Source organism: Amycolatopsis sp. NPDC051045 (assembly GCF_040682955.1).
Lineage (GTDB): Bacteria > Actinomycetota > Actinomycetes > Mycobacteriales > Pseudonocardiaceae > Amycolatopsis.
The window spans coordinates 392981-446915 of record NZ_JBFBCC010000004.1; the positions used below are offsets into that span (position 1 = coordinate 392981).

Annotated in this window: 59 protein-coding genes and 1 tRNA gene (2 of these 60 cut by a window edge); 36 read left to right on the forward strand and 24 right to left on the reverse strand. The window is 70.4% G+C overall.

What is annotated here, in order from left to right; all coding sequences use genetic code 11:
* Positions 1 to 24 carry the start of an endonuclease/exonuclease/phosphatase family protein gene (locus tag AB0M80_RS13000; RefSeq protein ID WP_364563014.1) on the reverse strand. Its footprint begins 2442 nt before the window's first position, so 24 of the gene's 2466 nt are visible here — the first part of the coding sequence; the start codon lies at positions 22 to 24; the stop codon falls past the left edge of the window.
* A 126-nt stretch (positions 25 to 150) separates the two neighbouring features.
* Between AB0M80_RS13000 and AB0M80_RS13005 the strand changes: the two genes are divergently transcribed.
* Positions 151 to 1101 carry a CapA family protein gene (locus AB0M80_RS13005; protein WP_364563016.1) on the forward strand — a complete coding sequence of 317 codons (951 nt, stop codon included), beginning with the start codon at positions 151 to 153 and terminating at the stop codon, positions 1099 to 1101.
* A 289-nt stretch (positions 1102 to 1390) separates the two neighbouring features.
* On the opposite strand, the gene AB0M80_RS13010 is transcribed toward AB0M80_RS13005, so the two are convergent.
* A complete protein-coding gene (locus tag AB0M80_RS13010) occupies positions 1391 to 1837 on the reverse strand; it encodes a limonene-1,2-epoxide hydrolase family protein (protein ID WP_364563019.1) in 447 nt (148 codons plus the stop codon).
* A 16-nt stretch (positions 1838 to 1853) separates the two neighbouring features.
* Positions 1854 to 2771, reverse strand: a complete 918-nt coding sequence (locus AB0M80_RS13015) for a TauD/TfdA family dioxygenase (protein ID WP_364563022.1) — start codon at positions 2769 to 2771, stop codon at positions 1854 to 1856.
* A gap of 310 nt (positions 2772 to 3081) precedes the next feature.
* Here AB0M80_RS13015 and AB0M80_RS13020 point away from each other — a divergent pair, with 310 nt between their 5' ends.
* Both AB0M80_RS13020 and AB0M80_RS13025 read left to right on the forward strand, forming a co-directional pair.
* Entirely contained in the window at positions 3082 to 3432 is a 351-nt protein-coding gene (locus tag AB0M80_RS13020; protein WP_364563024.1) for a hypothetical protein, read from the forward strand.
* The gene (locus tag AB0M80_RS13025; RefSeq protein ID WP_364563027.1) at positions 3429 to 4007 is read left to right on the forward strand and encodes a hypothetical protein; all 579 of its coding nucleotides are present in this window, start codon (positions 3429 to 3431) and stop codon (positions 4005 to 4007) included. Before AB0M80_RS13020 ends, AB0M80_RS13025 begins: the two co-directional genes overlap by 4 nt.
* On the opposite strand, the gene AB0M80_RS13030 is transcribed toward AB0M80_RS13025, so the two are convergent.
* Complete coding sequence (locus AB0M80_RS13030) at positions 4000 to 4782, reverse strand: NAD(P)H-binding protein (protein ID WP_364563029.1); 783 nt, start codon at positions 4780 to 4782, stop codon at positions 4000 to 4002. The two genes, AB0M80_RS13025 and AB0M80_RS13030, sit on opposite strands and share 8 nt — an antisense overlap.
* Before the next feature lie 1546 nt (positions 4783 to 6328).
* Here AB0M80_RS13030 and AB0M80_RS13035 point away from each other — a divergent pair.
* The 3 genes from AB0M80_RS13035 to cutA all read left to right on the forward strand — a co-directional run bounded on the left by AB0M80_RS13035 (position 6329) and on the right by cutA (position 7978).
* Positions 6329 to 7102 carry a hypothetical protein gene (locus AB0M80_RS13035; RefSeq protein ID WP_364563032.1) on the forward strand — a complete coding sequence of 258 codons (774 nt, stop codon included), beginning with the start codon at positions 6329 to 6331 and terminating at the stop codon, positions 7100 to 7102.
* A 133-nt stretch (positions 7103 to 7235) separates the two neighbouring features.
* On the forward strand, positions 7236 to 7616 hold the full coding sequence (locus AB0M80_RS13040) for a hypothetical protein (RefSeq protein WP_364563034.1): 381 nt from the start codon (positions 7236 to 7238) through the stop codon (positions 7614 to 7616).
* 20 nt (positions 7617 to 7636) lie between these two features.
* A complete protein-coding gene (cutA, locus tag AB0M80_RS13045) occupies positions 7637 to 7978 on the forward strand; it encodes a divalent-cation tolerance protein CutA (RefSeq protein ID WP_364563036.1) in 342 nt (113 codons plus the stop codon).
* Here cutA and AB0M80_RS13050 read toward each other — a convergent pair.
* On the reverse strand, positions 7913 to 9262 hold the full coding sequence (locus AB0M80_RS13050; protein WP_364563039.1) for a hypothetical protein: 1350 nt from the start codon (positions 9260 to 9262) through the stop codon (positions 7913 to 7915). The genes cutA and AB0M80_RS13050 overlap by 66 nt on opposite strands.
* A 165-nt stretch (positions 9263 to 9427) precedes the next feature.
* Between AB0M80_RS13050 and AB0M80_RS13055 the strand changes: the two genes are divergently transcribed.
* Complete coding sequence (locus AB0M80_RS13055; protein ID WP_364563042.1) at positions 9428 to 9628, forward strand: hypothetical protein; 201 nt, start codon at positions 9428 to 9430, stop codon at positions 9626 to 9628.
* Here AB0M80_RS13055 and AB0M80_RS13060 read toward each other — a convergent pair.
* On the reverse strand, positions 9625 to 9981 hold the full coding sequence (locus tag AB0M80_RS13060) for a GntR family transcriptional regulator (RefSeq protein ID WP_364563045.1): 357 nt from the start codon (positions 9979 to 9981) through the stop codon (positions 9625 to 9627). The two genes, AB0M80_RS13055 and AB0M80_RS13060, sit on opposite strands and share 4 nt — an antisense overlap.
* A gap of 202 nt (positions 9982 to 10183) precedes the next feature.
* Here AB0M80_RS13060 and AB0M80_RS13065 point away from each other — a divergent pair, with 202 nt between their 5' ends.
* The 11 genes from AB0M80_RS13065 (at position 10184) to AB0M80_RS13115 (ending at position 19024) form a co-directional block, all read left to right on the forward strand.
* A complete protein-coding gene (locus tag AB0M80_RS13065) occupies positions 10184 to 10447 on the forward strand; it encodes a helix-turn-helix domain-containing protein (RefSeq protein ID WP_364563048.1) in 264 nt (87 codons plus the stop codon).
* Positions 10448 to 10449: 2 nt separating this feature from the next.
* Complete coding sequence (locus tag AB0M80_RS13070; protein ID WP_364563051.1) at positions 10450 to 10851, forward strand: hypothetical protein; 402 nt, start codon at positions 10450 to 10452, stop codon at positions 10849 to 10851.
* Positions 10848 to 11237, forward strand: coding sequence for a hypothetical protein (locus AB0M80_RS13075; protein ID WP_364563054.1), 390 nt, complete (start codon positions 10848 to 10850; stop codon positions 11235 to 11237). Before AB0M80_RS13070 ends, AB0M80_RS13075 begins: the two co-directional genes overlap by 4 nt.
* Positions 11237 to 11473 (forward strand): hypothetical protein, encoded by a 237-nt coding sequence (locus tag AB0M80_RS13080; protein ID WP_364563057.1) that lies wholly within the window; start codon positions 11237 to 11239, stop codon positions 11471 to 11473. The genes AB0M80_RS13075 and AB0M80_RS13080 overlap by 1 nt, the downstream gene beginning before the upstream one ends.
* On the forward strand, positions 11473 to 11802 hold the full coding sequence (locus AB0M80_RS13085; protein ID WP_364563060.1) for a hypothetical protein: 330 nt from the start codon (positions 11473 to 11475) through the stop codon (positions 11800 to 11802). The genes AB0M80_RS13080 and AB0M80_RS13085 overlap by 1 nt, the downstream gene beginning before the upstream one ends.
* Positions 11799 to 12770: a conjugal transfer protein TraI gene (locus tag AB0M80_RS13090; protein ID WP_364563063.1), complete on the forward strand. Its 972-nt coding sequence runs from the start codon at positions 11799 to 11801 to the stop codon at positions 12768 to 12770. The genes AB0M80_RS13085 and AB0M80_RS13090 overlap by 4 nt, the downstream gene beginning before the upstream one ends.
* Complete coding sequence (locus AB0M80_RS13095) at positions 12767 to 15022, forward strand: hypothetical protein (RefSeq protein ID WP_364563066.1); 2256 nt, start codon at positions 12767 to 12769, stop codon at positions 15020 to 15022. The genes AB0M80_RS13090 and AB0M80_RS13095 overlap by 4 nt, the downstream gene beginning before the upstream one ends.
* 245 nt (positions 15023 to 15267) lie before the next feature.
* Positions 15268 to 15768 (forward strand): hypothetical protein, encoded by a 501-nt coding sequence (locus AB0M80_RS13100; protein ID WP_364563069.1) that lies wholly within the window; start codon positions 15268 to 15270, stop codon positions 15766 to 15768.
* Positions 15768 to 17081: a DUF3987 domain-containing protein gene (locus AB0M80_RS13105; protein ID WP_364563072.1), complete on the forward strand. Its 1314-nt coding sequence runs from the start codon at positions 15768 to 15770 to the stop codon at positions 17079 to 17081. The genes AB0M80_RS13100 and AB0M80_RS13105 overlap by 1 nt, the downstream gene beginning before the upstream one ends.
* A gap of 350 nt (positions 17082 to 17431) precedes the next feature.
* Complete coding sequence (locus AB0M80_RS13110) at positions 17432 to 17647, forward strand: excisionase family DNA-binding protein (RefSeq protein WP_364563075.1); 216 nt, start codon at positions 17432 to 17434, stop codon at positions 17645 to 17647.
* Positions 17648 to 17662: 15 nt separating this feature from the next.
* A complete protein-coding gene (locus tag AB0M80_RS13115) occupies positions 17663 to 19024 on the forward strand; it encodes a site-specific integrase (RefSeq protein ID WP_364563078.1) in 1362 nt (453 codons plus the stop codon).
* Positions 19025 to 19113: 89 nt separating this feature from the next.
* Here the strand turns inward: AB0M80_RS13115 and AB0M80_RS13120 are convergent.
* From AB0M80_RS13120 to AB0M80_RS13135, 4 genes are all read right to left on the reverse strand, one after another.
* A tRNA-Ser gene (locus AB0M80_RS13120) sits at positions 19114 to 19201 on the reverse strand.
* A 33-nt stretch (positions 19202 to 19234) separates the two neighbouring features.
* Positions 19235 to 19450: a CsbD family protein gene (locus AB0M80_RS13125; RefSeq protein ID WP_364563081.1), complete on the reverse strand. Its 216-nt coding sequence runs from the start codon at positions 19448 to 19450 to the stop codon at positions 19235 to 19237.
* A 33-nt stretch (positions 19451 to 19483) separates the two neighbouring features.
* Entirely contained in the window at positions 19484 to 19912 is a 429-nt protein-coding gene (locus AB0M80_RS13130) for a nucleoside deaminase (protein ID WP_364563084.1), read from the reverse strand.
* 23 nt (positions 19913 to 19935) lie between these two features.
* Positions 19936 to 20418, reverse strand: a complete 483-nt coding sequence (locus tag AB0M80_RS13135; RefSeq protein WP_364563087.1) for a tRNA adenosine deaminase-associated protein — start codon at positions 20416 to 20418, stop codon at positions 19936 to 19938.
* Between the two features lie 77 nt (positions 20419 to 20495).
* Between AB0M80_RS13135 and AB0M80_RS13140 the strand changes: the two genes are divergently transcribed.
* Entirely contained in the window at positions 20496 to 21761 is a 1266-nt protein-coding gene (locus AB0M80_RS13140; RefSeq protein WP_364563090.1) for a M20 family metallopeptidase, read from the forward strand.
* Here the strand turns inward: AB0M80_RS13140 and AB0M80_RS13145 are convergent.
* Positions 21722 to 23668, reverse strand: coding sequence for a phosphocholine-specific phospholipase C (locus AB0M80_RS13145; RefSeq protein ID WP_364563093.1), 1947 nt, complete (start codon positions 23666 to 23668; stop codon positions 21722 to 21724). The genes AB0M80_RS13140 and AB0M80_RS13145 overlap by 40 nt on opposite strands.
* Before the next feature lie 78 nt (positions 23669 to 23746).
* Between AB0M80_RS13145 and AB0M80_RS13150 the strand changes: the two genes are divergently transcribed.
* The 3 genes from AB0M80_RS13150 (at position 23747) to thrS (ending at position 25855) form a co-directional block, all read left to right on the forward strand.
* Positions 23747 to 23926, forward strand: coding sequence for a VOC family protein (locus tag AB0M80_RS13150; RefSeq protein ID WP_364563096.1), 180 nt, complete (start codon positions 23747 to 23749; stop codon positions 23924 to 23926).
* Positions 23927 to 23951: 25 nt separating this feature from the next.
* Entirely contained in the window at positions 23952 to 24419 is a 468-nt protein-coding gene (locus AB0M80_RS13155; protein ID WP_364563099.1) for a heme-degrading domain-containing protein, read from the forward strand.
* Positions 24420 to 24637: 218 nt separating this feature from the next.
* Entirely contained in the window at positions 24638 to 25855 is a 1218-nt protein-coding gene (gene thrS, locus AB0M80_RS13160) for a threonine--tRNA ligase (RefSeq protein WP_364563102.1), read from the forward strand.
* Here thrS and AB0M80_RS13165 read toward each other — a convergent pair.
* The 6 genes from AB0M80_RS13165 to AB0M80_RS13190 all read right to left on the reverse strand — a co-directional run bounded on the left by AB0M80_RS13165 (position 25842) and on the right by AB0M80_RS13190 (position 30920).
* A complete protein-coding gene (locus AB0M80_RS13165; protein WP_364563105.1) occupies positions 25842 to 26684 on the reverse strand; it encodes a MerR family transcriptional regulator in 843 nt (280 codons plus the stop codon). The genes thrS and AB0M80_RS13165 overlap by 14 nt on opposite strands.
* Positions 26685 to 26796: 112 nt before the next feature.
* Entirely contained in the window at positions 26797 to 27624 is an 828-nt protein-coding gene (locus AB0M80_RS13170) for an ABC transporter permease subunit (RefSeq protein WP_364563108.1), read from the reverse strand.
* Positions 27621 to 28514: a sugar ABC transporter permease gene (locus tag AB0M80_RS13175; RefSeq protein WP_364563111.1), complete on the reverse strand. Its 894-nt coding sequence runs from the start codon at positions 28512 to 28514 to the stop codon at positions 27621 to 27623. The genes AB0M80_RS13170 and AB0M80_RS13175 overlap by 4 nt, the downstream gene beginning before the upstream one ends.
* Entirely contained in the window at positions 28511 to 28651 is a 141-nt protein-coding gene (locus AB0M80_RS13180; RefSeq protein ID WP_364563114.1) for a hypothetical protein, read from the reverse strand. Before AB0M80_RS13180 ends, AB0M80_RS13175 begins: the two co-directional genes overlap by 4 nt.
* Entirely contained in the window at positions 28648 to 29697 is a 1050-nt protein-coding gene (locus AB0M80_RS13185) for an ABC transporter ATP-binding protein (RefSeq protein WP_364563117.1), read from the reverse strand. The genes AB0M80_RS13180 and AB0M80_RS13185 overlap by 4 nt, the downstream gene beginning before the upstream one ends.
* A complete protein-coding gene (locus AB0M80_RS13190) occupies positions 29694 to 30920 on the reverse strand; it encodes an extracellular solute-binding protein (protein WP_364563120.1) in 1227 nt (408 codons plus the stop codon). Before AB0M80_RS13190 ends, AB0M80_RS13185 begins: the two co-directional genes overlap by 4 nt.
* A 62-nt stretch (positions 30921 to 30982) precedes the next feature.
* On the opposite strand from AB0M80_RS13190, the gene AB0M80_RS13195 reads away from it, so the two are divergent.
* The 5 genes from AB0M80_RS13195 to lysA all read left to right on the forward strand — a co-directional run bounded on the left by AB0M80_RS13195 (position 30983) and on the right by lysA (position 35763).
* Positions 30983 to 31687, forward strand: a complete 705-nt coding sequence (locus AB0M80_RS13195) for a GntR family transcriptional regulator (protein WP_364563659.1) — start codon at positions 30983 to 30985, stop codon at positions 31685 to 31687.
* Positions 31684 to 32586 carry a dihydrodipicolinate synthase family protein gene (locus AB0M80_RS13200; RefSeq protein WP_364563123.1) on the forward strand — a complete coding sequence of 301 codons (903 nt, stop codon included), beginning with the start codon at positions 31684 to 31686 and terminating at the stop codon, positions 32584 to 32586. The genes AB0M80_RS13195 and AB0M80_RS13200 overlap by 4 nt, the downstream gene beginning before the upstream one ends.
* Positions 32587 to 33087: 501 nt before the next feature.
* Positions 33088 to 34092, forward strand: a complete 1005-nt coding sequence (locus tag AB0M80_RS13205) for an acyl-CoA desaturase (RefSeq protein ID WP_364563126.1) — start codon at positions 33088 to 33090, stop codon at positions 34090 to 34092.
* Positions 34089 to 34268: an RGCVC family protein gene (locus tag AB0M80_RS13210; protein ID WP_364563129.1), complete on the forward strand. Its 180-nt coding sequence runs from the start codon at positions 34089 to 34091 to the stop codon at positions 34266 to 34268. Before AB0M80_RS13205 ends, AB0M80_RS13210 begins: the two co-directional genes overlap by 4 nt.
* Before the next feature lie 151 nt (positions 34269 to 34419).
* Positions 34420 to 35763 (forward strand): diaminopimelate decarboxylase, encoded by a 1344-nt coding sequence (gene lysA / locus AB0M80_RS13215; RefSeq protein ID WP_364563132.1) that lies wholly within the window; start codon positions 34420 to 34422, stop codon positions 35761 to 35763.
* Here the strand turns inward: lysA and AB0M80_RS13220 are convergent.
* A complete protein-coding gene (locus tag AB0M80_RS13220; RefSeq protein WP_364563135.1) occupies positions 35760 to 37298 on the reverse strand; it encodes an APC family permease in 1539 nt (512 codons plus the stop codon). The genes lysA and AB0M80_RS13220 overlap by 4 nt on opposite strands.
* A 263-nt stretch (positions 37299 to 37561) precedes the next feature.
* Between AB0M80_RS13220 and AB0M80_RS13225 the strand changes: the two genes are divergently transcribed.
* The gene (locus AB0M80_RS13225) at positions 37562 to 38038 is read left to right on the forward strand and encodes an Lrp/AsnC family transcriptional regulator (RefSeq protein WP_364563138.1); all 477 of its coding nucleotides are present in this window, start codon (positions 37562 to 37564) and stop codon (positions 38036 to 38038) included.
* Between the two features lie 42 nt (positions 38039 to 38080).
* On the opposite strand, the gene helR is transcribed toward AB0M80_RS13225, so the two are convergent.
* Both helR and AB0M80_RS13235 read right to left on the reverse strand, forming a co-directional pair.
* Complete coding sequence (helR, locus tag AB0M80_RS13230; RefSeq protein ID WP_364563141.1) at positions 38081 to 40285, reverse strand: RNA polymerase recycling motor ATPase HelR; 2205 nt, start codon at positions 40283 to 40285, stop codon at positions 38081 to 38083.
* A 101-nt stretch (positions 40286 to 40386) separates the two neighbouring features.
* Complete coding sequence (locus AB0M80_RS13235) at positions 40387 to 42204, reverse strand: LamG-like jellyroll fold domain-containing protein (RefSeq protein WP_364563144.1); 1818 nt, start codon at positions 42202 to 42204, stop codon at positions 40387 to 40389.
* A gap of 79 nt (positions 42205 to 42283) precedes the next feature.
* Here AB0M80_RS13235 and AB0M80_RS13240 point away from each other — a divergent pair, with 79 nt between their 5' ends.
* The gene (locus tag AB0M80_RS13240) at positions 42284 to 42676 is read left to right on the forward strand and encodes a VOC family protein (RefSeq protein ID WP_364563147.1); all 393 of its coding nucleotides are present in this window, start codon (positions 42284 to 42286) and stop codon (positions 42674 to 42676) included.
* Here AB0M80_RS13240 and AB0M80_RS13245 read toward each other — a convergent pair.
* From AB0M80_RS13245 to AB0M80_RS13255, 3 genes are all read right to left on the reverse strand, one after another.
* Complete coding sequence (locus AB0M80_RS13245) at positions 42652 to 43140, reverse strand: DUF6328 family protein (protein WP_364563150.1); 489 nt, start codon at positions 43138 to 43140, stop codon at positions 42652 to 42654. The two genes, AB0M80_RS13240 and AB0M80_RS13245, sit on opposite strands and share 25 nt — an antisense overlap.
* A 104-nt stretch (positions 43141 to 43244) precedes the next feature.
* Positions 43245 to 43634 carry a TIGR03667 family PPOX class F420-dependent oxidoreductase gene (locus AB0M80_RS13250; RefSeq protein ID WP_364563153.1) on the reverse strand — a complete coding sequence of 130 codons (390 nt, stop codon included), beginning with the start codon at positions 43632 to 43634 and terminating at the stop codon, positions 43245 to 43247.
* A 68-nt stretch (positions 43635 to 43702) separates the two neighbouring features.
* On the reverse strand, positions 43703 to 45601 hold the full coding sequence (locus tag AB0M80_RS13255; protein WP_364563156.1) for a DUF2339 domain-containing protein: 1899 nt from the start codon (positions 45599 to 45601) through the stop codon (positions 43703 to 43705).
* Positions 45602 to 45758: 157 nt separating this feature from the next.
* Here AB0M80_RS13255 and AB0M80_RS13260 point away from each other — a divergent pair, with 157 nt between their 5' ends.
* Positions 45759 to 46295, forward strand: a complete 537-nt coding sequence (locus tag AB0M80_RS13260) for a hypothetical protein (protein ID WP_364563159.1) — start codon at positions 45759 to 45761, stop codon at positions 46293 to 46295.
* Positions 46296 to 46329: 34 nt separating this feature from the next.
* On the forward strand, positions 46330 to 47469 hold the full coding sequence (dusB, locus tag AB0M80_RS13265) for a tRNA dihydrouridine synthase DusB (RefSeq protein WP_364563161.1): 1140 nt from the start codon (positions 46330 to 46332) through the stop codon (positions 47467 to 47469).
* A gap of 66 nt (positions 47470 to 47535) precedes the next feature.
* Here the strand turns inward: dusB and AB0M80_RS13270 are convergent, their stop codons facing one another.
* Complete coding sequence (locus tag AB0M80_RS13270) at positions 47536 to 48597, reverse strand: RICIN domain-containing protein (RefSeq protein ID WP_364563164.1); 1062 nt, start codon at positions 48595 to 48597, stop codon at positions 47536 to 47538.
* A 703-nt stretch (positions 48598 to 49300) separates the two neighbouring features.
* On the opposite strand from AB0M80_RS13270, the gene AB0M80_RS13275 reads away from it, so the two are divergent.
* The 5 genes in view from AB0M80_RS13275 to AB0M80_RS13295 are tightly spaced (at most 32 nt apart) and all read left to right on the forward strand, a layout consistent with a single transcriptional unit that may run on beyond the window.
* A complete protein-coding gene (locus tag AB0M80_RS13275) occupies positions 49301 to 49954 on the forward strand; it encodes a VC0807 family protein (protein WP_364563167.1) in 654 nt (217 codons plus the stop codon).
* Between the two features lie 32 nt (positions 49955 to 49986).
* Positions 49987 to 50679: a GntR family transcriptional regulator gene (locus AB0M80_RS13280; RefSeq protein ID WP_364563170.1), complete on the forward strand. Its 693-nt coding sequence runs from the start codon at positions 49987 to 49989 to the stop codon at positions 50677 to 50679.
* Positions 50676 to 51671, forward strand: coding sequence for an ADP-ribosylglycohydrolase family protein (locus AB0M80_RS13285; protein ID WP_364563173.1), 996 nt, complete (start codon positions 50676 to 50678; stop codon positions 51669 to 51671). The genes AB0M80_RS13280 and AB0M80_RS13285 overlap by 4 nt, the downstream gene beginning before the upstream one ends.
* Positions 51668 to 52543 (forward strand): PfkB family carbohydrate kinase, encoded by an 876-nt coding sequence (locus tag AB0M80_RS13290; RefSeq protein ID WP_364563176.1) that lies wholly within the window; start codon positions 51668 to 51670, stop codon positions 52541 to 52543. The genes AB0M80_RS13285 and AB0M80_RS13290 overlap by 4 nt, the downstream gene beginning before the upstream one ends.
* On the forward strand, positions 52540 to 53935 hold the 5' portion of the coding sequence (locus AB0M80_RS13295) for a cytosine permease (protein WP_364563179.1). Its footprint extends 38 nt past the window's final position; the window shows 1396 of its 1434 coding nt (coding positions 1–1396); it begins with the start codon at positions 52540 to 52542; its stop codon lies off the right edge, out of view. The genes AB0M80_RS13290 and AB0M80_RS13295 overlap by 4 nt, the downstream gene beginning before the upstream one ends.

Here is a 53935-nt window from a genome sequence, read left to right on the forward strand (position 1 = left end):
CTTGGATCTGTGGGTCTTGGTCACCCTGAGTCCCCTTTGTGCTTGAACAGTCGTGGCATAGTCCCCCGAACAAGTGAGGAGGAGGAAGACAAAGATGCAACGATTGGTAACAACTACTTTCGTCGTCACTCATTCGGCAGAGCAGGTTTCGTGATCACGCTCGTCCTCGGCGGAGACGTCAACATCCAGGGCCGCACCACGCCCTCGACCGCGTTCGAGCGACTGAACCCGCTGCTAGAGGGCGCTGATCTCCGGTTCGTGAACTTCGAGGGACCGCTCGACGCGGCGATGGCCGAAGCCCTGAAGTCGGCCGGCATCGACGTCGTCTCGTGCGCCAACGACGCCGCCCACCCGCCGGCCGCGGTGCTGGCCGGCCTCGCGGTCCTCGACCACGCCGGGATCGCCCACTGCGGCGCGGGCGCGAACCTCGACGCCGCGCACGCACCCGCGGTGCTCGAGCGGTCCGGCGAAAAGGTCGCATTCCTCGCATACAGCTCACTTCGCCGTCCCTACAGCCAACCCTCCCCGGGGGTAGCGCAAGCGTTTGCGACCACGGCGTACCAGCCGGATCCCCACGTCGCGGAGATCCCGGGCCGCCCGCCGCTGGTCCGCACCACGCCGGTGCCCGAGCACCTCGACCGGCTCGTCGCCGACGTGAAGCGCGCGAAGGCCGGCAACGACCACGTCGTCGTCTCCATGCATTGGGGCCTGCCGGGGCCCGATCTGACCGAGTACCAGGTCGCCTACGGGCGTGCTGCGATCGACGCCGGCGCCGACCTGGTCGCCGGGCACGGGCCGCACACCCTCCAGGCCGTCGAGGTGTACCGCGGCCGGCCGATCCTCTACAGCCTCGGCAACCTCGTGTTCGACCGGCCGGCGATGCGCGGGCGGCACGTCGACGGGCTGCTGGCCGGCTGCATGTTCGGCGACGAACCCCGGCTCGAGCTCATCCCGGTGCGGCGGAACGCCGACAACGAGTGCGAGCCACTCGCAGGAGACGAAGCGGACAAGGTGCTGCGGTACGTCGCGGAAGTCTCGGCCCTGCGCTCCACCAGGGTGACCGTCCAGAGCGGAATCGCATCGATATCTGTTGGTGTGTAACGGATTGCGCGCAATCTGTGACAGTCGGACACCGGCTTGTCACCCATCCGGCGCATCTGCCTTAAATGCAGGTCAAGGACCGGAACAACCGGCGTGAAGCGGAGGTACGGTCTGCGTGAGCCGCCGGAAAGTGGCACAGACCACTCCCGGCAGCTCTCGATCGGCACGACACGGGGGGAGGGAGAACGATCATGTGGGGGCTGATTGTTCTCAGCTGCGTGTTCGTGCTGGTGCTGGGGATAGCCGCGGTCGTGGACCTTCGGGACCACGACCGCGGCGAGCACCGGGTCTAGCGCACCGCCTGCCTCCCCTTGTAGCGGCCGAGCAGCGTGCGCGCGCCGGCCAGCGCGACCCGCCCGGCGCCCTTCGCGCTCGCGGCCAGGACCGTCGTCCAGTCGAAGTAGTCGCGCCAGAGCACGATCCGGCCCGCCTCGACCTCGAACGTGCCGCACACCCAGAACTCCGCTTCCCACGCGCCGCGGCGCAGCACGTCGGTGCGTTCGGTGAGCACGACGTTGCCGTCCGCGGCGATGTGGTGCGTCCGCGCCTCGAACCCGGAGCCGAACCGGGCGAGCATCCGCAGCTGCTTTTCGACCGCCGCGATGCCGCGGGCGGGCGGCAACGGCACGTTCTGGTACACGATGTCGCTCGCCGCGAACGTCAGCGCGCGGTCGATGTCGAGGTCTTCGAGCGCCTTGAGGAAACCGGTCACCACTGCTTGGGGGTCTTCGGTCATGCCCCCAGGCTAAGGCTCAGAACGGCCGATCGCCCGCGATGGCGACGCGCTCCGCGATCCGGACGTGCGGGTGGTAGTCGTTGACCGCGTAGTGCTGCGTCGCGCGGTTGTCCCAGAACGCGACCGAGTTCGGCCGCCAGCTGAACCGGACCTGGAATTCGGGCGTGTGAGCCTGCAGGAACAGGTACCGCAGCAGCCGGTCGCTCTCGGCCCGGTCCCATCCGACGATGTGCGTGGTGAACGCCTGGTTGACGAACAGGGTGCGCCGTCCGGTCTCCGGGTGCGTCCGGACCACCGGGTGCTCCACCGGCGGGAAGCGGTCCTGCCACTGCGCGAGCAGCGCCGGGTCGGAGAACCGGTCGAAACCGGGGAGGTAGTCGTGCACCGCGGTGAGCCCGTCGATGCGGGCGCGGACGTCTTCGGGCAGGTTGTCGTAGGCGGCGGCCATGTCGGCCCACATCGTGTCCCCGCCGACGGGCGGCACTTCGATCAGCCGCAGCACCGAGCCGAGCGCCGGGTTCGGCCGCCAGGTGACGTCGACGTGCCAGATGTTCTCGTAGCCGGGCATGGCCGCGGTGCGTTCGAAGCGCGTGACGTGGTCGTCGTCGCCCTGCGGGATGAACGGGTTGGTCTCCAGCTCGCCCCAGTTCGCGGCGAACGCGCGCTGCTGCGCCGAGGTGATCCGCTGGTCGCGGAAGAAGATCACCTTCCACTCGAGCAGGGCGCGGTTGAGCTCTTCGCGCAGTTCGGGGGTGAGCGGCTCGGCGAGGTCGACGCCGTCGATCTCGGCGCCGATCACCCGGCCGAGCGGGCGGAGGGTGAACCCTTCGAACTTTTCCTGCGGTTCCCGGAGGATTCGGGGGCCTTCGACGATGCCATCCGCGGGCGTGACGGCCTCGCGCAGCTGAATCCGGGCAGGCAGATCTACGGACATGGTTGTGCTCCAAGGGATTCGGGGAATTCGGACGCCGGGTTCGCGTCAGGCGGGCGGCGAACCCAGGCGGCCGCGGCGCAGCAGGAGCTCCACGACGCCCTCCCCGATCGACCGCTCGGTGGCCCGGATCAGCGTGCTTTCCGAGGTGGCGGGCATGTGCTCATGGTCGTCTTCTTCCCGCCTCGCGGTCAAGACGTCCACTTGGTGAAACGCTGTTCAACACTGCAGGTCACCGCGATGCGGGCGGGCAGGAGCGCATGAGGCAAGATCTTCCACGATCGGGTGAGCGCCCTTGACGACGGAGGTCCCCATGCCGGAAGGCAGAGGCTCGCGGATCCGCAGTGCCAACCCGGAGCTTCGCCCCGGGGCCCCGAAGAGGCCTGACGGGCTGCGCGCCGGAGCCGACCTGCTCGACCAGGCGGCGGCCGCCGACGACAAGGCGGCGGGCCGGTTCGCCGAAGCCCGCGTCGATTCGACGCCGTTCGGCATTTCGCCGCAGGCCCGAGAACTGGCGGCGCGCTGGTCGGCTGCCCTCGCGGCCCGCGAAGCGGAGGCGCGCGTCCTCGGCGACGCGACGTCGGACCTGGCGGGCCGGCTGCGCATGGCGGCGGAGAGCACCCGGAGCACCGGCTTCCGGGGGCGGTTAGCGGTGGCACCGTGACCTCTGTCGGCGAGGTCTTCGAGCACCCGGCCCTGACGGCGGCGGCGTCACGGCTGTCCGCGTTGCGCGCGGCGGCCGGGCGTCTGGGCGTCCAGGATCCGGTCGCGGCACTGCGGCACCTCGACTGCTCACCGGCGTCGATCAGCACGTCCGCCTCGGCGGTCGACACCGGTGCGCTGGTGGTGACCTCGGCGCAGGCGGAGTTCCGCGCCGGCGTCGACCGCGCCGAAAACGGTGGCAGCGCCGAGACGTTCGGCACGTGGGCGGACACAGTGGACGGTCAGTACAGCGCGGCGGCGCGCGCGGCCGCTTCGACGGCCGCGTTGGGTGTCCGGATCGCCGAGCGGCTGGACGAGCTGGCGGTGTCCGCGGCGGCGCAGGTGTCCGCGCTCGCTTCGGCCGCCTCGGCGTCCGTCGACGCGGTGCTGGCGGGCGACCGGTCCGCCGAAGTGGCGAGCGAGGTCAGCGCCGCGTGCACGGCGGTGGTCCGGGCCGTGCAGGAGAAGGTCGCGGCGCTGACCGGGCTGGCGGCCGAGCTGGAGCCGTTGACGACCCCGGTCGTCCAGCTCAGCTGAAGTGCTCGCGGGCCCACTCCGCGAAGGGCCGCGCGGGATGCCCGGTGACCCGGGCGAAGTCGAGGGAGACGGGTTCCGGATCCTCGACGAGCGACGCCCAGTAGTGCACCGCACTCGCCGCGAATTCGGCCCCCATGGCGGCACCCAGCTGCGCTATCGCCTCTTCCGGCGGCTGTTCTGCCCAGGCGACGGGCCGGCCGAGCGCTTCACCGATGAGCCGGACCTGCTCGGCCTGCGCAACGGATTCCGGGCCGCTGACGAGGTAGATCTGCGTCGAGTGGTCCCCGGTGAGCGCCTTGACGGCCATGTCGGCGACGTCACGTTCGTGCACGACCGACCGCTTCGCTTGCCCGTATGGTCCACGGACAACGCCGGTTCGGACTTGCTGCGCCCAGGCGAGCGCATTGGTGGCGAGCCCGGTGACGCGCAGGAAGGTCCAGTCGTCGGTGACTTTTTCGACAGCGGCCTCGACGTCTCCCCAGACGCCCCCGCTTTCCGCGGACATGGCGGAGAGGTAGACGATTTTCTTGCCTTCAAAGGGTTTTAGGGCTTTCTCGATGCCGTCGGCGGTGAAGAAGGGCCAGAGCAGGTAGACGGCATCGACCCCCTCGGCGGCGGGGGCCGGATCGGTGACGTCGCCCTGGACGACATCGACGCCTTCCGGCGCTTTCGCGGAATCCCGGACGAGAACTCTCGTTGCCACGCCGGCGGCCTTGAGCCCGGCGACGACGTGCCGTCCGGTGTGGCCGGTGGCCCCGGTGACGAGAACGGTCATGTGCGCTCCTGGTGATCAGCTTGTGCCGACCACGGTCACACTTCAAGAGGACTTCAAGTCAACCGCAGGACGCGATTCGGTATCGGCGGACGCGAACCCGCACAGGAAGCGTTCGCGACGGTGGAGCGCTACTCGCCGAACTCCGGCAGCCTGAACGCACCGGACCCCCGGCCAGCTGGGCTGACCGGGGGTCCGGTGGAGAGCGGTGGCGGTGGGATTTGAACCCACGGACGGGGATTAGCCGTCACACGATTTCGAGTTCCGAGCCTACCTGTCCGGAGTGGTCCGAACGGGTACATTCCCGCAGGTCAACGCGACCTCTGCAACACCAGCACCGCGTCCGAACGGGCACGAACTGAGACCCCATCTGAGACCCCCGGAGCTGGCCATGAGCGCTCTGCCAAGCCGCCAGTGCGCCGAGGACCGGGACCGGCTTTGCGACATCACCATCCCACGATGACCTCTCCGAGGCCGTGAGCCGTCGTCCCCCCGGCTGTCTTGTCAAGTCCTCGCCCGGCTCCAGAGCTTCAGGCACGCCACAAACGATTCTTGCGGCACCGCCTGCACCTTGACATGCCGCATCCCGACTGCGGGCGGTGTGATGCGCTCTATCCGACCCATATCTGGATGGGACCGGGCATCTGGATGTGTGTCCGGTCATCTGGATGGGAGGCCGGTTACCGACCACGGCGGCTATGGTGCCGCCCTCCTCCCCCTTCCGTGTGACACAGATACGACAGCCGCACACCATTACGACAGCCCGCACACGACGCCGCCCGCACATCCCCTAATCGGGCGAAGAATACGACCAGCCGATCGAGTGACGGAATTAACCATGCTCGGACTGAGATTTTGTCCGATATCGATTTGATCATGACGTCATTCGATCTGGTCATGACGTCATTTTTGGAAACTTCGGATTGCAGCTATGGTGCTCGCGAGGGCCTTCGGGGACAGTCCGAGCGCAACCCGCACGACTCCCCCGCCAGCCGGACGCGGCTGAACGTCCACACTTAACCTCCCAGACCCGGAGGGGAGGAACGATGGCCAGAAAGCGGTCGAACCGCGACTGCATCTGCGGTCGCACCCGCCATAAGGCGAGGAGCACAGGGGTCGCCATCCCTGCACTCCTCATCGCCTTGACGGCGTTGGTACACGAGGTGAACAGCCTCGTGCACGGTTTCTAGGCGGAAACCCGGAAGAGGGGGCCGACCCAAGAGAGTCTGCCCCCTCTTCTGCGCCTGCAGTATTGCACGGGCAACAAGCCTCCTACACGAGAAGCTGTTTTGGCTAATTAGAACGTTGGCCAGGGGCCGGGGGTCGAACCGGCGACCTTCCACTTTTCAGATCTCAGCAAGACCGTTCAGCTGGATTCGTCCGAGGAACGATGCCCTGGTCAGGGCGCTCCCTGGAACAGCAGCCACAGTCTGAACGGGCATGAACTGAGACGGAGATTGAGACGGACCCGTGGCCGAATCTGGTCACCCCAAGCGAGCAGGTCCAGGTCGTCGTGGAAGAGTCGACTGCTCGGAGAGCGGAGAGCATCATGCGTTGGCCTAAGTCACAGCTGATCAAGGGAGCAGGCTTCCTGCGCAGCCACCGAGGGTCGACTATCGCCGCGCTTTTCGTCCTGCTGGTCGCAGGTGTGTCGAGTATCTGGCTGCGTGCGGACGCGTGGGGTGCACTGGGTCAGTGGGCAGGGGCCTTCGGCACCGTGCTCGCTGTCACGGTCGCCCTGCGAATCTCGCAACGCGAAGCCGATGCAGCCGAGGAACGCCGACGCGCGGACAAGATCGAGGCCGAGCGTCTCCGGCGAGAGGACCGGAACGAGGCGGAAGAGCGCCGGCGTGCCGACGAAACCGAGCGGGAACTCGGTCAGGCTCGCCTCGTCGTCGCGGCCATCGACTATCCGTCCCCCGAACAGGTGATGAGGGCACCTCGTGAGCTCGGGCAGGATGCCTGGGATCTCGTACGGATCACCAACTACAGCGAGGCACACATCTTCAACCCCCGTGTCGAAGGTTTCGTGCACCAGAACGGCGGCACGGTCAACTGGACCATCGTCCTGTGGGACGACAGTTACTACGAGGGACCGCCCGATGTGCTGCCGACTGGCGAAGTAGAGAGGGTCCCGGTGTATCTAAAGTACGATCCCCCGGTCACCTCGGACATGTACCCAATGCGCACCAAAGTGATCTTCGGGTACACCGACGTCGCTGGGCGACGCTGGCGACGCATCGACCAGGCAACCCCGGAACGGGTCTACCCCGAGGACACGTTTCAGATCAGCGGCCCGGACTGGTACCGGGGCGATACGTAGCCGCACGTTCGCGGACAGGTCGAAGCTCTCCCTCGCGCGTCAAAGAAGCCCGGCCGACGACGAGCCCTAAGCCCGCCCATACGGCGGGTTAGGCTATGTCGGGCGGCGAAGTCGAAGCGCTAGGCTTGTGGTCATGGAGCCGCCGATGCTGAACGACCACAATCCGGAGTTCAACCAATTGGCGCCGTGCCCATGCTGCAAAGGTGATACCACATTTCGCGGCTGGGATGACGGAGAAAGTCCCGCGTCAGCCCTTCGGGAGCGGCATCACAGGAAAGAAATCGAGCGTCCGGCGTTCTGGTGCGACCACATCTACCGTGTGTGGGACGATAGCGCGGACGAGTGGGTTTACGTGGCCGAGCCGTATAATCTGCCAGACGAGGCGTTTCCCGACCTAGCGTTTCTTCGGAGCGAGGGCTGGAAGGTTCTTGTTTCCGCCCGAATGGCGCGCCATTTGCCCGGTCGGACTGTTGCCGTCTTGATCAGACGTGGTGAGTTCAGCACGGAGATTTAGCCGCGGGTACCCTCGCCTGCATGACGGACGTGTGGCAGGTTCAGGTAGCGGCCCCTTCGAAGGACGCAGCAACGGCCTTAGCTCGAAGCGCCGTCGAGGCGCGTCTGGCAGCTGGTGCTCAGGTGGTCGGGCCGGTGACGAGCGTGTTCTGGCACCAGGGCGAATTCGGTACCGGCGACGAGTGGCAGGTGCTGCTCAAGACGACCGCGGACGCCTATGCGGACCTCGAACAGCACCTGGTCGAGCACCACGAGTGGACGAACCCGGAGATCACGGCATTGCCCTTGGCGGCCGGACTAGCGCCCTACCTGGACTGGGTTCGCCGGACGACGAGCAAGCAAGTCGGCGACGCCGGCCACTGACTTGTGGTCCTCGAACCGGTCGAGCACTGCCCCGAGACGTTGCTGAGGCCGCGCCGATGCCACGTTCGAGGACAGGTCGAACGCCCTGCCGAGAGACGTAGCCGCGTGCTCGACCTCGCCCGCGTCCAAGTACGCGTCGGCCAGCCACGAGAGGTAGAGCGACTTGTCCCGTGCGTGGCTGTCGTCGTATTTCGCCATCGCCGATTCAAGCGCCGGGACGGCCCTGAGTGGGCGGCGAAGCTCCGTCCAGCAACGCCCGGCAATGATTTCCAGTTCAGTCTGGTTGTGAGCCCAGCTCGCCCAGTCCGGCGCTTCCGCTGGCGCACGAGTGTTTCCGAGGGCTTCCTCGGCCTGGCCAAGCGCGAACGCGGTCTGTTCAGCGTTCCCCGCAACCGCGTACGTCCAGGCCCCGCGCTGGTACAGCAACGACTTAACTGCGGGCTGCGCTGACCTGGCCGCGACTTCCAAGGACTTGTCCGTCAAATCCGTCGCAGCCTGCCCCAGGGAAAGGAGCTGATACGAGCGGAGGCATAGGGCGTTACCAGCCAATTCGGGGTTGCCTCCCTCGTTGGCCGCTTTGAAACTGCGCTCAAAGAGACTCTTAGCGTCGTCGTTCCAGCCAGCATCGAACGCCGCCCAGCCAGCCTGTTGCGCCTGCTCACCAAAAAGGGTCAACAGCGCACGCCGGGTCTCACCCGAGAAGTTGCCGTTCTTAAGCAGAGCGGCCGTTTTCTGAACTTCAGTCAGGTAAAGCTGGTAGGTGTCCGCGCCCCCAAGATGGTCATCTAGCCGTCGCAGGCGAACCATATTGTCGCGCAATTCGGTTACCGTGCTGGACCCAAGTCGGGTCCCACTAGTCCTGGCCGGAGTGCCAGCAATTGTGGTAGCTGCGAGTCCGACACCGAGCTTCATGAAATCGCGGCGGAGCACCGAGGAACCTCCATCTCCATTGAGAGTTTCGGTTGCGGAATCGCTCTCTCCCGAGTCGCCTTCCCAGTGCCGCGGGGCTAGGTCAAGCATCTGTCCCGGAATGCGCAGCGCGTCCGCGACCCGTTCGAAGAGTTCAACTCGTTGCGCCTGCACCCGACCGCTGATGTAGTCCTGCACCCGGGAAACGGTCAGCTCGCAGCGTCGCGCGATGTGCGATGCCGAGAAACCGACGCCACCCCACTGCTTTGCCACTTTGAAGATGCCGCCCAAGTCCCGTGCGGCACATGCCGCCTTGAAGTCCGGACGAGTGAGCACCTCCGGAGAGAGGTAGTCCGCAGGCCGTTGCCTTGGCATAACCCATCCTCCCGTAGCGGGGCTGTTCGAGACTCATGTTACCGGCGGGTTTACCCACCGTGGGTACTCAATGTGACCTTATTGCACCCCTGCGACCAGCGGTTTCCTGGATGACGTCAGCGACACCCGAACAGCGGGGCGCACCGAGGTAACACAGGAGACGCAATGGCCAAGAGTTCATTTCCCGGCCTGAAGACAAGCGGCGGCCTGCTTCCCAAGCTGATCGGAACCGGCGTCGCCATTGCACTACTGGTCCTGGTAGTGAAGCACCCCGCCGACGCCGCGACGTGGGCCAAGAACCTCGCGGGCATGGCAGGGGACGTAATCGACGGCCTGGTGTCATTCTTCCGGCAGGTCGGGAACTAGTCATGCAGCCCTACTTGCCGTTCGACGGCCGCAAGCCGTGCGCTCAAGGCCTCGATCTGCGCGAACGCGTCCTCCAGCGTCGTGGGCCGGTCCGGAACGTCAGTGGCCGGCTCGGCATGCCGCTGGCGGATGAAGGTGCCCATCCCCTGCCGGGTCGAGATCAGGCGGGCGTCCTGGAGCAGCGCGTACGCCCGCTTCACCGTGCCGACCGAGACACCGAACTCATCGGCCACCACTTGGTGCGGCGGCAGCTTGTGGCCCACCGGGTAGGTGCCGTCCTCGATTCGGGCGCGGATGGTGTCGGCGACCAGCTGGTACGACGCGCGGGGGTCGTCGGGATCGAAGTTCTCCACGTCTTTCAGGGTACGCGGACAGCCAAGCTAGGCCGTTCAGGTGATAACAGCTATGTCTGACTTGCCTAGGTATTCTGTTCTCCGTAGCGTCTCTGGTGTCGCAGGAAGCGCACACAACGCAAGCGGCCCCGGCGGTGCGGGAACACCGGCCGGGGCCTGCATCGAAACCTTGGGAGCCACGATGCGAGTTGAGGATAACGCCATGTTCCGCGTGAAAGCCGTGGCGGAACTGCTGGATGTCTCGCGGTCCACGGTCTACCGGGCCATCGAGGCCGGCGAGCTGGACGTACTGAAGATCGGCGCGGGCCGGGGTGCGATCCGGATCCCGGGCACCGCCGTGAACGTGTACCTGGACAACTGCGCGGAGCGCGGCTACGCGGACTTCGTCGAGGGCGACCAGTCCGCGGCGGACGCCGACGACCGCGAGTGCGACAAGGCCGTCACGACCGCCGGGAAGGTGGCGTGATCATGACTGCGAAGACGTTGGGCCAGGTCGGTGGCCACCAGGTCGAGTTCACCCCGGTGCACCGCGAGGACAACCCGTCCCGGGTGGTGACCACGGCGGCGCTGGGCGTGCCGCTGTCGCTGGAGGACATCACCGCAGTCCTGATGTACCTGACCGAGGGCTGTGGCCGCGACGAGCTGATCGACTGGCTGTCCGACCCGGCTGAAGTGCGGCGGCTGGTGCTGGAGTCCGCGTGGGGCCTGGGCGGGTTCGGCATCGAGCAGCAGCGGCGGCGCCTGGCGCAGATCGAGTCCGGGACCTGGGAGTCCGAGCGGCTGGACCTGGTGTGGACCTGCGCGGTTCGCGTGTTCGCCCCGGCCGGCGTGGTTCCGACCCCGCGGCGCTCCCTGGAGATGGCGCGATGAGCGGGCCGGGGTTCACCACCGTCTCGGGTGTGGCGCTGGCTCCGGCCCCACCGGAGCCCGGCCCCGACGGGGCGCCGCTGACCCGGGTGGGTCTGTGGGCGGCCGACACCGGGCGCGGCCCGGTCGTGTTGGCCGCCGACGAGATCGGGTTGGCCATCGCCCACGGCGGCCCCGTCCCGGGCCGGTACGGGCTGCTTGTCGACGAGGCCGCCCGCCAGGCACTGGCCGGCCTGGCGGGGCTGGGCCGCGCGCAGCTGCGCGAACTGGCCGCCCGCCACCGCGGCGGGGACGCCGACGTGTGGCCGGGCACCACCGCGCGGCAGGCGCTCAAGTGCGCCGCCCGCGTGACCAAGGCCGCCACCCGCACACGGGCGGGGGTGGCGTGATGTCGCTGTTCGAGGTGGTCCGCCGGTTCGGGACGTGGCGGCTGGTGCTGTTCACCGGCTCGCTGCTGGCCTTCCTGGCCCTGCACCTGATCCGCATTCCGCTGGTCCTGCTGGCCCTGGTGCTGGAAACGGCCCTCGGGCTGCTCAACGACGCCGCCACCCGGCAGGCCAGCGCCCCGCCCCGACGACCGGTCAACGACTTCTACGCCCACACCGGGCAGGCAGGAGGCGCCTGATGTCGACGCCCAAGCACAACACCCCGCCGGCCGGGACCAGGCCGGAGACCGACGCGCCGCTGACCCGCAGGGCCAGCACCGACGTGACCAGCACTGGCCCGGTCGGGCCGACCGCCACGCAGCGGGCCGCGGTGTGGTTCGGCTGCCACCTGGGCGAGGTGGTCGCCATCGCGGTCACCGGCTCGCTGACCATCACGGTCAGCGTGTGGTTCGCCGCAATCACCGTGCTGGTGGCGCTGGTCTGGATCACCCATGAGCGGCGCGCCCACCGCGCGGCCCGCACCACCACGACGACCGACGAGACCCGAGAGGCAGGTGAGCAGGCGTGAGCACCACGACGACACCGGACGGGCAGGAGCCAGACCCGGCCAACGGCTTCGCCGACCAGGTGGCGGGCTGGCTGGCCGAGACCACCGAGCCCGCTCCGGCCGGGGACGTGGTCGGTGGCGCGGATGGTGCTGTGTCGCGGCGGGTAAAGGCGATGCGGGCCGAGGTGGCCGAGGCGCGTCAGCTGGCGCCGCTGCTGGCCGAGGAAGCCCCGCTGGCGCTGGACACCGCGCGGGTGCGGCGCCGCCGCAAGCAGGGCCGCCAGGCCGCCGCGCTGCACGCCCTCGGGCAGGACCCGGCGGTGCGGGCGTGGCAGGCCGCCCGCTGGCGGCTGGTGCTCACCGTGGCCGGCGGGGTGGCGCTGGTGCTGGCGCTGGCCTGGTCCACCGCCGGAGTCCAGCGCTTCGCCGCCGAAGGCGCACCGGCGTGGTCGCCGGGGTGGGTGTTCGCGTGGCTGGTGGAGCCGTTCATGTCCCTGGCCCTGCTGACCGTGGTCGCCGCACGGGCGTTCATGGCCACCCGCGGCCGGCCACTGGACGACCGCCGTTTGGTGCGAGTCGAGCGGCTGTTCGTCGGGCTCACCCTGGGCATGAACGCCTGGCCGCACCTGCCCGGCATCGCGGACACCTTCACGGTGTCCGGGCTGGTGCTGCACATCCTCGGCCCGGTGGTCGCGGTGGCGGTGGTGACCGCGCTGCCGATCGTCTGGAACGCCTTCGCCCAGCTCGACCACACCACCACCCCGGACAGGGCGGAGACGGCCGTTACCCCCGCTACGTACAGGGGAAACGCGCCCGCACCGGCCCCCTCACTGCCCGCCGCGCCGCCCGCGCTGCTGGCCCGCGCCCGCGACCTCATCACCACCGGCACGCTGCCCGCCGCACCCTCGGCGCGGGCGCTGCGGAAGACCTTGCACTGCGGGATGGACGACGCCCGCGCCGTGCGCGACGTACTCAAGGAGCAGGCATGAACACCACCGACCACAACGACGAGCACAGCCAGCTGGCCCCAGTGCACCACCTGCCCTTGCGTTCCACCGACCAGGCGTCGGCCGACACGGCCCCGGCCGACGTGCTGGAAGGCGAGGTGCTGACCGTCGAGGAGTACACCCGCATCCAGCGAGCCAAGGCCGTCGAGCGCTACCGCGGCTACCACCAGAGCGCCGCCACTGTCGCTCAGCGCACCCGCTCGGGCGCGGGAGCGCTGGCCCGCACCACCGTCGCGGTCGTCACCCACCCCCGCACCCGCAAGACCGGCACGATCTGCGTCTACACCACCGGCGTGCTCGCCGGGCCGATCGTGGGCGTGTGGGCGACCTGGGAGCAGTTCCACAACTGGCGCACCGCCGCCGAGCACCGCGAGGGCGGCAGCCACCGCAACGACCCGATCCCCGACCGGGTCAGCACCCAGATGCGCATCCAGGAGCACCGCGAAGAACAGCTGGGCAAGATCGGCCGTGCGCTGGTCTCCCGGCCCGCGTTCGCCTTCTACACCCTGGGCGCGCTGGCCGAGGCCCCCGCGGTCATCGACTGGTACATCAACGGGTGGCCGGTGTGGGAGTACTCCCAGGCCGTGGCCACCATCGACCTGACGATCGGCGGCGCCGTCGTGGCCGCGCTGACCGTGAACGGCTGGGCCTACCTGCGCAAGGTGTTCAAGCGCCGCAACCGCAAGCGGGTCGGCACCGTCGCCGACGACGGCAACCAGCTGCCGGTGCTGCCGATCGCCGAAGCCCGCCACGACCGCGCCGCACTCGAGCTGCTGCGACGCTCGCTGCTGGCCCAGGGCGTGGAGACCAACCCGATCGCCGGACGCCGAACCGCCTGGGGCTGGGAGCTGGAACACCAGATCGTCGGCGGCTCGGGCAAGCGGCCGGCCGACGTCATCAAGAAGCTGGAGCAGATCGAAACCGACCTCGACGTGCGACAGAACGGCGTCCTGGTCCAGCCCCACACCGACCGCCGCGCCCGGTTCACCACCCGCATCATCGAGTCCGACCCCTGGGCCAAGATGCCGCCGCTTCCCGTCTACGCCAACGGTTCCCGGCGGCTGGCCGACCCGATCGAACTCGGGTTGCGGCTGGACGGGCGGACCATGTCCGCCTCGTTCCTGTCCACCCACGCGATCATCCTGGCCGCCTCCGGCGGCGGGAAGTCCGGCCTCATCCGCGCCATCGTCGACGGCCTGGCCCACACCACCGACGCGATCCTGTGGGACCTGGACCCCTCCGGCGTCGGACAGGCCCCCCAGGCCGAGGCCATGGGCCTGCGCGCCCTCTCCCCGGAGGACTGCGAACAGGCCCTCACCATCGCCCTCGGGATCGCCACCGCGCGGACCCGGATCAAGGACCGCCTCGGCATGGGCGACGAGTGGCAGCCCACCCCGGAGCACCCTGCTCTGGTGGTGCTGCTGGACGAGTTCCCGCGCCTGACCAAAGAAGCCAAGGCGCTGGCAGTGGCGCTGCTGCGGGTGGCGCGCAAGGCGGGCGTGGTGCTCATCTTCGCGTCCCAGTCGGCGAAGAAGGACGCCCTCGGCGACTCCGTGGCCGCCGAGGTGGCGTGGAAGGCCGCCGGGCCGGGCCTGGCCGACTACCAAACCCGGTTGCTGTTCGGCGACAACGCCGTGTCCGAGGGCTACACCCCGGGCAACTACCGGCCCAAGCGCGGATCGCGGCTCAACGACACCGGCACGTTCTTCCTGGAAGGCTGCGCCGAAGGCGACGAGCCGATCCCCACCCGCGCCCTGTGGTTCGACAACAAGATCGCCGAACAGCGCGCCCGCCACGCCGCCCAGGCCGGCCGCCCGCAGTGGGACACCGCCACCCTGAACGCAGCCGGGCTCACCGCCGCGCAGCTGTCCGGCTCCACCAGCCCGGAGGACGCGGCCATGGCCCAGCGGGCCGCGTTCGAGGACGAACAGCGCCGCGCCCGCCTCGGCATCCTCGGGGAGGTCGTCGACTACCTCGCCGACGACCTCGCGGCGTGGCAGGCCGGGGCCGAGGGTGCCCGCGACGCGGTGTTCTCGGCCGAGCTGGCTGAAGCGCTCGGGCGCAGCTCCGGGCGCGCCCTGGCCGGCGCCGTCGCCGACTTCGGCCTGAAGCCGGAACAGGTCCGCGGCCCCGGCGAGGACGGGGAGGACAAGCAGGCCCGTGGCTACCGCTTCGCCGACATCCTCACCGCCGTCCAGGCCGCCGAAAGCCGCACCGAGATCAACACACAGTAACCGTCGGGGTTGTGACGGCATGGCGGGCCCGGCCCGCCGCGAGCGGCGAACCGTCACAACCCGCGTGACACAACAGAACGTCACCTGACCAGCCACGACGACACTTGTGACACTTGCGGAAGTTCCCGCAGGTGACAGCCACAACCCGCCCCAGACTTCACCCCCTGGGGGTGATGCGGCAAGTGTCACAGCCCTCGCACGCCCACTCGTCACCACGCACGGTAATCAGATCTTGGGAGGCCCTCATGGCGACCGACGCCCTGACCGACCCGCGACGGCAGTTCCTCGGCGCGCTCATGCAGCTGCCCGCGCCCGCCGCCCGGGCCGCGCTGGCCGGGATGCGCGCGGACGACTTCGGCCACGGGATGGCCGCCCACGTCGCCCAGCTGGCCATCGAAACCGTGGCCGCCGGGCACGCCCCCGCACCGGTCGCCCTCTACGCCCACGCCGTCACCACCGGCCAGGCACCGGGCGAGCACCGTCGCCACTGGCTCTCCGGCTGGCTCATCGACACCTACCGCGACGCCCCGCCGGCCGCGCTCGGCCCGCACCTCAAGGCTGTCGTCCTGGAGGCCGCGTGGCGCCAGGCCGTAGCCACCCACGCCCGGCGGCTGGCCCAGGCCGCCGAAGACGCCCCCGCCGACGTGCTGCATGAGCTGACCGACGACACCACCGCCGACGAGCTGTGGACCCGCTACCAAGCCGCCTGCACCACCGAACCTGCTCCGTTGCGGAAGGCCGCCTGATGACCCGTACCCACCCACCGGCCGGACTGTCCGATCTGGACGTCCCGGCCACCCCGAGCGCGTTCGAGGCCAAGGCCGCCGCCGCGGTGGCCCGCGCCCGCGCCTGGCTGCCCGCCGTCGACGACGCGGTGTTCGGCTGCTACCTCGGGGACCTCGTAGGGCAGCTGGCCCCGACCAGCGAAGCCGACCCCATCGCCATCTACGCGTCCCTGCTGGCCTTCGCCGGAGTCCACCTCGGACAGAGCCCGCACGTGCGCGCGGGCGACGACCCGCACCCGCTGCTGGTCTGGCCGCTGATCATCGGCGACACCGCCACCGGCAAGAAAGGCACCTCGTGGTCGGCGGCCAAGCGCGTCATCGCCGACGCCGATGCCGACTTCGCCGCCGCCAACATCAAGGGCGGCCTGACCTCAGGGGAAGGGCTGGCTCAGCGCTTCGCCCTGGACAAGGACGGCGAGGCCCCGGAGGACTTGCGGCTGCTGGCGCTGGAGCCGGAGTGGGGCGGGGTCATGGCCAAGATGCGCCGTGAGGGCAACAGCCTCTCGGCCATCCTGCGCCAGGCCTGGGAAGGCGGGGACCTCTCGACCCTGACCGTCAACGCCCGCATCGCCCCGCAGTCCCACGTCGCGATCCTGGCCCACATCACCCCCGAGGAGTTCCGCTCCAAGCTCTCCGATGCCGACATGGCCGGCGGCACCTACAACCGGTTCCTCCCGCTGGCCGTGGCCTGGTCCACCGCGCTGCCCGACACCACCGGCGCGGACCCCGGCCTGGTGTGTTCGCTGGCCGCTGACCTCGCCGACCGGCTCGCCACCGGCGCCGCCCTGGGCGCGCTCGAACTCGCCGACGACGCGCGGGAGCTGTGGCGAGACCTGTACCTGGAGTTCAACACCGGCGACCACCACGCCAAGGTCGCCCAGTTCGTCTCCCGCGCCCTGCCCTACACCAAACGCGTCGCCGGGATCCACGCCGCACTCGACGGCACCCCCGTCATCCAGCCCGGCCACCTCACCGCCGCCGCCGCGCTCATCCGCTACGCCATCGACACCGCCTGCACCCTGTTCACCTCCACCGCCGCCCCCGCGAAGCTCGCCGCCTGGATCGCCGACGCGGGCGAGGCCGGCCGAACGCGCAAGGACATCACCACCGGGTTCTACGGCGGCAACACCGACCGCGCCGACATCGATGCCGTCCTGACTCAGCTCATCGACGCCGGAACCATCACCCGCAGTAGCCGACGCCCGGACAGCGGCAAGGGCCGCAGCATCGAGGTCTACACCGCCCGAGGCCACCCCACGAAGGAAACGAACTAACGAACTAACTCACTGACCAGCACAAACACCCGAACCCACGTGCTCATTAGTTCGTACCGAACGAACTAATGAGGCCAGTCCCCACCGCAAAACCGCAGGTCAGCGCATTAGTTCGTTAGTTCGTTTAGTTCGTCGCCCCGCACCCAGCCCGGCGGCTGGCCCCACCCGACTCGACCACCCACCGTCACCGCCTCCTCTGCCAGCTCACGACCCAGCCACCTCGCCACGGCTGGCAGAGAGGGCAGCAGCAACCGAGCAGGTCCACACCTCGGCGTGCGTCACCGGCTGGCCCACGCACCGCACACCCCACGACGCTCCGGCCCTCTGCCGGAGCAGAAGGAGACACCGCCATGACGACCCCGCCCGACACCACCATCAAGCAACCGCGCGAACTGCTCAAGGTCGAAGCCGCCGCGAAACGCCTCAGCGTCGGCCGCACCACCATGTTCAACCTCATCAAGGCCGGCCACATCGAAACCGTCCAAGTCGGCCGCCTCCGGCGCGTCCCCGACACCGCAATTACCGACTACATCGCCAAACTCACCGCCGCCCAGCACGCCGCCTGATCGAAAGGAAAACCGATGCCACGCAAACAACGCCCTGAAGGAACCCGTGCACCAAACGGTGCCAGCTCCATCTATCTCGGAAAGGACGGCAAGTGGCACGGCCGCGTCACCATGGGAATCCGTGACGACGGCAAGCCAGACCGACGCCACGTGAAGCGGAAGACGGAGGCGGAAGTCATCGACGCCGTGCGAAAGCTTGAGCGTCAGCGTGATTCCGGCCGCGTCCGGAAGGCCGGCCGAGGACTGACCGTTGAGCAATGGCTTACGCACTGGGTCGAGAACATCGCGGCACCCACGGTTCGCCTCACGACGATGGTCGGCTACCGCGCGTCGGTGTACAAGCACCTCATTCCGAGCATCGGTGCGCACCGGCTCGACAAGCTACAGCCTGAGCACCTCGAGGTGGCTTACCAGAAGATCCTCCGAAAAGGACTCAAGCCGTCGACCGCGCACCTCGCACACCGGACCGTCCGCGCAGCGCTCAACGAGGCGGTACGGCGGCGGCACATCACCGAGAATCCCGCGCGTATCGCGAAGGCGCCGCGCGTGGTAGAGGAAGAGATCGTGCCGTTCTCGCGCGAGGAAGCGCGGCGCCTGATCACCGCCGCCGGGGAGATCCGGAACGGCGCGCGGTTCATCATCGCGCTGTCGCTCGGGCTTCGGCGCGGGGAAGCGCTCGGGCTGAAGTGGTCCGACGTCACGATCACGTGGAAGCACGGGTGCGCGCGCGGCGAAGCCTGCCGCCGGAAGCTCACCGCGTTCGAGTGCCCGGCGCGGCGCGGTTCCGGCACGATCACCGTCCGCCGCTCGATCCAGCAACTGAACTGGCAGCACGGGTGCACCCCCGACAAGCCGTGCGGGCACGAGCACGGCGCCTACTGCCCGGAGCGGTACGGCGGCGGCCTGGTCGTCGGTGAGGTGAAGTCGCGGGCCGGGCGCCGCGTCATCGGCCTTCCTCGCCCGGTGATCGAGGCCCTAGAAGCACACCGCGTCCAGCAGGCGGAGGAACGCGAAGCGGCGGCGAACCTTTGGGAGGAAGGGGACTGGGTCTTCGCCACGCCGATCGGCCGGCCGACGCACCCGACGCCGGACAACCGGGCGTGGAAAGCCTTACTGCGCTTGGCAGGCGTGCGCAACGCGCGGCTCCACGACGCGCGGCATACGGCCGCCACGGTGCTGCTGGAGCTCAAGGTGCCGTTGCCAGCGGTGATGGAGTTGATGGGCTGGTCCAACGCGGCCGTGGCCAAGCGGTACATGCACGTCAACACCGAGCTGGTGACGTCGGTGGCGGAGCAGGTGGGCGCCCACATGTGGGCCGCTCCGGACAACGAAGACGAGGAGGACGACGGCCCGGAAGACGCGCTCGTGCCCGCCTGATCAGGGGCTAACTGAGACCCGAACTGAGACCCCTACACGAAACGCCGGACTTCCCACGAAGGGAGGTCCGGCGTTTCGCCTGTTGAGAGCGGTGGCGGTGGGATTTGAACCCACGGACGGGGATTAGCCGTCACACGATTTCGAGTCGTGCTCCTTCGGCCGCTCGGACACGCCACCGCCGAGAACAATACCCGAGCGGCCGAGAGCGCCTCACGAGGGGTCGGCCGCCCGGCCGCCACGCAGCTTGACCTGCGCCTCGCGCACCACGCGGGTCGCTCGGCGGCGGACGTCCGTTGCCGTCGAGCGGACCTGGGCCGACCTCCGCTGGGCGCGGCCCGATACCTCCAGACGGCGGTTGCCGGTCGCCGCGCCGGCCTTCTCGCGAGCACTGCCCACTGCTTGCTGGATCTTGTGCTTCATCGTCATACGGACGAAGTACCCAGCGCGGACAGCGCGAAATCAGCGCCGGGTCGCGAAGTACGTCTCCAAGAGCCCGGCGCACTCGTCCACCAGGACGCCTCCGTGGACCTCCGGCCGGTGGTTGAGCCGCCGGTCACGCACCACGTCCCACAACGACCCCACTGCGCCCGTCTTGGGCTCCCACGCCCCGAACACCAGGCGGGAGATCCGCGCCAGCACCAGCGCGCCCGCGCACATCGTGCACGGCTCCAGCGTCACCGCCAGCGTGCAGCCCTCGAGCCGCCAGCCGTCGCCGACCACTCCGGCGGCCGCACGCAGGGCCAGGATCTCCGCGTGCGCCGTCGGGTCGCCCAGCTCCACGCGCGCGTTGCGGGCCGCGGCCAGCGGGACGCCGTCGGGGCCGAACACCACCGCCCCGATCGGCACGTCCGCGCCGGGGGCGCGCGCGGCTTCCAGCGCGGCCTCCACGGCTTCGGTGTCGGACGGGCGTCTCAGAGCTCGTCCAGGAGCTTGGCGAACTCGCTGCCGAACCCGCAGCGCTGCGCGACCATCTGCAGCTGCTCGTCCGGGTAGAGGTCGACCTCGCCGATGATGACCTCCAGCTCCGGCGCGGGCAGCCCGAGATCCGCCAGGATCTCCAGGTCGCCCTCGGGCCAGACGGAGTCGTCCTCCTCGTCCGGCGGGTCGACGCGCAGGACGTCGAGGACATCCGCCGCGATGTCGTAGTCCAGCGCCGCCGCCGCGTCCGAGAGCAGCAACGACGGCCCCCGCGGGCTCGGCCGGACGATGACGAAGAACTCGTCGTCGACCGCCAGCAGCCCGAAGCTCGCGCCGGTGGAACGTAGTTTGCCCAGTTCAGTGATCGCCGCGTCCAGCTCGGTCAGCGCCCCCGGGTCGAGCGCACTGCACCGCCACCGACCGTCTTCCCGGACCACGGCTACCGCGAAGCCCGTGACCGGCTCATCCACCGCCATGCGCACACCGTATTCCGCTGCTCGGCCGAGCGCACGCACGGTGCACCCGAAGCGCCGCATGAGGCACTATCGGGACCATGACCGGCCCCACTGACCTGCCCACCCTGCCCGGCACGCCGTTCGCCGGCCTCCTCGACGACGCGCGGGCGCTGCAAGACCGCACGGTCGCGCTCCGGCGCGTCGTGCACCGCCACCCGGAGCAGGGACTCCACCTGCCGCGCACCCAGGCGGCGATCCGCGAAGCCCTCGCCGACCTGCCGCTGGAGATCACCGAAGGCAAGGCCACGACGTCGCTGACCGCCGTCCTGCGCGGCGCGCGGCCGGGCCCGGCGGTGCTGCTGCGCGGGGACATGGACGCGCTGCCCCTGACCGAGGAGACCGGCCTGGACTTCGCGTCCGAAGACCCGGAGTCGATGCACGCGTGCGGGCACGACACCCACGTCGCGATGCTGGCCTCGGCCGCGCGGCTGCTCGCCGGGCGCACGGACCAGCTGGCCGGGTCGGTCGTCTTCATGTTCCAGCCCGGCGAGGAGGGTTACCACGGCGCCCGGTTCATGATCCACGAAGGCGTGCTCGACGCGGCCGGGACGCGGGTCGAGCGCGCGTTCGGCGTCCACATCCTCGCCAACGCGCGTAGCGGGCTGCTGCAGCTGCGGCCCGGCCCGCTGATGGCCTCGGCGGACTCGTTCCACGTGCGCGTCACCGGCAAGGGCGGCCACGGCTCCGCGCCGCAGCACACGATCGACCCCGTGCCGGCGGCCGCGGCGATGGTCGGGGCGCTGCACACGATGATCACGCGCCGGGTCAGCGTCTTCGACCCCGCGGTGCTCTCGGTGACCCGGCTCCAGGCCGGCACGACGACCAACATCATCCCGGAGACCGCCGAGCTCGAAGGCACGATCCGCACGCTGTCCGAGCAGACGCGCACGCTGGTCCGCACGGAGCTGCCCAAGGTGTGCGAGCAGGTCGGCGCGGCCTACGGCTGCCGCGTGGTCGCCGACGTCGAGCCCGGCTACCCGGTGACGGTCAACGACGACCGGATCGCCGCCGAGGTGCTGCAGCTCGGCGCGGCCGTGCTGGGGCCGGACAACGTCGAGCTGCTCGCCGACCCGCTGATGGGCGCCGAGGACTTTTCCTACGTCCTGCAACGCGTTCCCGGCGCCTACGCGTTCCTCGGCGCGTGCCCGCCCGGCGTCGACCCCGCCGAGGCGGCGGCGAACCACTCCAACCGCGTGCTGTTCGACGAGGACGCGATGCCGAGCGGTGTCGCGATGCTCGCGGCCTTCGCGCTGGACGCCCTGCGTCAGGGGCCGGTCCGCGACGGGCGGCCGTCTTCCAGGTGACCGGCGAAGCGGCGGCGCCAGCCCGGCGTCTCGAACGTGACGTCGTACCAGCCGTTCCGCGCCGGCACCGGGAAGTCGTGCGAGCCGCCCGGCGGGATGGTGACGTCGTTCAGCGCGACCGGTGACGGGCCGCTGTTGGTCACCGTCACCCGCAGTGCGGGCGTGCTCACGAAGGTGACGGCGGCGTCGAGGCCCACGCCGCCCGAGGCCTCGACGATGAAGCCGTTCGGGCCGTGGACGGCGACGTCGTACGTCCCGCCGTGCGCGACTTCGCCCGTCGTCGAGCCGCCGGGCCCGACGTCGAAGCGTTGCGACGTCCCGCCCGCGTGGTAGGCGTACGCGGCCAGCTGCAACGCCTGCCTCCCGTGGTTGGCCAGGTGCAGCTTCAAGACTTCCGGCTCGGCCGAAACCCAGGCGACCGGCTGGTACGGCAGCGGACGCGCCTTCGCCGTACCCGGGTCCTGCACCAGCGCGTCCGGCCCGAGCCCGGGCTTCGGCAGCCGTGACTGCGTCCGGTCGGCTTCGGCGCGCAACGCGTCCGCGTCCGGCAGCAGCGGGATGGTCGTGTCGGGCGCGCGGAAGTCGAAACAGCTGGTCAGGTCGCCGCAGATGGCCCGGCGCCACGCCGAGATGTTCGGCTCGCGCACGCCGGTCCACGTCTCGAGGAAGCGCAGCACCGACGTGTGGTCGAAGACCTGCGAATTCACCCAGCCGCCGCGGCTCCACGGCGAAACGACGGTCATCGGCACGCGCGGGCCCAGCCCGATCGGCACGGGCGGCCCGGACGGCTCGCCCTTCTCCGGCCGGTTCCCCGGCAGGTACTCGCCGGGGGTGCCGGGTGGCGGGGTCGGCGGGACGACGTGGTCGAAGAAGCCGTCGTTTTCGTCGTAGTTGATGAAGACGACGGTCGATTCCCACAGGTCCGGCTTGTCCCACAACGCTTTCAGCATGCGCTGGACGTAGGCGGCGCCGTCGACCGGCCGCGCGGCGGGGTGCTCGCAGTAGCCGTACGGGGCCACGACCCACGAGACCGCGGGGAGCGTCCCGGCCGCGCAGTCGGCGATGAACTCGGCCAGCACGTGGTCGAGGTCCTTCCCCTTCCCCGAGTCGGGTTTGAGCTTCTTGCGCAGGTTCCCGCGTTCGGCCAGCCGGCGTTTCACCGGGTCCATCGAGTACAGCGCGTCGTGGAAGTTCTGGAAGAGCCAGAGCGGGTTGTCGCCGTAGTCGCCGACGAAGTGCTCGGGGACGCCGCGCTCCTCGTCGTTCGCGTAGATCCGCCACGAGATACCCGCCGCCTCCAGCCGCTCCGGGTACGTCGTCCAGCGGAAGGAAGGCTCGTAGTCCGGCGCGTTGCGCGTCGCGGGGCCGCCGGCGACGCCGTCCGGGTCGATCGTGCCGGTCCAGTGGTACAGCCGGTTCGGGTGCGTGGGGCCCTGGATCGAGCAGAAGTAGTGGTCGCACAGGGTGAACGCGCTCGCCAGGGCGTGCTGGAACGGGAGGTCGTCGCGGGTGAAGTACCCCATCGTCATGGGGCTCTTCGCCGCGATCCAGCGGTCGTACGCGCCGCCGTTCCACGCGCGGTGGGTGCTGTTCCAGTCGTGCGGCAGCTCGCCGAGGTCCTGACCGTCCACAACGGACGTGTCGATCCGGAACGGCAGCACCGGGCCGCCGTTCGCGCGCTGGCGGAAGACGTCGCGCAGGGCCGCGCGGTCGCCGAAGCCGCGTACGCCGGCCATGGTGCCGTAGTAGTGGTCGAACGACCGGTTCTCCTGCATCAGCACGACGACGTGGCGGACGTCGTCGATCGTGCCCGTCCGCGGCACCGGGGCGCAGGCCACGGGCAGCGCACCGGCGACCGTGGCCGCGGCCGCGCCACCGAGCACCGTGCGGCGCCGGATCCGGCCCATGCACCTCCTCCTCACGCAGCTTTCCCCACGTCAGCGCCCCGGAACGAGGGGCACCTTCCCCGCTGGGAGGTGGTACCCATGCTCGGCTCCGCGGATCTGGTCGCCTTCGCACCGTCGACCGACCTCGAGCGCTCACGTGCCTTCTACACGGATGTCGCCGGGCTCGAGTTCATCGAGCAGACCCCCTTCGCGTGCGTGTTCCCCAGTGGCGCCACCATGCTGCGCGTCACCGCCGTCGCCGAGTTCACTGGCCATTAAACAACAGTGTTGATTTAATACGTCCATGACTGAAGCCGATCGCCTCGCCCAGCTCGCCGAGCAGGAGGAACGCCTCCAGTTCACGAAGTTCGACAACGAGACCGCCCTCGCCCTCGGCCGGCAGATGCTCACGGCCGCCTCGGACCGCGGGCTGCCGGTGACGATCTCGATCCGGCGCAACGGCCAGCGGCTCTTCCACGCCGCGCTGCCCGGCACCTCGGCCGACAACGACGCCTGGATCGACCGCAAGAGCCGCGTCGTCGACCGCTACGGGCACAGCTCCTTCCTGATCGGCACGCAGTTCCGCGCGAAGGGCGGCTCGTTCGAGGAGCACTCCCGCCTCGACCTGGACCGCTACGCCGCCCACGGCGGCGTGTTCCCGGTGCTGGTGCGCGGGGTCGGGCCGATCGGCACGGTCGGGGTGTCCGGCCTCCCGCAGGCCGACGACCACGCGTTCGTCGTCGAGCAGCTGGAGCTGTTCCTGTCCTCCTGAAAACTGCCGGCCGGTTTGTCGAACCGAGGCGGCCCCGTCCGACGGGACAGCGTTGATCGAGCACGACCTGGTGGACGGCCCCCGGAGAACTGAAAACGAGTGGCCGGGGGCTGCTACCGTCGATCCCATGAAGCGCGCTGGACAGACGACGACGCCGGAGAGTGTCCCGGCGCGCTGAACGATGGCTCGAGCCCGGGGCGGTTGCCCCGGGCTTCGTCTTGTGGTCACCCGCCTCGCCGTCCACGAGGGAGTCCACAATGCACGACCACCGCAAGCTCGGCCGCGAGCTCGGCCTGTTCGGCACCGACCCGCTGATCGGCGCCGGCCTGCCCTACTGGCTGCCCGACGGCGCACTCGTCCGCCACGCACTGGAGGAGTACGTCCGCGATCTCGAACGGCGCGCGGGGTACCGGCACGTCCATTCGCCGATCCTGGGCAAACGCGAGCTGTACGAGATCTCCGGGCACTGGTCGCACTACCGCGACGACATGTACCCGCCCATGGACGTCGGTGGCGAGCAGCTCGTGCTGCGGCCGAGCCTGTGCCCGCACCACGCGTTGATCTACCGCTCGCGCGGCCGCAGCCACCGCGAACTGCCGCTGCGGATCGCCGAGCTCGGCGGGATGTACCGGGCCGAGCTCTCCGGCGTGCTCAGCGGGCTGAGCCGCGTGCGCGCGATCCAGCTCAACGACGCGCACGTCTTCTGCACCCTCGACCAGGCCGAAGACGAGGCCGTCGCCGCACTGGCCCTGATCCGGCGGGCTTACGACGCGCTGGGCATCAGTGTGGCGCGCTACCGCCTTTCCCTGCCCGGCGACGGCGGGAAGTACGTCGCCGGGGAGTGGGACCGCGCCGTGGACATCCTGCGTTCGGTCCTCGACCGCAGCGGGCTCGCCTACGACGCGGTCGAGGGCGAAGCGGCGTTCTACGGACCGAAGATCGACGTCCAGATCGCCGATGGGGCAGGCCGTGAGTCGACCCTGTCCACCGTCCAGGTCGACTTCCACCAGCCCGCGCAGTTCGGTCTCGAATACGTCGGCCCGGACGGGGCGAAGCACCGGCCGGTCATGGTGCACCGGAGCATCATCGGCAGTGTCGAACGTGCCGTGGCCCAGCTGATCGAGGTCCACGGCGGCGCGTTCCCGGCCTGGCTGGCGCCCGTGCAGCTCCGGCTGTTGCCGGTGTCCGCCGCCGAACTGCCCTGCGCGCGGGAAATCCTGGACCGGTGCGACGACCTGCGGGCGGAGATCGCGTCGGACGGCAGCCTCGGCGCGCGGATCCGGGACGGACGGCTGGTGCCCTACCAGGCCGTGCTCGGGCCGCAGGAGGTCGCCGCGGGGCAGCTTTCCGTGCGGCTGCGCGACGGCAGCCGTCTCGACGCCGCTCCCGCGGACGCCGTGCTGGCGCGGATCGGCGCGGAGGTCAGGAAGCCGTAGCCGCGGTCAGCCAGTCGAGCGTGGGCGTCAGGCTCTCCGGGGCCGCCCAGCCGTTGATCACCGCGAGCAGTTCCAGGTAACGCTCGCGGCGGGGATCGTGGACGACTCCGAGCCAGGCCCGCAGCTCGCCGGGGTCGCGGCCGAGGCCGTCGACGATCGCCGCCGCTTGCGGCGAGTCCGGGGCGACTCCGGCCGCCAGGGCCGGCGTGACGGCGTCGCGCACCTCGGCGGCCAAGTCGCGGCGCAGACCGCCTTCGTGCTGGTCCGCGAGGCGGCGCAGAGCGGCGCGGAAGTCCGCGTCCTGGGTCAGTCCGGCCAGCTCGATCCAGGCGTCGAGCTGGCCGGGACTCGGGTCTTCGGGCAGTTCCGGGGTCAACGTGCGGGCGAGCCCGGCGAGGTCGGGTCGGTCACCCAGGGCTTCGGCGAGGAAGTCGCCGATCAGGCGACGGCGTTCTACTTCGGACAGTCGGGCCAGCTGGTGCACGAGTCTCGTCTCCTCGGTGGTCGAGCCGCGGTCGGCGATCGCCGACCACACCGCGCGCCGCAGGTGGAGCACGCGGATCTCCACGGCCAGGGCCTCGGCGTGCCTCGCCGCGATGTCGGCGACGGTTGCTTCGCCGTCGACGATCCGGCGGATCGACGCCAGGTCCAGCCCCAGGTCGCGGAGCGTGCGGACGAGGTCGAGCCGGGCGAGCGCGGCGTCGTCGTACCGGCGGTGACCTGCGGCGTTGCGTCCGGACGGTGGCACGAGGCCGCGGTCGGAGTAGAACCGGACGGCCTTGATCGTCAACCCGGTGCGGCGGGCCAGGTCGCCGATCGAATAGCGCATGCCGTCAGCGTGGCACCTCCCCTCGGGGGAGGCACAAGGGTCCGGATTCGCCCGATCGTGTCGATCACCTGTTCGACTTTCCGCGGTAAAGTCGATCACATGAGCGAACGGGCTAGGTCTCCTCCCGGATCCGGGTCACCAGCTGGGTCGGGTTCACGAACCGCAACGCGACGAGAAGGAGCACGAGCATGGACGCGGTGTAGATGGTCGCCATGGCGTCGACCGACTGGTTGGCGCGGATGCCCGCGGCGAACACGGAGTTGTACAGCGCCACCACGAGGGTCGTCGAGTCCGGCCCGGCGGTGAGGAACGTCAGCTCGAACATGCCGACCGTGCGCACCAGCACCAGGATCGACGCGGCCAGGATGCCCGGCAGCAGCAGCGGGCCGAGGATGCGGGTGAACACCGAGACGGTCCGCGCGCCGGACATGCGGGCCGCGGCCTCGATCTTCGGGTCGATCTGCTCGATGAACGGCGTCATGGTCAGCACGACGAACGGTACCGACGGCACGAGGTTGGCCAGGATGACCCCGGTGATCGTGCCGGCCAGGTGGAACTTGTACAGCACGGTGGCCAGCGGGATGCCGTAGGTGATGGGAGGGATCAGGATCGGCAGCACGAACAGCAGCATCACCAGGCGCTTGCCGGGGAACGAGCGGCGGGCCAGCGCGTAGGCGGCCGGGACGCCGACCGCCACCGACACCGCGATCACCACCAGCGCGACGATCGCCGTCGTGAGGAGGACGTCCGGCAGGCCGAACTCGTGCCAGGCGTCGGCGTACCAGTGGGTGGTGAAGCCGTCCGGGAGCCAGCTGCCGAACCACTGCGTGCCGAACGAGTCGACCACCACCGAGAGCACCACGCCCGCGAGGTTGACGAAGAAGAACACGACCACGGCCCAGACGACCCAACGTCCGGGACGCGCGATCCAACCGGTCATCCCTTGCCTCCGGTCGCTCCGCGGTACAGCGTGCCACGCCACGCCATGACCAGGCCGATCACGATCAGCATGACCACCGCCATGAGCATCGCGACGGCCGAGCCCATCGAGTAGTCGTACTCCTCGAACGCGGCGTGGTAGGCCGCGATCGAGATGACGCGGGTCTCGTTCGCCGGGTCGCCGACGAGCTGGGCCGAGGGAAACACCGAAAACGCCATGACGAACGAAAGGCAGAAGGTGATCGCCAGGCCCGGCGCCAGCAGGGGCAGCGTGATCCGCCGGAAGCGCTGAACGCCGTTCGCGCCGAGCGTCGCGGCGGCCTTTTCCAGGGAGGGGTCGATGCCCGAGAGGTAGGACAACGTCAGCAGGAAGGAGAACGGGAAGCCGGTGATCACCAGCGACAGCAGCACACCGGTGTAGTTGTGGATCAGCGGCAGTGGCTGGTCGGTGACGCCGAGGACGGTGAGCACCTTGTTCAGCCAGCCCGCCGGCCCGCCGTACATGATCAGGCCCTGCGCGGTGAGGACCGTGCCGAGCGTGATCGGCACGACGAGGATCGTCGTCAGGAGGCGTTTGCCGCGGACGCGGCCGCGCATCACGTACGCGATCGGGATGCTGGCGAGGACGTTGATGAACGTCGCGGGCAGCGCGATGCCCAGCGTCGTCCAGACGGTGTTGCGCAGGTACGGGTCGCCGAAGAACCGCGCGTAGTTCGCGAAGACGCCGCCCTTGCGCGGCGCGAACGACAGTTGGAGGCCGTAGAGGAAGGGGTACAGGAACAGGCAGGCAGTGACCAGCAAGCCGGGCACCAGGAGCAGCAGGGTGCGGTCGATGCCGCGTTCGGCCAGGCGGTGCCGCAGCGCCGGGCGGGCGGTCGCCACGGCGGTCACGGCGCGGCTCCCGGGTCGCCCGCGGCCGGGACACCGGGCCTCGCGGCGGCCAGCGCGGGTGCGGTCACGGCAGGGAGCGCGGGCGCGGTCAGCGCGGTCACGGCAGGCAGCGCGGGCGCGGCGGTCAGCGCGGTCATGGCGCGAACACCAGAACCCGCTCGGCCGGGACGCCGATCTTTGCGGCGTCGCCGGGGGCGAGGCGCTTGTCCGTGCGGAAGTACACCGGCACCCCGGTCGCCAGCCGGGCCGAGACTGACAGCTCGCGGCCGTGGTACTCGACGATCTCGACCGTGACGTCGAGGGCGTTCTCGGTGCCGTCGCCGACGACGAAGTCCTCCGGGCGGATGGCCACCTTCGCCGGGCCCTCCGTGAGCGAGCCGCGGTTGGCACCGGTCAGCCGGATGCCGTCGCCCTCGACCGTGGCCGAGGGGCCCGCGGCTGCGGTGACCTGCACGTCGAGGAGGTTGCGGTAGCCCATGAAGGACGCGACGTAGCTGTTCACCGGCTGGGCGTAGACCTCCTCGGGTGTGCCGACCTGCTGGACCGCGCCCTCGCGCAGCACCACCAGGCGGTCGGCCAGCGACAGGGCCTCCTCCTGGTCGTGGGTGACGTACACCGTGGTCAGCCCGAGCGTCTGGTGGAGGCGGCGGATCTCCATCCGCATCTCCAGCCGGAGCTTGGCGTCGAGGTTGGACAGGGGCTCGTCCATCAGCACCACCGGCGGCTCCAGCACCACGGCGCGGGCGATGGCCACGCGCTGCTGCTGTCCCCCGGACAGCTGCGCGGGGAACTTCGCCGCGTGCTCGGTGAGCTGCACCAGGCGCAGCGCCTCGTCGACGCGCCGGCGGGCCTCGACCCGGCCGACCTTGCGCATCTTGAGGCCGAACCCGACGTTGGCGCGGACGGACATGTGCGGGAACAGCGCGTAGTTCTGGAACACCATCCCGAACCCGCGCTGCTCCGGCGGCTGCCCGTCGATCCGGGTGTCGTCGAGCCAGATGCTGCCCGCGGTCAGGGGCAGCAAGCCGGCCAGGCAGTTCAGCGCGGTCGACTTGCCGCAGCCGGACGGGCCGAGCAGGGCCACGAACTCGCCCCTGGCGATGGCGAGGTCGAGGCCGCGCAGGGCGTTCGCGGTGCCGAAGCTGCGCGAGACGCCGTCCAGCCGCAGCTGCTCGAACGTCACTTCTTGCCGACCTTCGAGCCGCCGACCAGCTGGTTCCACTTGTCGAACGCCTTGACCTGCTGCTCGGTCGGCAGCGAGGTCTCCTTGGGGTACTGCGCGATCCACTGCTCGTACTCCGGGCGCCCGAACCGCTGGATCGTGTCCTGGCTCTTCTGGGGCGCCATCTGCAGGGTGACGTCCTTGACCGCGGGGCCGGGGTAGAAGTAACCGTCGTCGTAGGCGATCGCCTGCTGGTCCGGCTTGAGCATCCACGCGATCAGCTGCAGGATCGCCGACTCCTGGTCGGGCGAGAGACCCTTGGGGATCAGGGCGTACTGGGCGTCGGTGACCCAGTGCATCGGCTGCATGATCGCGGTCTTGACCGTGTTGGGCACGGTGCCGAGCTTGCGCGGGTTGATGTCCCAGCCGGTGGTCGACGTGATCATGTCCACCGCCCCGGACGCGAGGTTCTTCATCGTCTCCGTGGTGCCCGACGGGTAGTACTTCACGTACTTGCCGAGCTCCTGCAGGAACGCCCAGGTCTTGTCCCAGCCCTTGTCCGGGTCCTTCGGGTCCTTGTCCCCGAGCAGGTACGGCAGGCCCATCAGGAAGGTCCGGCCCGGGCCGGAGTTCGACGGCTGGGCGTACTGGAACTTCTCCGGGTGCGCCTTCGCCCAGTCGAGCAGCTGCTGCGGGGACGCGGGGGCGGCAGGTACCGCGCCGGGGTTGAACTCCAGGAGCGGACCCGACGGGTAGTACACGACCTCGATGCCGTAGCCGTTGGCCAGTTCCTGCATCTTGGCCGCGGGCTCGAGGTAGTTCTGCATCAGGTTCGGGAACCGGCCGGCGAAGTCGGGGAGGACCTTCGCGAGGGTGCCGTTCGCGATGCCGGCGGAGAGACCGTCGGTACCGCTGAGGACCAGGTGGGTCTGGGCGACGCCGCCGTCCTGCTCGGCCTTCAGCTTGCCCGCCATGCTCGGCGCGGGCGCCGTCGAATAGGTGACCTTCGAGAGCACTTCCGGGTGGGCGGCCTTGAAGTTCTCGATCATCTGCTTGGTGAGCTGCAGGTTGCCCGCCACGTCGAGGATGTTCAGCTCGACCGGCTTGCCCGGTTTTTCGGGCACGGCTTGGGGATCCGCCGCTTGGCCGCCGTCGCCGCCGGGGGCGCCGCAGGCCGCGAGACCGGCGGCGAGGCTCACCGCCAGCAACACTCGTCGGAATCGGAAGCCGGTGCAACGCTGCATGGCTGCTCCCTAGGTCCGTGATAATGTTGTATGTCGCATCGTATATCAGATCGGACATGCCAGTGGCGAGCACTTCTTCGGCCCGGAGGCCGCCGCCGCCCGTTTCGCGCACGGATTTCGTGCGCGACGCGATCAAGGAAGCGATCTTGAGCGGCGAGTTCGGGCCGGGCGAAACGCTCGTCGAGGCCGAGGTCGGCGCCCTGCTCGGGGTGTCGAAGACGCCGGTGCGCGAGGCCCTGCGGATCCTGGCCGGTTCCGGTTTGGTCACGATGAGCACGTACAAGGGGGCGGCGGTCCGGGTCATGGACGCCGAGACCGCGTACGCGGTGTACGACCTGCGCGCGCTGCTCGAACCCGAAGCCGTCCGGCGCGCGGTCGAGCGCGGCGCGGATTTCGGGGAAGCGCGCCAGGTGCTGGCCGGGGTCGAGACCGGCACGGCGGCCGGCGACCGCGCGAAGGCCAGCGTGGCCAACCGGCTGTTCCACCGCGCGCTCTACGCCGGGTGCGGGAACCCGCTGCTGGTCGAGGTCCTGGACGGCCTGCGCGACCAGGCCGCGCTGATCACCGTCACCGGCTGGGGCATCAGCCCGACCTGGCAGGGCGAAGCGGCCGAGCACCGGGCGATCCTGAACGCCGCCGAGAGCGGCAACGCCCGGCAGACCGAACACCTGCTGCGCAAGCACATCACCGATTTCATCGATCGGGTCGCCCTCGGGCTCCCCGGCGAACGCACCACCGAGACCGGCGATCCGAAGGGGGCCCGATGACGTTCGAGGAGCAGAGGCGACGGCTGTCCGGGGTGGTGGCCATCCCGGTCACGCCGTTCGACGCGGAAGGCGCCGTCGACGGCCAGACGTACGCGAAGCTGGTGGACCGGCTGATCACCGGCGGCATCGAGGTCGTGACGCCGAACGGGAACACAGGCGAGTTCTACGCACTCGACGCGAGCGAGGCCCGGCAAAGCCTGGAGGTCACCGTCGAGGCGACGGCCGGCCGGGCGAGCGTGCTCGCCGGGATCGGCCACGACGTCGCGACGGCGACGCGGGCCGCGGCGCACGCGCGGGACGCCGGTGCCGACATGATCATGGTCCACCAGCCGGTGCACCCGTACATCTCCGGCGACGGCTGGGTCGACTACCACGCGGCGATCGCGGCCGCGGTGCCGGAACTCGGCGTCGTGCTCTACGTCCGCAACCCGGCGATCGCCGGCGAACAGCTGCGCGCTCTCGGGGAGGCGGCACCGAACGTCATCGGCGTGAAGTACGCGGTACCGGATCCGGTGCGGTTCGGCTCGGTCGCCCGCGACGCCGGCTTCGACCGGTTCGTGTGGGTCGCGGGGCTGGCGGAGCTCTCGGCGCCCGGTTACTTCGCCGTCGGCGCCACCGGCTTCACTTCGGGGCTGGTGAACGTCGATCCGGCGATCTCGCTGGAGATGTTCCACGCACTGTCCACCGGGGACTATCCGGCGGCGATGACCGTCTGGGAGCGGATCCGGCCGTTCGAGGAACTGCGGGCCGCCAACGGGAACGCCAACAACGTCAGTGTGGTCAAGGATGCGCTCGCCCAGCTCGGGCTGTGCCGCCCCGACGTCCGGCCGCCCAGCCGGCTGCTGACGATCGCCGAGCGGGAACGGGTGGCCGAGGTGCTCTCGTCCTGGGGGGCCTGACGGCGATCCGTCGGCGAGCTGCGGTGCGCCTCACGGCGAACCGCAAGCTCGCCGACGGATCGTCGGTTGGCAAGGGCTTGATCGAAGCGCACCATCGACACAACCCTGTTGGGCGCCTCGGGCTGTCGCTCTACGCGACTGCGGGCGGCTGCTCGCCGGCCATCGGCCGGCCTGGCTGCGGTTCGAAGGGCACTCGGACTGGACTCCTGCCCGGTCGGGGATTGACCCGGCCCGTTGTCAGCGGGGCTGAACCGGCTTCGGACCGGTCGTCCCGTGGTGCCGACTGTACACCCCTTTCACCTCTCCCAGCGGAATTGCCATTCCGCCGGTGGGATGGGAGGCTGGGCCCAGGACGCGGTACCACCGCGACCAGGCCCCAGTGCCCTTTCCCGAACCGGACCCAGACCCCGTCAGGGCTGGAAACCGTTGCTGGACAAGCCTTTACGACTTACCCAGAGCGGTGCGTTGATGACTTCCACGCAAATTTCGGATACTCCCGCGATGCCCGGCAGCGATTTCGCCGAGCTGTCGCGGATGATCAAGGAGGCGGGGCTCCTGCGTCGGCGACGCCGCTACTACGCCGCGCGGATCGGGCTCAACCTCGCCGCGTTCGGCGGCGGCTGGGTCGCCTTCGTCTACCTCGGCGACTCGTGGTGGCAGCTGTTCATCGCCGCGTTCTTCGCGATGGTGTTCGCGCAGCTGGCGTTCATCGGCCACGACGCCGGGCACAAGCAGATCTTCAGCAGCCGCAAGGCGAACGACGCCACCGGGTTGGTCCACGGTGGACTCACCGGGCTGAGCTACGGCTGGTGGATCGGCACGCACGCGCGCCACCACGCCAATCCCAACCACGAGGACGAGGACCCGGACGTCGACATCGCCGCGCTCGCGTTCAGCAAGGCGCAGAGCTCGCAGAAGCGTGGTTTCCTGCGCTGGATGGCGAAGTACCAGGCGTTCCTGTTCTTCCCGCTGCTGCTGCTCGAAGGCTTGAACCTGCACGTCTCGAGCGTCAAGGCGGTGTGGGCCGGGAACGTCCGCAAGCACAAGCTGGAATCCGCGCTGCTGATCGCGCACCTGGTGGCCTACCTCGCCGCGGTGTTCATCGTGCTCTCGCCCCTGACGGGCATCATCTTCATCCTGGTGCACCAGTTCCTGTGGGGGCTGTACATGGGCTGCTCGTTCGCGCCCAACCACAAGGGCATGGAGATGCTGACGGCCGGGCACAAGCTCGACTTCCTGCGCAAGCAGGTGCTGACCTCGCGCAACATCCGCGGCGGCCCGGTGACCGACTTCGCCCTCGGCGGGCTGAACTACCAGATCGAACACCACCTGTTCCCGAGCATGCCCCGGCCGAACCTCAAGCACGCGCAGGTGATCGTCCGGGAGTTCTGCGCCCGGCACGACATTTCCTACGCCCAGTGCGGCTGGGCCCGTTCGTACGGGTACGTGCTGCAGCACCTGCACTCGGTGAGCGAACCCCTGCGGACGGCGAAGGTGGCAGCGTGACGGCCCCGGTGCCCGACGCGCCGGAGGTGCCGCGCTCCGGCACCCAATGCCCGAGCTGCCCGCACCCGCTCGGCACGCACGACGCCATCGCGCGCCGCTACTGCGCCGCGACGAGGGCCGGCCAGGCGGCCGACCGGGGCTGTGTGTGCGGGGCCACTCCCGGCAAGAGCGGCTGACCTGCGCGGATGTGCGCTAAGTTACTCGCGCGTTAAGGATGAGTAAGCGGGTGCGGGCCACTCGTAAGGACGGCATTCACGGGTGGCCTCCCGCGCGGCCCGCAGGGGTGTCCTGACGGAGTCCGATCCGCAGTGATGCCCGGAGGCCCCCGTGACGCTCAGCGAGCTCCTTCCCAGCCTCGGCTGCGAAGCCGCCGACCACCTCGAGCCAGGAGTCTGGCCGCGAAGCACCCGACTCGGCGAAGACGGCGAACTGCTCTTCGCCGGCGCACGGGTCAGTCACCTCGCTGCCCGCTTCGGGACGCCGTCGTACCTCATCGACGAACAGCAGGTCCGCGAAACCGCGCGCGAGTATCGTCGCGCGCTGCCGGACGTCGAAGTCGCGTACGCGAGCAAGGCGTTGTGCACGCGGGCCGTACTGCGTTGGGTCGCCGAAGAGGGGTTGTCGCTCGACACCTGCTCCGCCGGTGAGATCGCCGTCGCGCGCTCGGTCGACTTCCCCGCGGAGCGCATGCTGCTGCACGGCAACGCGAAGACGCCCGAGGACCTCAAGGCCGCGCTCGGCTACGGCGTCCGGCGAATCGTGGTCGACTCCCTCGACGAGATCGAACAGCTCGGCGCGCTCACCCACGGCGCGCAGCAGGTGATGATCCGGGTGACACCGGGCGTCGCGGCCGGGGCGCACGCGGCCATCAGCACCGGCACCGAGGGCCAGAAGTTCGGCTTCTCGCTGCTCGCCGGGGTGCCCGACAACGTCGACGCGGCGGCCACGGCCGTCCTCGCCCAGCCCGGGCTGCGGCTGGCCGGGCTGCACTGCCACATCGGCTCGCAGGTGACGCGGGTCGACCGGTACGAGGCGGCCGCGCGGCGGATGGCCGAGGTGCTCGTCCGGATCCGCGACACCCACGGCGTCACGCTGCGGGAGCTCGATCTCGGCGGCGGGCACGCGGTGCGGTACGTCGGCGGCGAGCCCGCGTTCGACCTCGGCGGCTACTCGCGACGCCTGCGGGTGGCGCTCGCCTACGAATGCGCGGTGCACGGCTTCCCGATGCCCCGCCTCACGATCGAGCCGGGCCGGGCGATCGTCGGGCCGGCCGGGATCACGGTGTACCGCGTGTGCGCGGTCAAGCGCGGCAGCCGCACGTTCGTCGCGGTCGACGGCGGCATGAGCGACAACGCGCGACCGGCCCTCTACGGCGCGCGGTACACGACCCGGCTCGTCGGGCGGCGCTCGAAGGCCGCACGCACGCCGATGACGATCGTCGGCCGGCACTGCGAATCCGGCGACGTCCTCGCCGACGGCATCGCGCTCCCCGGCGACCTCCACGCCGGTGACCTCCTGGCCGTACCGTGCACCGGTGCCTACCACCACTCGCTGGCCTCGAACTACAACCAGGTCGGCCGGCCGCCGCTGATCGGCGTCAAGGACGGCGTCGCGACGCTGCTGGTGCGCCGCGAGACCGAGGAAGACCTCAGCCGCCGCGACCTCGGCTAGACCGGCTCGATGCGGTCGCCACCACGGGGGACGAAGCCCCGCGGCAGGCGGCGGCCGGCGAAGAAGTCGCGGCAGGCGCGGTGGACCGCGAACATCAACGGCACTCCGAGCACGATCGACACCACGCCGATCACCGCGACGCCGCCGATGCCGAACACCGTCGTCTCGCCCGCGTCCGGCCGCGCGTACTCGATCAGCGCGAACACCAGCACCGCGAGGAAGAACACGCCGCCGGTGAACGGCAACAGCCCGCGCAGCACGAAGTTGCGCACGCTCGCGAAGAGCGTCCGGCGGAACACCCAGACGCAGGCCAGCGCCGTCATCGTGTACTCGATGGCGATGGTCAGCCCGACGGCGTCGACCGAGTCCGCCAGCACGTTGCCGCTGACCAGCGCGAGGAGCACGTACAGGGCCAGCGAGACCAGCCCGAACGCCCAGGTGGCCACCGAAGGCGTCCGGAACCGGGGGTGCACCCGCCTGAAGACGCGCGGCAGGGCGCCGTAGCTGGCCATGGACAACGTCGTGCGTGCCGCCGGCATGATCGTCGCCTGGCTGGTGGCTGCGCCGCTGGTGAGCACCGAAACGATCAGCAGCACGCCCAGCACCTTGCCGCCGGTGCCGTCGCCGAACACCGCGCCGCCCAGGCCGGCCAGGACGTCCTCGGAGTTGGCCTCGTTGGCCAGGCCGATCCCTTCGGTGCCGACCCCCGCGAAGGCGAGCGCGGCGACCGTCACGAGCAGGTAGTTCAGCACCAGCAACACGGTCGAAAGCACCGCGGCCCGCCCGGGCGCGCGGCGCGGGTCGGCGGACTCCTCGTTGACCGACAGCGAGCTTTCCCAGCCCCAGTAGATGAACACGGCCAGCAGCACCGCCGAAACCGCCGTCCCGGTGGAAACCCCGCCCGGCCACAACCAGCCGAGCTGCGGCACCGACGCCTGCGGACCGGCTGTGCCGTCGAAGACGCGGACCAGCGCGACGGCCGAGAAGAGCACCAGGACGGCGAGTTCCACGCCGAGCAGGATCCACTGCGCCCGCGCGGACACCTCGATCCCGCGGTAGCAGAGCCAGCACAGCACCAGCAGCCAGCCGGCGCCGATCGCCGTCGTCACCCACCGGTTGTCCGCCGCGCCGGACGCACCGAACAGCAGCAGCGTGTACCGCCCGGTGAGCGCCGACTGGCTGCTCATCACCAGCAGCTGCGCGACCGTGACGACCCAGCCGGTGAACCACCCGGCGTGCGGGCCGAACGCGCGGGCCGCCCAGGTGAAGTTGGTGCCGCAGTCGGGTTCCGCGGTGTTCAGCTCGCGGAAGGCGACGGCGACGAACAGCACCGGCACGAACGACAGCAGGACGAACGCGGCCGCCTGGAACCCGGTGCCGGCCAGCACGATCAGCCCGAGCGTGGCCGCGATGGAGTACGCCGGCGCGGTCGACGACATCCCGATGACCATCGACGACACCATGCCCAGCGCGCCGCCACGCAGCCCCTTCGCGGGAACGGCGGGGGCGACGCCGAGCGCCACGGCCTCCGACATGCGTGGGTCCTCCTGGGGTTGCCGGTACGAGAGAGCCGCCAGACGGTACCCGGCGCCGGGCGGTGAGCGCGGCCAGCTGTGCGCGGGCGCACAAAACCGCCTCGGAAAGCCTTGTCAGTTTCGCCTCTGGCCACCGATTCCTCGGCTGAGCACGGCGTGCACGTCGAATCGCGCGAAGCTGGCGCGGAGGGCTCGCTTTCTCCGCAGGTCTCGATACGCTGCGCACTTGACAAATCACATGCCGAAACACAGGGAGGGACGGCATGGGTGACGAAACACGTGCGCGCGCACTGGACAATACGGACAGATCTCTGATCGCCCTGCTCCAGCAGGACGGCCGGGCTTCGTTCACCGCGCTCGCCAAGGCGGTCGGGCTTTCGGAGGGAGCGGTCCGCCAGCGCGTGCAGCGGCTGCTGCGCGACGACCTGATGCAGATCGTCGCGGTGACCGACCCCGCCAACGTGGATCTGACGCGGCAGGCCATGGTCGGCATCAGCGTCGACGGCGTCGATCCCCGTGAAGTCGCGGACAAGCTGTCCGAGCTGACGCACGTGCACTACGTCGTGCTGTGCGCCGGTCGCTACGACCTGCTGGCCGAGCTGGTCTGCCGGGACGACGACCACCTGCTCGACGTGCTCGGCGAAGAGATCCGGAAGATCCCGGGCGTGTCCGGGACGGAGCTGTTCGTGTACCTGAAGCTGGCCAAGCAGAACTACTCCTGGGGCCGGCTCACGGCCTAGGGGCCGGGGATGACGGGCGTCGCCGCCCGCCACCCCCGTCCGCTACTGGAATCGCCGGTGCCCGGACCGCGCGGGCACCCCGGCCTCGGCGAGGCCGGTCAGCTCCGCCGGGAGCGGATCCCGGTGCAGCACCCCGAGGCGCTGCGTGGCGCGCGTGAGCGCGACGTAGAGCTCGGCCGCGCCGCGGGGCCCCGCGGCCAGGATCCGCTCCGGCTCGACGACGAGGACGGCGTCGAACTCCAGGCCCTTGGTGGCCGACGGCGGGATCGTGCCCGGCACGCCCGGCGGACCGATCACGACGCTGGTGCCTTCGCGGCCGGCCTCGTCGCGGACGAAGTCCTCGATGGCGTCCGGCAGCTCGTCGTCCGTCACTCGTCTGGACCACGGCCGGACCCCGGCCGCACGCACCGATTCCGGCGGCCGCGCGTCCGGCGCGAACCGCGTCAGCAGCGTGCCCGCGACGGTCATGATCTCCGCCGGGGTCCGGTAGTTCACGGTCAGCTCGCGGTACAGCCAGCGGTCGCCGACGTAGGGTGCGAGAACCGGAGCCCACGCCGTCGCCCCGGCCGCCGAGCGGCGCTGCGCGAGGTCGCCGACGATCGTGAACGAGCGGCTGGGGCACCGCCGCATCAGCACCCGCCAGTCCATTTCGGACAGTTCCTGGGCCTCGTCGACGACGACGTGCCCGTACGTCCAGTCGCGGTCCGCGGCCGCCCGCTCGGCGAGGTCGCGGGTGTCGCGCTCGGCGAACCGGCCGGCCAGGTCTTCGGCGTCGAGCAGGTTCTCCGCGACCAGCTGGACGTCCTCGTCCAGCTCCTCGCGGTCCAGTTTCATCAGCTCCATGACGCCGGAGGCGTACTCGGCTTCCTCCTCCGCCCGCCGGCGCGCGGCGGCGCGCTCGGCGGCGTCGTCCCGGCCGAGCAGGTCGACCAGCTCGTCGAGCAACGGCACGTCCGACACGGTCCAGGCGGTGCCGTCCGCGCGCAACAACGCCGGATCGGCCCCGGCGGCCGCGAGCCGCCGCCGGGACGTGTACAGCGGCGCCAGCACGGTCTCCGGTGTCAGGTACGGCCACAGCGCATCGAGTGCGGCGTCGAGCGCCTCGTGCTCCGCGAGCTCGTCGAGGACGTCGGCGCGGAGGTCCGCCCACAGCCCGCGGTCCTCCCGCGCCAGCCAGCCTTCGCCGATCTTCGCCACGACCCGCTCGGCGACGAGCGCGACGGCGTGCTCGCGGAAGACCGCGCGGACTTCGTTGTGCGGCCGCCCGGACCGGCGCGCTTCGAGCCGGGCCTCGGCCGCGAGGTCCGCGTCGAGCGCCACCGTGACGTCGCCCAGCTCGACCGGCACCGGTTCGCCGGGCACCTGCTGGCGGTCGGCGACCGCGGCGGCGAGGACGTCCAGGATCTTCGGCGATCCCTTGATCCGCGCCACCTCCGGTGCGTCCTCGGCGGTGACGCGCAGCCCCGGCACGAGGTCGCCGGTGGTCAGGAAGACGACGTCCGACTCGCCGAGCGACGGCAGCACGCGGCCGATGTGCTCGAGGAACAACGGGCTCGGCCCGACCACGAGGACGCCGCTGCGCGCCATCCGCTCGCGCCGGGTGTAGAGCAGGTACGCCACCCGGTGCAAAGCGACGGCCGTCTTGCCCGTGCCGGGCCCGCCCTCGACCACCAGCACCCCCGCGTGGCCGAGGCGGATGATCTCGTCCTGCTCGGCCTGGATCGTCGCGACGATGTCCCGCATGCCCTCGCCCCGGGGCGCGTTGACGGCCGCGAGGAGGGCCGCGTCCCCGCGTTCGGTACCTCCTGGCCGTCCCAGGACTTCATCGCTGAAATCGAGGACCCGCCGGCCCATCGTGTGGAACTGACGGCGGCGGCGCATGTTTTCCGGCGTCGCCGCGGTGGCGACGTAGAACGGCCGCGCCGCCGGCGCCCGCCAATCCAGCAGGAATGGTTCGTAGTCGTTTTCCGCGTCGAAGAGCCCGACCCGGCCGATGTAGCTGGTTTCGCCGGAAACGGCGTCCAACCGGCCGAAACAAAGCCCGTTGTCGGCGACGTCCAGCCGGGCCGCCTCCCGCGACCGGCACCGGACGTCGATCTCCCGTTCCCCCGGCGTCAGCCCGGTTTGCCCGAGAGCGCCGTGGTACCGGGCCTGCGCCGCCGCGCGCTCCCGATCGAGCCGCTCGTACAGCGCGGCGACGTAGGCCCGTTCTTCCCGCAATTCCTCGTCGTACCCCTGGTTTGACAAGTTCCCCTCACAGCGGTTAGACTCTTATCAGGTTCGGCGAGTTCTCCTCTTTATTCTGGAGAGCACGCCGATTTTTTATTGTCCACCCGCTGTCAAGGGCCTCAGGCCAGCATGAACTCGCGCGGGTTCAGCGGCCGGTCGACCACCCGCACGTCACCCAGCAGCCCGGCGAAACTCCGGTCGACCTTCCCCGCGTAGGACGACGCACCGACCAGCCACGGCCCGCCCGGATCGGCGAGCCCGACGGCGGGCGTGGCCGGGTTCCGCACCACCGGGCAGCCGTCGACGTACATGGTCGTGCGCCGGCCGTCGTTGACCACGGCGACGTGCCACCACTTCTCCACCGGCAGCTCGTGCCCCCAGTTCGTCGAGGTCCGGTTCTGGTTGAGCGGGTACACCGCCCACTGCAGCTCGCCACCGTCCGAAAGGGACAGTGTGGCCGCGGACTCCTGCGGGTCGTCGCCGGTCTTGCCGGCGGCGGCCCCGCTGCCCTGCCGGGCGAACAGCCCGCACCAGCCGTGGTGGCCGTCCTTGAAGTTCGCGGGCAGCCGGAAGAACGCCTCGACGGTGTACCCGCGCTCGAACTCCAGCCGGTTCATCGGCGCCGCGTCGACCGTGCGCAGGTAGGCACCGCGGCTGGGGTCCCGGCTGCCGTCGAACCGCAGGCTCGCCCGCGACGGCTGCCGTGGCGAGAACTCGCTCGAGTACTTCAACGCGTCCGGCCCGCTCCCGGGCGCGGTGACGCGGGTGAGGTCGTTGCCGTGGCCGGTCTGGTCTAGCACGACGACGGCGTCCGGCACCGGCTTGCCGTCCTGGCCGCCTTCGAAGCGCCAGTAGGCGACGGTGCCCGGCACCAGCAGCTGCTTGGCCGGCCGCCCGGGCGGCACCGGCACCGGCGCGAAGCCCTTGAACCGCTCGGCGAAGTCGATCTCCAGGCTGAAGTAGTCGTCGGAGCCGCTTCGCTCGACCTCGACCTGCTGCAGCTCGCTCAGGTGGTCCTGCGCGGCGAGCCACGGCGAGAACGTCCGGACGTCGATCACACCCCGGGCGAGGTCGAACTGGTAGAGCCGGACCATTGCGCTGCCGCCGTAGTAGCGGTCCTGGTAATTGGCGAGGTGGACGTGCACGTCGTGGCCGGCGGCGTTCTTCCGGACGGTGCGCCCGGTCGGCCAGTAGTGCCCGTTGAGCGTGAGGAAGATCTGGTCGTTGCCCTGCACCAGTTCCTGCCAGACGTGCTCGCCGAACGTCGAGAACTGGGCCTGACCGGCGTCGTCGGCCCAGACCAGCTCGTGGATGGCGAGGATCGCCGGCAGCGTCGGGTGCTGCGCGAGAACCTGCTTCGCCCAGTGCAAGCCACCCGCCGAGGGCCGCCAGTCGAGGGCGAGCAGCAGCCACTCCCGGCCGCCGCCGCGGAAGACGTGGTAGCTGTTGTAGCCGTCCTTCGACGCGCCGCGGAACGTCGGCGAGGTGCGCCGGCGCTGCGGACCGAACGCGTCGAGGTACGGCGAGGGGCCGCGCTGGTCGTCCTTCGAACCGTCGATGTCGTGGTTGCCCGCGAGGGTGCTGTACGGGAACCGGCGGCGGTCGAGCGCCTGGAACGACCGGCTGATGCGGGCGAACTCGTCCGCCCGGCCGTTCTGGGTGAGATCACCGAGGTGGGCGAGGAAGACAACGTTGTCGTCCGCTTCGTCCAGGACGTACCGCAGCGAGGCGTCCACCGGGGCCGCGTCGCCGCGGTCCTCGTCGAACAGGTACTGCGTGTCCGGCATGACCACGAGCGTGAAACGCGGATCTTCCGGGTCGGGGCGGTGGTGGCCCCGCGCTTCGGCGGCCGGCGCGCCGAGGACGGTGGGCAGGGTCGCCGCGGCGGCGACCGCCGGTGCGCCGAGGAGGAATCTCCGGCGAGAAGTATCAGTCACGAGCCGGAAGCTACGGGCGGCTTCCGACCGTCCCGGCAACTGCTGCCGAACGGGAAATGAACAGCGGTACTGTGCCCGCATGAGCGGCCCGCGGGTCTTCCGGCTGATCCAGCCCGTCGACGACATCGAAACGGCGGTCGCGTTCTACGGGCACGTCCTCGGCCACCCCGGCGAACGGATCGCGGTCAACCGGCACTACTTCACCTGCGGCGGCGTGGTGCTGGCCTGCGTCGAAGCCCCGCTCGACCACCGGGAGCCGCGGCCGCAGCGGGACCCGCGGATCGTCTACCTCGCGGTCGACGACGTCGACGAGACCTTCGAGCGGGTCCGCGCCGCCGGGCCGCGCTGGGTCGACGACGCCATCGAGACCCAGTTCTGGGGCGAACGCTCCTTCTACGCCGACGACCCCTTCGGCAACCCGCTCTGCTTCGTCCAGGAAGACACCCGCTACTTGGGCGGCCCCGTCGGCTGAGTGCCGTTGGCCGGGTGCAGCCGCATCGGCATGACGAACCAGAGGATCCCGAAGATCAGCAGGCACAGCACGGCCATGATGACCATGGCGATCCAGCCGTAGACGACCTTCGCGATCAGCGCGACCGTCGAGGTGATCGCCAGCGCCAGGCAGACCAGCCCGACCAGCACGAGCCGGTTGCCGGCGGTCAGGATCCGCTCCCGGCTGCCCGTGCGGAAGAGCAGCCGGTGCCACGCCGCGGGCGCGGTCAGCAGCGCCGTGGCCGCCACCGCGAGCGCCACCGCGGACAGGTGCAGCGACTTCTCGAACCCGCTGGCGTCGTGGAACCGGTCGGTGAACACGACCGACAGCAGGAAGCCGAAGAGGATCTGCACGCCGGCCTGCGCGACACGCAGCTCTTGCAGCAGCTCGCCGACGTTGCGCGTGAGCTGTTCGTTGCGGGTTTCGCCGGTGTGTTCGGGCACGAATGCACAATAACGGGCGAATGGACCGGCTACCGGCTGGGAGATCCGTGACTTTCCCACGAACTTCGGTCAGCTACTGTCCGAAGTGGACTGGACCGTCCGCGTCAGAACCCCCACGAGCGCTCGGGCACCACGCGGATGCGGACGGAGTACTTGGCGTCGAACTCTTCCGAGGTCAAGCCGATCCCCGCGTAGTGGGAGCCGTACTTGTCCAGGTACCCGGGCGCCTCCGAGGGCTTACCCGCCTCTACGTGCGCTTTTCCGTTGACGACGAGGATCGAGCCGCCGTGCTCGTCGCTGTTGAAGTGCAAGCTCACGTCGGGGTTCGCCTCGATGTGCCGGAGCTTCGCGGTGCCGGGCTCGCTGAACAGCACGATGTCGTCGCCGTCGAGGACGAACCACACGGGCCGCGGTGCGGGCCGCCCCTTCGGCGTGACGGTGGTCAGCCACGCGATCGATTCGCCGGCTCGGTCGGCGAGCTTCGGTGCGGCCATGTCGGTGCCCCCTGGTCGTCGGACTGGTGATCCAGGTAACCACGGGGCACCGGCAATTTCTTCCCTCGCTAGCGCGACGCCACCCGTCGCGCGTACCGCGTCCCGGCCGCCAGCAGCACCAGGCCCGCGCCGAGGAACGCGCCGACCCTGGCCAGTCCGTCGAGCGCCGCCAGGTCGAACAGCACCAGCTTGAGCACCGCGGCACCGACCAGGATCAGCCCGGTCACCCGCAGCGCGACGACGTCGATCCCGCGCAGGAGCAGCACGAGCGCCGCGATCGTCCAGGACACCGTGATCAGCGCGTGGCCGACGAGGAAGCCCGACCGGCCGGGGACCGCCAGCAGCGCCCCGCACAGCACGACCCCGGCGGCGCCGTACAGCGCCGAAACCCCGGCTAGGAGCCAGATCGGCAGGTCGTCGGCCGGGCCGCGGAACACGGCCAGCCGGGCCGCGGCCCACGGCAGCGCGACCGACACGGCGAGGATCAGCGCGGCGACCGCGAGCGCGCCGGCCAGGTCGGCGGCCGAGCGGGTGCGGGGCACGATCAGCAGCGCGGGCGTGACGTCGAAGACCACGCCGATCAGGCCGCCGATCGCGGCGAACCCGAGCGAGGCGCCGAGCGCGACCCGGTTGCGGCCGCCCACCGCGGCCACGACCAGCAGCAGCGCCTCGCCGAGCAGCACCCCGGCGCGCGCCGGGCCGTCGAACTGGGTGACCGTCGCCTGCAGGACCGCCAGCAACCCGGCCAGCCCGGCCACGTGCCCGGCGAACCCCAGCCACCAGCGGCGCGCCGCCCAGACGGCGAGCAGCAGCGCGCCCGCCCCGGCCGTGATCGGCACCGCCTGCGCCTTCGGCAGCAGCGCCGCCGCGACGAGCGTCGGCAGCACGGCGGTCGCCAGCACCGACAGCGCCGCGGGGTCGTTCTCACGGCGGCGCAGGACGATCAGCGCGAGCGCGACGCCCGCGATCCCGGCGCCGCCGGCCGCGGCGGTGTTCGCCCAGCTGCCGCCCCCGCCGAGCACCGCCGTGCTGATCACGGAAGCGAGCAGCGGCGGGACACCGGCGGCGAGCGTCAGCGACGACCAGTCGCGGCGCAGCTGCACCGGCGCCGCCGCGAGCTGCACCATCAGCAGGAAGGTGACCAGTTCGGGGGTGAACCCGCGGACGGTCATCGGCGCGCAGACGACGCAGCCGACGACGACGGCTGTGGCCAGCAGCGGCGACTCCCAGCGCACGGCCACGAGCAGCCCGCCGACGGCGACCGCCAGCCCGGCGGCGAGCCCGGCGAGCACCGGCAGGAATTCGTACAGCGTGGTCGCGGCGACGACGTCCAGGTAGAGCGTCGCGATGCCGGTGGCGGCCAGCGCGAACGCCCCGGTGCGGCCGGCGGGCTTGCGGTGCAGCCACACGCCGGTGCCGGTCAGCGCCAGCCCGAACCCGGCGCCGACGAGCACCCGCGGCAGCGGCCCGAGCCAGCCCCGCTGCACGGCCAGCACGAGCAGCAGGACGACGCCGAGCAGCGTCACGGCCCCGCCGACCCAGGCGAGCACGCGGCTGCCGGCGCCTTCCTTGCCGAGCTTCTGGCCCAACGTCTGCCGCGGAACCGGCAGGTAAGGCGCCGGGGCGTACGGCTGCTGCTGCGGGACGTACTGTCCCGGGGGCGGCGGCTGCCACTGGTACTGCGGCCACGGGATCGACTCCGGCCGCATCGGCCGGGGCTGCGGTTGGGGTTGGGGCTGGGGTTGGGGTTGGGGCTGCGGTTGGGGCTGCGGCTGCGGCTGCGGCTGCGCTTGGGGTGGCGGCTCAGGGGCCGGTTGAGGTGCCTGCTTCGGCTGTTCTGCCTGCTCGGGCTGCTCGGGCTGCTCGTCCCGGACGGTCCGCAGTTCGGAACCCACCAGCGCGAGACGACGCCCCAGGTCGTCGATCTCGCCGGCGAGCCGGAGGAGCACATCTGCTTCGGTGGTCATACCGGACAGGGTCACGCACCGGCGTCCACCTGCGGATCCGTAGCACTACTCAATCCCGGGTCACGTCCTGGTCGCGGCGGAGGGGCTCGTTCGTGATACGCCGAACCCCCTATCTGTCTAGAGTGTCGAAGCGGTCACCGTGCGGAGGGGAAGTGGGATGGCGGACGGGAAGAAGGCCGGGTGCGTAGCGGGAGCCGTCGCGCTGATGGGCGCGCTCGGCGCGCTGCTGACCGGGATCGCCGACTTCGGGGGGCTGTTCAAGGGCGACGATCCGCCGGCCGGCAGCTCCACCTCGGCCTCCAGCGCGCCGCAGTCTCCGGCCGCGGCCACCACGGCAGCCGCCGCGGCGACCGTGTACTTCCAGGGCCACCTCGAGTTCGGCCGCTTCAACCTGGACTTGAACCCGCCGAAGCGCACGGGCGACACGTACATCGTGGGCGGCACCGGAGGCGTGTTCGAGAGCTACCACGACGCCGGAAAGCTGGCGGCGTGGACGAGCAGCGGCACCCCGGACCGCACGGGCTGCACCTCGGCGGTCGACGAGCGGGGCGCCGAGTACCTCAGCGGCATCGAGAAGGGCACCCACGTGTGCGGCCGGACACCGGAGGGCCGGGTGTTCCGGATCGACGTCACCGGGGTGAGCGACCGCATCGACGGAGGCGTCACGGGAGACGTCACGGTCTGGGACAAGTGAGCCCGAGCGGGCGTGATCGACACCACAGGCGACAATGGAGGACGTGACCGCCACGCTGAGCAAGCCCGCCCTGAAGATCGGCCCCTACGAGGTCGATCCCCCGGTCGTGCTCGCCCCCATGGCCGGCATCACCAACGTCGCCTTCCGGCAGCTGTGCGCCGAGTACGGCGCCGGCATCTACGTGTGCGAAATGATCACCGCCCGCGCCGTCGTCGAACGGCACCCCGGCACCATGCACATGATGACCTTCGGCGAGCACGAAAAGCCCAGGTCCATGCAGCTCTACGGCGTCGACCCCAAGACCATGGCCGAAGCCGTCCGGATCATCGTCGGCGAAGGCCTCGCCGACCACATCGACTCCAACTTCGGCTGCCCGGTCGCGAAGGTGACGCGCAAGGGCGGCGGGGCGGCACTGCCGTTCAAGCGGAAGCTGTTCGAAGCCATCGTGCGCGAGTCCGCGAAGGCCGCCGGGGACACGCCGTTCACGGTGAAGTTCCGGATCGGCATCGACGACGACCACCGCACCTTCCTCGACGCCGGCCGGATCGCCGAAGCCGAGGGCGCCGCCGCGGTCAGCCTGCACGCCCGGACCGCCGCCCAGCGCTACTCCGGCCAGGCCGACTGGACCAAGATCGCTGAGCTGAAACAAGCCGTCACCAGCATCCCGGTGCTCGGCAACGGCGACATCTTCAGCGCCGACGACGCCCTGCGCATGGTCGCCGAGACCGGTTGCGACGGCGTCGTGGTCGGCCGCGGCTGCCTCGGCCGGCCCTGGCTGTTCGGCGAGCTCGAAGCCGCCTTCAAGGGGACCGAAATCCCCACCCCGCCCACCCTCGGCGAGGTCGCGAAGGTCCTGCGCCGCCACACCGAACTGCTCATCGAGCACGACGGCCACGACAAGGCCATGCGCGACATCCGCAAGCACATGGCCTGGTACCTGATGGGCTTCCCGGTCGGCTCCGAACTCCGCCGCGGCTTCGCGATGCTCTCGTCGATGGACCAGCTCGACGACCTGATCGCCCAGCTCGACCACGACGCGCCCTTCCCGGAGGCGGCGACGGGCCCGCGCGGCCGCCAGGGCTCCCCGGGCAAGGTCACGCTGCCACACGGCTGGCTCGACGACCCGGACGACGACTGCGTCCCCGAGGCGGAAGACATGCATTCGGGCGGCTGAGCACGGAGATCAGCACGCGGGTGGACAGTCGGCTGGCTCCGGCGGACGGCACCCAACGTACTGGTACTACCGCAGAATCGTGGTTTCCTCGATGTTGCTCTTGAGCGTCCGCCATTCCACCACCTTGGTTCCGCGGCCGCCCAGGCGCTTGACGATGTAGTGGTCACCCCGGTGCCACACCGCCAGCTTTCGACCGGTACTCGAGTCGAGCTTGCGCGACACTTCCACAGTCGACTCGAAGTTCTTGCCCTCCTCGCTGACCGTGGTGACGCCGATCTCTTTTTCGAAGGTACTCTTGAGACTGGCCGAAAACCCATTCAACGCGAATCCGCATTCAGCTGTCACCGATATTCCGGTCTTCTCACTGACCTGCCGGGAGTTCTTGGTGGTCAGGCCGAAGGTAACCTTGCTCACGCGTTCCTGGCTCGTTGGCGCACCGACGTAAAGGGAAAGCTTCCAGTACCCCCATCGCTCCAGCACATAGTATGGGCAATTCTCGGCTTGCCATTCTCGGCTGTTGTCGTCCTGGACCGCCATCAGCGGCAGCAGAGCGCTGGCGACGAGCACCTCCGTGGTACTTTCCGGCGTTTGCGCAGTGTCGCTCGGCTTAGGCGGCGAGCCGATTTCGGGAGGTTTTCCGCCATAGCCGTCCGGCATCTTGAAATCGGACACCTCGCGGTATTTGACGAGTCGCCACAGACGGTGGTCCTTCGAATTGGTGGAGTTCTCGAACCCCCACTGCTGGATGTTGTCGTCGTACGCCTTGGTGGTGAGACACTTCCTGCTACCCACGCTCTGGACGATCACGTGGTCGTCGGAATACGGGATGAATTCCCATTGCGAGTTGAGGGTGTAGCGCTGCCCCTGTTCGATATCGCCATCGTTGGCGCTACCGTCGTATGGAGACACCGGCAGCCCGGACCGGGCCCCGACGATCCAATAGGCCGTGTCGGTGTCGCCGGGACTGACCGGCATGATGTGCCATCGACTGTTCGGGGCGCGGTCATCGGGCCACTGTATCAACCGGCTTGAACCCGTCACGCCACCCGGCACGTGCAGATATTTTTCGGACGCCTTGTTCTGGAGCAACCAGATTACACCCGGCTTGACCCGGCGTCGTTCCTGCATGTCGATCTCCCTCGACAATTGAAGTCCGGCTCGACAAGAGCCAGGAGTCGGGTAATTTCACCCGGACACATTTCGACTGAAATCTCCTGCATCTCGATCTTGGGCCTGATCCCCCTCGAGACGCAAGAGCGTTCCCGGAAGTTACACTTTTACGTGAAGCAGGGTGGACGTGCTTGTGGCTGATGTGCTCAGTGCGCGCGAGGCCGCAGCGCCGACCGGCGACGGTGGACACAGAGGCGGCGGCCTGCCGAGACGACCTTCGACCACCACCGCCCCGACGGTGGGGTGATCATCCCGGCGGACCGCCGCCTACCCCGAACGGGCGTTACCCCGCTATCGGGTGACTTACCCACCAGGCGGGTGTGCTCAACCGTTTGCGTCCGACCTTCCTCGAAATCCGGACATCGCGAACTGTTCCGGCGCGAATCCGAGCAGCTCCGCGGATTCCCAGCGCCACCTGCGCCGACACGAGCCCGAGGAACACCACGGCGTAAAGGATCGGCCGGGCCGCCACCCGGGTGCCACGCCAGTACCGCCGCCACGACCTGGACCATCGCCACGACGAACACTGTGTACGCCGAGGCGCTCTGCAGGACGTTCCCGTTCAGCGGCGCGGATCGTGAGGCCGACCGTGACATCTGTCAGCCCGAAGTCGTGGCGGACGGCATCCTCCCCGAGCCCTCCGCCGCGACAAGCTCTTCCCATGACGACGAACCAGCCCGCAAGCGCCCCGCTCAAGTCCCTCGCCATCGACATCGCCGTGCCGATCGGGGTCTACTACGGACTCCACTCGCTCGGCGCGAGCGACTTCACCGCGCTCGCCCTCGCCGGGGTGTTCCCGCTCGCCCGGACCCTCTACCAGTTCGCCAAGAACCGGACGATCAACGGCCTCGCCCTCGTCGTCCTCGTGACCAACGTCGTCGGCATGCTGCTGACCTTCGTCTCCGGCGACGCCCGGATGATGATCGCCAAGGACTCGCTCGGCAGCGGCATCACCGGGCTCGTCATCCTGATCTCCGCGTTCACCGCCCAGCCGATCATGACCAAGGCCCTGCGCCCGTTCCTCACCCACGGCCAAGCCGACCACGAAGAGGCCTGGGAACGCCTGCAGGGCAACCGCCGGTTCGGCACCGTCGTCCGCCGCACCAGCTACATCTGGGGTGTCGGGTTCGTGCTGGAGAGCGCGGCCCGCGTGATCGGGGCCTTCACCCTGCCGGTGGCCACGATGGTGTGGCTGAGCACGGTCATCTTCGTGGGCTCGTTCGCGGTGATCATGCTGGTCGCCGGCGTGAGCGCCAAGGAAGCGGGCATGATGGTCGCCGAAGAAGCCCGGCCGCGGGAGCTCGTCGCCGCTTGACCGGCCCGGACCCAACGCGTACAGGTGTGTACATGTACAGCAAACGGGAGCAGCTGGTCGGCGACCTGACCGACCTGATCCGCTCCGGGCGGCTCGCCCACGGCGAACGCCTCCCCGGCGAGAACCAGCTCGCCCTGCAGTACCAGGTCAGCCGCGGCACCGTCCGCAGCGCGCTGTCCGAGCTCCAGCAGCTCGAGCTCATCTCCACCCAGGCCGGCGTCGGTTCGTTCGTCACCTTCGACGGCGTCCAGCTCGACCAGCGGATCGGCTGGGCCCGGGCCCTCGCCGACGCCGGCGCGCCGGTCACCACCGAACTGCTCGGCATCGAGGCCGTCGAAGACCGCGCCTTGGAAGAAGAATTCGGCGAGCAGGCCTACATCGCCGTGCGGCGGCTGCGGCGGGAGCGCGACCGCGGGATCTCGCTCGAAACCGCCACCGTGCCGGCCACCGGGCCGCTCGCCGACCTCCCCGCGAACGGACTGCTGGACGGCTCCCTGACCAAGACCCTCGAAGCCGCCGGGCGGATCTCCGTCGGCGGCGACCAGTGGATCAGCACCGAACGCCTCGACGCCTGCGCCGCCGGACTCCTCGGCCGCTCGATCGGCGAGCTCTTCCTCCGCGCCGAGCGCACCTCGGTCGACGTCGAAGGCCGGCTCGTCGAGCGCGTCGTCAGCCTGCTGGACCCGGACCGGTTCCAGTTCCACCTCACCTTCGGACACCGGTGAACGCGCGGGACCGGGCGCTCGGCGCGTTCACCGGGCTCGCCGTCGGCGACGCGCTCGGCATGCCGACGCAGTCGATGTCCCGCGCCGCCATCGCCGCCACCTACGGGCCGGTCACCGGCCTGCTCACCGCCGTCGCCGAGCAGCCGGTCGCGCCGTCGATGCCCGCCGGCTCGGTCACCGACGACACCGAGCAGGCCGTCCTGCTGGCCCGGCTGCTCATCGACGGCCGTGGCACGGTGGAGCCGCACGTCTTCGCCGACGCCCTGCTGATCTGGGAGGCGGACATGGTCCGCCGCGGCTCCGCGGACCTGCTCGGGCCGTCCACCAAACGCGCGCTCGCCCGGCTCCAGGACGGCGTCCCGGCGGACGAAGCCGGCCGCACCGGGACCACCAACGGTGCCGCGATGCGGGTCACGCCGGTCGGCATCGCCACGCCGTCCGACGACCTGCACAGGCTGGTCGACGCCGTCGTCGCGACCGCACGGGTCACGCACAACACCAGCCTGGGCATCGCGTCCGCCGCCGCGGTCGCGGCCGCCGTCTCCGCCGGGGTCGATGGCGCGAGCCTGGCCGAAGCGCTCGACGCGGGCGAGCGCGCCGCCGTCGTCGGCGGGGAACGCGGGCACTGGGCACCCGGCGGGGAGATCGCCGCCCGGATCCGCTGGGCCCGCGACTGGGTGCGGGGCATGGCCCCGGCCGCCGTCGCCGACGCGGTCGCGCGGGTGATCGGCACGTCGGTCGCGTCGCAGGAGTCCGTCGTCGCCGCGTTCGCGCTGGCCGAAGCCATGGGCGACGACCCGCCGGCGGCGTTGCGCCTGGCCGCCGGGCTCGGCGGCGACACCGACACCGTCGCCGCGATCTGCGGGGCGATGCTCGGCGCGGCGCACGGCGTCGGCGCCTTCCGCCCCGACGTCGTCGAGACCGTCCTCGCCGTCAACCGGCTCGAATTCGGGCCGCTCGTCGACGAACTCCTCAAGCTGCGCCGGCGATGACCGGGCGGCTGGTGCACACCGGACAGGTCGTCCTCGACCTGGTCATGGCGGTGCCCGCGCTGCCACCACCGGGCGGTGACGTCCTGGCGTCGTCGACGAACCTGGTGCCCGGCGGCGGGTTCACCGTCATGGCCGCGGCCGCGCGGTCCGGCGCCCGCGTGCTCTACGCGGGCAGCCACGGCACCGGCGGCTTCGGCGACCTCGCCCGCGCCGCCCTCGCGGCCGAAGGTGTGGAACTGGCGCACGAGCCGACGTCCGAAATGGACACCGGCATCGTGGTCGTGCTGGTCGACGCGACCGGCGAACGCACCTTCGCGACCGGCACCGGCGCCGAGGGACAGCTGCGGTCCGCGGCGCTCGACCGGGTCCTACCAAAGAATGACGACGTGGTGTACGTGACCGGATACAGTCTGTTGCATGAGAGCAATCGCGCGGCACTCCGCGAGTGGCTACCCCGGCTGGCCGGCTCGAAGGTGCTGTTCGATCCCGGCCCGCTCGTCGCATCGATCAATCCGGAGGCCCTTCGAACGATACTGTCCACAGTAGACATACTGAGCTGCAATGCCCGAGAAGCCGACGTGCTCGGCGAGCTGCCTGCGGTCGCCGTCGTCCGCGACGGCGCGAAGGGCTGCCGCGTCCACGAGCACGGCCGGATCACCGACGTTCCCGGCTTCCCGGTCGACGCGGTGGACACCACCGGCGCGGGCGACACGCACTGCGGCGTGCTGGCTGCGGAGCTGCTGCGCGGCAGTACCCTCCTCGACGCCGCCGTGCGCGCCAACGCGGCGGCCGCGCTTTCGGTGACCCGGCGCGGCCCGGCGACCGCGCCGGGCCGGGACGAGATCGACCAGCTGGTGGAGGGCACGCGATGACCGGTTCCCGCAAGCTCGAGGTGGAGACCAACGGCCTCGACGTGATCGACGACGCCGAGCGTCGCGGACGGCCCCGGCAGCTGTTCTGGCCGTGGTTCGGCGCGAACGTGTCGGTGCTGGGACTGAGCTACGGCTCGTTCACCCTCGGCTTCGGCATCTCGTTCGGGCAGGCGCTGGCCGCCGGGGTCGTCGGCATCCTGTTCTCGTTCCTGCTGTGCGGGTTCGTCGCGATCGCGGGCAAACGCGGGTCGGCACCGACGATGCTGCTCTCGCGCGCGGCGTTCGGCGTGCGCGGCAACCGGCTGCCGTCGGCGATCTCGTGGCTGCTGACGGTCGGCTGGGAAACCGTGCTGGCCGCCCTGGCGACGCTGGCCACGGCGACCGTGTTCGAGCGCCTCGGCTGGGGCGGCGGGACACCGACGAAGGTGGTCGCGCTCGTCGTGGTGGCGGCGCTGACCGTCGCCGCCGGGGTGCTCGGCTTCGACGCGATCATGAAGCTGCAGACGTGGATCACCTGGATCACCGGCGTGCTCACCGTCGTGTACGTGGTCCTCGTGGCCGGGGACGTGCACTGGGAGGCGGTCAGCGCGCTGCCGTCCGGCTCGGCACAGCAGTGGGTCGGCGCGCTGGTGTTCCTGATGACCGGCTTCGGCCTCGGCTGGGTCAACGCGGCCGCGGACTACTCGCGCTACCTGCCGCGGTCTTCGTCGAGCCGCGGCGTGGTCGGCTGGACGACGTTCGGCGCGTCGGTGGCGCCGGTGGTGCTGCTGGCGTTCGGGCTGCTGCTGGCCGGCTCGTCGCCGGACCTGAACAAGGCGATCGCGGCGGACCCGATCGGCGCGCTGACGACGTTGCTGCCTCTGTGGTTCCTGGTGCCGTTCGCGATCGTCGCGGTGCTCGGCCTGGTCGGCGGCGCGGTGCTGGACATCTACTCGTCGGGGCTGGCGCTGCTCTCGGCGGGCCTGCGCATCCCACGGCCGGCGGCGGCGCTCGTCGACGGCGTGCTCATGATCCTCGGCACGATCTACATCGTGTTCTTCGGCGGCGAGTTCCTCGGCCAGTTCCAGGGTTTCCTGGTGACGCTGGGCGTACCGGTCGCGGCCTGGTGCGGCGTGATGCTCGCGGACATCCTGCTGCGGCGGGGCGACTACGCCGAGCGGGAGCTGTTCGACCCGGCCGGCCGGTACGGCGACGTCCGGGTCGGCCCGATCGCGCTGGTGCTGGTGGCGACGGCCCTCGGCTGGGGCCTGGTGACGAACACGTCCGCGGACTGGCTGAAGTGGCAGGGGTACCTGCTCGAGCCGTTCGGGCTCGGCGGCCGCGAAGGCGCGTGGGCCTTCGCGAACCTCGGCGTGCTGCTGGCGCTGGCGCTGGGCTTCCTGGTGACCCTGC

Bases quoted from the DNA above. Each gene is read 5' to 3' on its own strand.
- AB0M80_RS13010 (WP_364563019.1), bottom strand. From the start codon at position 1,837: ATGACCGAAGACCCCCAAGCAGTGGTGACCGGTTTCCTCAAGGCGCTC.
- AB0M80_RS13015 (WP_364563022.1), bottom strand. From the start codon at position 2,771: ATGTCCGTAGATCTGCCTGCCCGGATTCAGCTGCGCGAGGCCGTCACG.
- AB0M80_RS13020 (WP_364563024.1), top strand. From the start codon at position 3,082: ATGCCGGAAGGCAGAGGCTCGCGGATCCGCAGTGCCAACCCGGAGCTT.
- AB0M80_RS13030 (WP_364563029.1), bottom strand. From the start codon at position 4,782: ATGACCGTTCTCGTCACCGGGGCCACCGGCCACACCGGACGGCACGTC.
- AB0M80_RS13035 (WP_364563032.1), top strand. From the start codon at position 6,329: ATGCGTTGGCCTAAGTCACAGCTGATCAAGGGAGCAGGCTTCCTGCGC.
- AB0M80_RS13040 (WP_364563034.1), top strand. From the start codon at position 7,236: ATGGAGCCGCCGATGCTGAACGACCACAATCCGGAGTTCAACCAATTG.
- cutA (WP_364563036.1), top strand. From the start codon at position 7,637: ATGACGGACGTGTGGCAGGTTCAGGTAGCGGCCCCTTCGAAGGACGCA.
- AB0M80_RS13050 (WP_364563039.1), bottom strand. From the start codon at position 9,262: ATGCCAAGGCAACGGCCTGCGGACTACCTCTCTCCGGAGGTGCTCACT.
- AB0M80_RS13055 (WP_364563042.1), top strand. From the start codon at position 9,428: ATGGCCAAGAGTTCATTTCCCGGCCTGAAGACAAGCGGCGGCCTGCTT.
- AB0M80_RS13065 (WP_364563048.1), top strand. From the start codon at position 10,184: ATGTTCCGCGTGAAAGCCGTGGCGGAACTGCTGGATGTCTCGCGGTCC.
- AB0M80_RS13070 (WP_364563051.1), top strand. From the start codon at position 10,450: ATGACTGCGAAGACGTTGGGCCAGGTCGGTGGCCACCAGGTCGAGTTC.
- AB0M80_RS13075 (WP_364563054.1), top strand. From the start codon at position 10,848: ATGAGCGGGCCGGGGTTCACCACCGTCTCGGGTGTGGCGCTGGCTCCG.
- AB0M80_RS13080 (WP_364563057.1), top strand. From the start codon at position 11,237: ATGTCGCTGTTCGAGGTGGTCCGCCGGTTCGGGACGTGGCGGCTGGTG.
- AB0M80_RS13085 (WP_364563060.1), top strand. From the start codon at position 11,473: ATGTCGACGCCCAAGCACAACACCCCGCCGGCCGGGACCAGGCCGGAG.
- AB0M80_RS13095 (WP_364563066.1), top strand. From the start codon at position 12,767: ATGAACACCACCGACCACAACGACGAGCACAGCCAGCTGGCCCCAGTG.
- AB0M80_RS13100 (WP_364563069.1), top strand. From the start codon at position 15,268: ATGGCGACCGACGCCCTGACCGACCCGCGACGGCAGTTCCTCGGCGCG.
- AB0M80_RS13105 (WP_364563072.1), top strand. From the start codon at position 15,768: ATGACCCGTACCCACCCACCGGCCGGACTGTCCGATCTGGACGTCCCG.
- AB0M80_RS13110 (WP_364563075.1), top strand. From the start codon at position 17,432: ATGACGACCCCGCCCGACACCACCATCAAGCAACCGCGCGAACTGCTC.
- AB0M80_RS13115 (WP_364563078.1), top strand. From the start codon at position 17,663: ATGCCACGCAAACAACGCCCTGAAGGAACCCGTGCACCAAACGGTGCC.
- AB0M80_RS13125 (WP_364563081.1), bottom strand. From the start codon at position 19,450: ATGACGATGAAGCACAAGATCCAGCAAGCAGTGGGCAGTGCTCGCGAG.
- AB0M80_RS13135 (WP_364563087.1), bottom strand. From the start codon at position 20,418: ATGGCGGTGGATGAGCCGGTCACGGGCTTCGCGGTAGCCGTGGTCCGG.
- AB0M80_RS13140 (WP_364563090.1), top strand. From the start codon at position 20,496: ATGACCGGCCCCACTGACCTGCCCACCCTGCCCGGCACGCCGTTCGCC.
- AB0M80_RS13145 (WP_364563093.1), bottom strand. From the start codon at position 23,668: ATGGGCCGGATCCGGCGCCGCACGGTGCTCGGTGGCGCGGCCGCGGCC.
- AB0M80_RS13150 (WP_364563096.1), top strand. From the start codon at position 23,747: ATGCTCGGCTCCGCGGATCTGGTCGCCTTCGCACCGTCGACCGACCTC.
- AB0M80_RS13155 (WP_364563099.1), top strand. From the start codon at position 23,952: ATGACTGAAGCCGATCGCCTCGCCCAGCTCGCCGAGCAGGAGGAACGC.
- AB0M80_RS13165 (WP_364563105.1), bottom strand. From the start codon at position 26,684: ATGCGCTATTCGATCGGCGACCTGGCCCGCCGCACCGGGTTGACGATC.
- AB0M80_RS13170 (WP_364563108.1), bottom strand. From the start codon at position 27,624: ATGACCGGTTGGATCGCGCGTCCCGGACGTTGGGTCGTCTGGGCCGTG.
- AB0M80_RS13180 (WP_364563114.1), bottom strand. From the start codon at position 28,651: ATGACCGCGCTGACCGCCGCGCCCGCGCTGCCTGCCGTGACCGCGCTG.
- AB0M80_RS13190 (WP_364563120.1), bottom strand. From the start codon at position 30,920: ATGCAGCGTTGCACCGGCTTCCGATTCCGACGAGTGTTGCTGGCGGTG.
- AB0M80_RS13200 (WP_364563123.1), top strand. From the start codon at position 31,684: ATGACGTTCGAGGAGCAGAGGCGACGGCTGTCCGGGGTGGTGGCCATC.
- AB0M80_RS13205 (WP_364563126.1), top strand. From the start codon at position 33,088: ATGCCCGGCAGCGATTTCGCCGAGCTGTCGCGGATGATCAAGGAGGCG.
- AB0M80_RS13220 (WP_364563135.1), bottom strand. From the start codon at position 37,298: ATGTCGGAGGCCGTGGCGCTCGGCGTCGCCCCCGCCGTTCCCGCGAAG.
- AB0M80_RS13225 (WP_364563138.1), top strand. From the start codon at position 37,562: ATGGGTGACGAAACACGTGCGCGCGCACTGGACAATACGGACAGATCT.
- AB0M80_RS13240 (WP_364563147.1), top strand. From the start codon at position 42,284: ATGAGCGGCCCGCGGGTCTTCCGGCTGATCCAGCCCGTCGACGACATC.
- AB0M80_RS13250 (WP_364563153.1), bottom strand. From the start codon at position 43,634: ATGGCCGCACCGAAGCTCGCCGACCGAGCCGGCGAATCGATCGCGTGG.
- AB0M80_RS13255 (WP_364563156.1), bottom strand. From the start codon at position 45,601: ATGACCACCGAAGCAGATGTGCTCCTCCGGCTCGCCGGCGAGATCGAC.
- AB0M80_RS13260 (WP_364563159.1), top strand. From the start codon at position 45,759: ATGGCGGACGGGAAGAAGGCCGGGTGCGTAGCGGGAGCCGTCGCGCTG.
- dusB (WP_364563161.1), top strand. From the start codon at position 46,330: ATGGAGGACGTGACCGCCACGCTGAGCAAGCCCGCCCTGAAGATCGGC.
- AB0M80_RS13270 (WP_364563164.1), bottom strand. From the start codon at position 48,597: ATGCAGGAACGACGCCGGGTCAAGCCGGGTGTAATCTGGTTGCTCCAG.
- AB0M80_RS13275 (WP_364563167.1), top strand. From the start codon at position 49,301: ATGACGACGAACCAGCCCGCAAGCGCCCCGCTCAAGTCCCTCGCCATC.
- AB0M80_RS13280 (WP_364563170.1), top strand. From the start codon at position 49,987: ATGTACAGCAAACGGGAGCAGCTGGTCGGCGACCTGACCGACCTGATC.
- AB0M80_RS13290 (WP_364563176.1), top strand. From the start codon at position 51,668: ATGACCGGGCGGCTGGTGCACACCGGACAGGTCGTCCTCGACCTGGTC.